We start from the raw sequence: 57,671 nt of genomic DNA, 5'->3' as shown, positions 1-57,671 counted from the left end.
ACCCCGCTCGACTATCCGGCTGTGATGGGTTCGCGCGAGCGGCTGTGGACCATTTTCGGCCCGGCCTGGGGCTGGCCCGCGGCCACCATGACCTACGAGGCCGACCAGGCCGACCTTCTACGGCACGAGAAGGAGATCGCCGCGCACCAGTCCTTCAACTACGCGCTGTTCGATTCGGCAGAAACGGTTCTGCTCGGCTGTGTCTACATCGACCCGCCGGAGAGGGCCGGCGCGGACGGCGAGATCGCCTGGTGGGTGGTGGACGAGCTGGTGGGCAGCGAGGTCGAGCAGGCCTTCGACGCGCTGGTGCCGCAGTGGATCGCCGCCGACTGGCCGTTCGAGCGGCCGCGCTTCCTCGGCCGCGAGATCTCCTGGTCGGACTGGCTCGCCCTGCCGAAGCATCCCGACTCGTAAGTGGTTGTCACCCGTACCGATCTCGAAGGCTGTCGGTCGAACGGGAGTCTCGATCGGGTGATTGCGGCGGTTTCCGCGCGTGGAAGCAGGGCCTCCTGGTGGCTCGGGGTTGCGATCCCATTCCGAGTGGTTCCCGGTGGCCCTGTTGTCCTTGTTGTGCGTGCCCGGGCGCGTTGACTTCAACTCGCCCGCGGTGGCGAGCGATTGTCTTGCCCATGTGTACGGCAACGCGGCCGACCATCCGGACCGGGTGCGCCGGTATCCGTCGGACATGACGGATACCGGCGTGGGCTGCCGCGCGAGGCAACGGCATCCGACGACGAGCATCCCCTGGAACAGCACCTCATCCAGCTCTGGCCCGTTCCCGTCGCCGGGCGCTCATCTCCCACAAGCTGAGCGACGCCACCGGAAGGTCCCATCGCTGACAAGCCGACGCTGCCGAGGCTTTGGCGGTCGACGACCGGACCCGAGAGCGGTGAGCGGTACACACCGGACGATGTCCCGACGACGTCGAGTTGATCATCGAGGTCACGCCCGGTCCCAGGCCAAAGCAGGGGCAGAGCGTGCACGACGTTCTGGAATCGCTTCGGGCCTGCGGATTTCGCATGTACCGCATCCCCAACGAGTACGACCCCACCAGCTATCCCAGGGGTGTCCGCCGGCCTGCCGCCCCGGTGCGTCGGGAGGGCCCGGTCAACGACATGAACGACCTGATCTTCTCCCGTATCGACGCCGATCAACTGCTCTGGATGATCAATTCCGCGGATGCCTGCGGAGGGTGTGGGGTGGGCGGCGGCCAAAGCCACCCAGAGGCGTCAGGCGGCGGGCGGTCAGGCGTCAGGGTCGACTTCGGGGTGCGTGAACCGCACGGGCCTGCCCAGCGACCGGGCATAGGCGATTTCGGCTCGGGTGCTGTCTCCGATGTAGTCGCCGACCACGAGCACCTCATCAGCGAGCCGGATCTTCGCTTGGTGCAGATCGTCGAGTCGAGCCTTCAGCGCCTCGGCCTCGACGGGATCAGACCAAAATTCGTGCGGCGACTTCATGTCACACCCCGGTTTGACGACGATCCTTCCGGCTTTGGTCTCCCGCAGATCGGCCTCGTTCATCTCCGCCATGAAGCGGGTGGAGCCGCAGATCGCAACGATACGCGGGAGGCCTAGCAGCTTCTTCGCGTCAGCGAGCTTCTCTTCGGGGGTGAGCAGTTGCGGATATGACACCGGTTCCTCCTGGTGGTGTAGTCCAACGGCGTCCTGCGGAGACGAGAACGAGGTTGCGTCGTGGCGAGGGTGACCAGTTCGGCATCGCTCAGGTGGGGGGTAATGCCGACCGACGGGTGGCACGGTGCCAGGTCGGGATGTTCCTTCACCGCGATCCGGCACAACGACGCCACCGGACGGACCGTCCGACGCTCACTGGTCGCCTACGATCACTGTCCCCTTGGAATAGATCATCTAGGCCCGGCACCGGCCGGCAGGTCACCGCGCGCGGACGAATGCTGCGATCTCGGCCGTGTCGGGCCGGTAGCCCTCGGAGGTATCGACGAGCAGGGTGGGGGCGTCGAGGGAGATTTCCGCGAACCGGTCCGGGCTGTAGATGCCGGTGGAGATGTCTGAGAGGAGTCTCCCGTCCGCATGGGCGGCCCGGTGTCGGTCGGATTCGGCCCGGTCCTTGACGCGCTCGACGATGGCTGATGTGGGGGTCGTGCAGCGGATGATCCGGAGGTCCGCGACCCGCAAGAGGGGTTCGAGGCCCGGGCGCCATAGGCGGTCCTGGTAGGCGGCCTCGGCAACGAGTGTGACGTTGGCCTGGAGGAGGACGCCGAGCGTGTCGAAGAAGGCGTGCATGGCCGGGATGTTGAGTAGGTCGTCGCCGTCGGGCTGGTGGTCAGGGGTGTTCATGACCATCCCCTGCTTGATCTCGTCGCGGACGATCGCGGGGCAGCCGAGTTCGCGGGCGAGGCGATGTGCGAGGGTGGTCTTTCCGGTGGCGGGGGGACCGCTGACCGCGACGAGTACGGGCCGTCGTGGCATTTCGTAGACCTCCTGATTGCTGTGGACCGGAAGGCGAAGCACCCCGGCCATCGGCTCGGGTTCGCCTTTCCGGCCGGATGGGATGGGGCCACGAGCCGGCGCCCCCGCTCTGGCCTGGAGTGCCCTAGGCATTCAGCTGTGTGAACCCGCGGACCGCTGCTGAGGTGTAGAGGCGGGTGAAGTGCTCCGTGCCGATGATCCTGTTCCGGGTCTCCTCTGGGAGGCGGGACAGCAGCGCTGGGAGGGAGCGTTCCTTGGCGACCTCGCTGCGGTGGGCGAGGATCGCGGCCCATTTCGCGGAGAGCCACGGCTGTACGTCAACGGTCGCGGTGATCATGTCGTCAGGGACGCTCAGGAGCGACTTGCCCACGCTCGTGAGGGCGGGGCCCAGGTCGCCGAGGGCGGAGTGAGGGTGGGTGGCCGCGTACAGGGCCGCAGGCTGCCAGGGCTGCCCGGCGTCGGGGTAGAGGTGTTCCAGCCCGGCGGCGGTGAAAGCCAGGGTGGTGGTGCGGTGGGTGTGGCGGTGGTCGGGGTGGCCGGTGAGCTGGCCGTAGGCATCGTGGGTGACCACGATGTCGGGCCGGAACTGCCTGATGTGCCCCACAAGCGCCTCGATCACCTCGTCGAGCGGTGCGTCGCAGAAGCGGCGGCGCCCTGGGGCGGAGTGAGGGATGCGATGGTCGGCGTACCCCAGCATGCGGGGTACACCGGCGCCCAGCGCGGCGGTGGCGTCGGCGAGTTCGGCGGCACGGTGGCTTCCAGGGGCCCAGGTGGCCGTGACGACGGACGTTCGGGCTCCGGAGTCGGCGTGCTGGGCGAGGACTCCGCCGGCGACGAGCGCTTCGTCGTCGGGGTGGGCGAAGACGCCGAGCAGGCTGGGCAGCGGCACGGTGGCCTCCAGGGTCGGGGATCAGGCGATGGGTGTGGGTGCGGGTACGGGCGTGCCGGTGGGGTATTGGGCGAGGCGGGCGAGGTGCGGGGCGAGTTCGGGTTGGCTTCCGCGGCCTGTGACCCGGAGGATCCAGTCCTCCCAGTCGAGGATCACCTGGGGAGCGGGGGTGAGGTTGCCCCAGTGGAGGTCGCCGTGGCCGGTGATCGAGGGCGGCTTGCAGGAACTCGTCCGCGGTTTGCGTGCTGGTCTCGATGACCTGGCCGGCGCGTACATGCAGGTCTCGCCCGCCGTCGTGTAGTCCGGGGCACGGCGCCGCCGGTCGGCGCGCACGGACTCGCTGCGGGTCTCGTCGCCCGGGCGTTCTTCGCTTGCCGCGATGCGGGTCCCGAGCGTGTCCGGATCGACGTGGAGCACGAGCTGGTCGAGACCGGACCCTGTGTCCAGAGCATCGAAGATTTCGGCTGCGTAGGTGGCGTTCAGGACGGTCATGGGCACGAGGACGTGGCCGCGCAGGGTACGGCGCAGCAGGTCACCGATCTCCTCCGGGTCTGCCACCACCGAGCCGGGCAGAGCGCGGGCCCGTAGAGGGCGGTTGGCCGGCCGGTCATCAGGGCCCAGTAGCGGTCGCCGAAGGACCAGTGCCACCACTCCGTGCCGTAGTTGACGAGCCCTGCGGCCGTGAGGGCGCGGCTCAGGGCCGCGCGGTACAGCCGGGCCCGATGGGAGAGGCCGTCGGCGAGCGTGTAGCAAGCACCCGCGCTCTCCTCCGGGCCGGCGTTGACCCGGGTGCCCATGTCCAGCTCGGTGCCGTCCGCATCGACAAGGGTCAGGTCGACGGCGGCGCCGGCGCTGTGCGGGGCGATCTCCGGTGGAGACACGTACCGGCTCGATCGCACCCGCAGCTCCTCCACTGGCCGGCTGGGGTTGGCGGTGCGCAGCTCGGTCGCGTACTCCTCGAAGTACCGCTGTTGCAGCGCGGGTGGCCGGAACCCCTCGACGATGAGGAGGCGTAGGCCATCGGGCAGCCGCGACCGGGCGTGCAGCAGCCGGTCCAGGCCTCCGGAGCGCAGGTGGGCGAAGGCGTACGCGGGATCGGACCGGCGGCCGTCGAGGAGGAGTCGGCCGCCGGCGCGGACGTCGGCGAGGGGCTCGCCGTTGTCCGCGACCGGGATCGCGGCGACACGAGGGTCGGACATCAAGACGATGTTCATCAGGACTCCCAGTCCAAGATGTCGAAGTACGCCGGGATCCCCCCGCGGCGGCCATCACGGCCTCGAGCCGCGTGTGGTCGCCTCCCGGCATCAGCTTCTGCCACTCGGGCACGGTCAGGGCGCGGACTTGGTCGTGCCCGTCCGGGTCCGGCACGATCCCGGCCAGCTGACCGGGGGTGAGCCGGCCATCGTCGAAGACGAACCCGACCGTGGCCAGAGGCCAGTCCTTGCCCGGCAGCCCGAACACCGTGGCCGGCAGCTTCGGGGGTCCCGGCACGTGGAGTCCGGTCTCTTCCCGGCATTCGCGCACGGCGGTCTCCCAGGGCCGCTCGCCGGTCTCGGCGACGTCGCCGGGCCACTGCCAGGGGTGGGCGCCGGCGTAGGTGGCGCGCAGCTGGACAGGCCGGTCGTCCTCGTCGGTGAAGAACACCGCTGCGAAGACCGTGGCCTTGGGCGGGGTTGCGGCGAACTCCTCCGGCGGGAGCCACTTCCCGCTCACGACGCGCTCCCCTCGGCAGCGCCGGGGAAGCGGGTCATGCGCATGAGTGCGGGGTCGGCCGCGAAGCCGAGTCCCTGATACAGCGGGGCGGATCCGGCGCTGGCGTAGAGCTCGTAGAGGGTGACTCCGTCGCGCTCCAGGTGGCCCAGGAGGTCGGCGAGTGCGGCCCGGGCGTGGCAGCGGCGCCGGTGGGCGGGGTCGGTGGCCACCGCGTGGATCCGCACGGCCGGCCCCTTGGGGTATTTGGGGCCGGCAGGACCGCGTGGACCAAGCCGAGGGCGCAGGTGGCCAGGCCACCGTCGGGCGCGTCGATGACGTACGCGCGGGCGTCGCCGCCGTCCTGGAGGCGTAACGCGAGCTGGTCGGCGCACGTGGACGGCCAGGTTGCGTCGAGGGGTTCACCGAGGATGTTCTCCGACCGCGGGCGGGCGATCACCAAGGCATCCTCGGGAGTGGCGAGGCAGGGTCCGGACACGGAACTTCCTTTCTCGAAAGGGCGGGCAGGCCCTCGGGCTACGGGCGGTGAGCGGCGTGGAGGCGGCGCAGGGTGCGGTGGCCGCGCTCGGTCACCTCCGGGTCGTCGTGGCTGGTGCCGTAGGCGATACCGGAGACGGCGTCGAACGCCGCCTCGCAGTCCAGCCTCAGCTCCTCGACGGGCGTGAGGAGGCGGCCGTAGCCGTCGAGGAACGCGGCGCGCAGGTCCGGCCGGCCGGTCCATGTGTCGCTGAGGCGCACCAGGTCCCGCGTCACCGTTGCGTACTCGGACCGCTCGAAGTCGAAGAGCAGTACCTGGCCGTCGTCGCCGAGGAGGACGTTGCGGTACTGGAGGTCCCCGTGGGTGGGCACGAGCACCGGCTTCGGAAGGCCTGCGTAGGCCGCGGCAAGGGAGAGGACCAGGTCCTCGTCGCCTTCGGCCAGGTACGGGCGGGCGCCTTCCAGATGGCGCTTGATCATGTCGGCGGCCGTCGCGGACTCGGCGGGCTGCTCGGGAGCGCTGCCGTGGAGGACGCGGAGGAGACGGCCCAGATCACGCTGGACCCGTGCTTCGTCGGCCATGGCGAGGGCCATGCCGTGCAGGAGATGGCCGCCAAGTGTGGTGACGACAATTGCCTGCGTCGTGGGGTCGGCCGCGACGAGGCGGGGGGCCCTGTGTCCCAGTGCCGGCACCCACGACTGGTAGGCGGCGACTTCCCGGTCGTGGAACTTCCGCCCGCGGTGCCGCTTGAGGTACCAGGTGCCGCCGCCGGCCCCGGTGAGCCGCCACACCCGGCTGCCGGAGCGCACCCAGGACACATCCGTCGCCTCCGTGATCCGGCCGACCGCCATTTCGGCGAACACGCGCAGCCGGTGCGGCAGGTCGACGGCACCGGTTGCCGGGCCGGGCAGGAGGAGGGTGCGGTCGGGCCCGTCCGGGTTGTGTTCGACGGTGTCGCCCGGCTGCTGGAAGTGCACGGCGCCGGGCAGGCCCGCGCGGTAGGTGTCGAGCCCGGTCCGGCAGTACGCCACCATCGGCGCGGGCAGGACATCCAGCGGGTACCAGTCCATGCCGTCGCAGCGGTCCGGCTCCATGACCTGGGGCTCACCGCTCCACTGCCGGACTTCGAAGAACACCCCGAGCCGCGACCGGGTTCCCGTCGGCGGGTGGTGGTGGACGGTGACCGCCACGGTCACGTCCCGCGTCGCGATGAGCACGCCCGTCTCCTCACGCGCCTCCCGGATCACAGCCGCGACCATGTCCTCGCCGGGCTCCAGGTGCCCGGAAGGGAGATGCCACAGGCCCGTCGCGTACACGGGCCCCGCCCGCCGGGACAGGAGCACCTCCGGGCCGCCTTCGCCTTTGCGGCGCAGGATGAGGTGGACGTCAACCGGCACGGTGTGCCGGGCCCCGCCGCTCATCGCGACACCTCGGGGCGGCGGGCGAGGAGCACCGTGAAGACGCCGTCTTCGCGCAGGACTTCGTCCTGGGCGTGGTGGAGGAGGAGAGCATGGGCCTGTTCCTCGAATGCGGTGTGGTCGGTGAAGAGGTCGGGCCCGGCGAAGCTGGTGGACCGGAGGTAGCCCAGGACGGTGCGGGCCGTCCAGGCGCGGGTGAAGGGCACGCGGTGCTCGGTGATGTCGCTGAACGCGGAGTCGATCAGGTCGTCTTCGTAGCGGCGGTCGGGCTCGCGGTAGGTGCTGGTGGTGCCGGCGCGCCGGTCTTCGCCGAGGTGGAGTTGGAGTTCGTCGAGCGCGGTGCGGAGCATGCCCGGGTCCTGGTCCACGAGGTCCAGGTGAGCCGTGGGAGGCAGTGCGGGGAGCATGGACAGGGCGACCTGTCCGGTACCGGCGCCGAGGTCCAGCAGCGTGGGCGCCTCATCTCCCTCCAGTTCGTGGGCCAGGAGCTGGACTGCCTGGTCGGGCAGCCGGGGGCGGTGGCGTGCGTAGTGGTATTCCACCGAGTCGAACAGGGACACTGCTCTCCGATCTCGCGGTACGGGCGTGGCGTTCAGCTGCGGGCGCGGGCGCGGGCGCGGGCGCGGGCGCGGGTGTCGGGGACCTGGGGCAGCCAGGGCACGGCGTTCTCGCGAAAGCTCTGGTTGACCGGGACCAGGTCGGGCGGGTTCCCCAGCGCGGGCAGGGTGACCGCGATGCTCGTGGCTCCGTCATCGAGGGCGCAGACCTGGCTGCCGCAGTTCGGGCAGAAGCCGCGCTTGGAGTCCGGCCACGTGTAGTGCCACGACGGTTCTCCGCTGCTCCACGCCAGACCGTCGAGAGGGAAGGAGACCCACGACATCATCGGTGCCCCAGACAGCCTCTGGCAGTCCGGGCAACTGCAGGTGTGGGGGTAGTCGGGCTGCCCGGCGACGGTGAACTGGATCTGGCCGCACCGGCAGGCCCCGGATCGGGGCGTGGTGACAGCGGGGGCGGGCGGGGTCACGGGGTGGTCTCCTTCGGGGATGGGGCGGGGGCGTGAGCTTGCGACGGGACGGTTGTCGCCGGCTCCGGGGCGGCAGGCAGCGGCCAGGACAATGCGGTCGGCCCGGTGCCGGCGCCGGCCCACTGGGTTCCGTCCGATTCGAGGTGCAGCCGGTAGGAGGACGGGGATCCCGCCGCCTGCCAGCGGGTGGCGGTGTCCTGGACCTCCGCCCAGATGTCGCGGGGCCCGCAGACCGTCACCGACCAGGTCCCCGTGTCGTCCGGGCGGGCGGCGACCCAGGAGCCGCAGTCGGGCGCACCGATGACCAGGTGGTCGGCGGCCCAGTTCCGCACGAGGCCGGGGTACAGGTGGTCCAAGGCCAGCCACATCCCCCGTGACTCATCCGACGGCGGACCGGTGCGGGTGGCACGGGTGCTGCCGCCGTCCGCGGCGTCGATCCTTTCCCGGAAGCGGGCGTTGAGGAAGATCTGCTTCCAGCCGTGGCCGGCACGGGTCCCCAGCTTCACCGCCTCCAGGCGGGCCCGCGTCCGTCCGGTGGCGTCCTTGGTGATGACGGCCAGACCCGGCCAGGACGGCGAGGACGTCGACAGGCTCGCCAGAGCCAGCCCGCCGGCAGCCGGCTGCTGCGGCCAGGCCTCCGGCACCCGGGTCACGGCGTACGACACGAAGATCCGGTCGTAGTCGGCCCCCGGGAGCCAGCCGTCCTGGCCGTCCCCCGTCACGACCGTCGGCCGGTGATCGAGCAGAGCGAGCCGCTCGCGGGCGGCGGCGGTGACGTGCTCGTCCCGGTCCACGGTGACCACCCCGGCATCCCCGGCGATCAGGCACGCCACGGCCGCGGTCACCCCAGCGCCGGTCCCGACGTCCAGGACCCGCTGGCCCGAACGCAGGTCGAGGTGCTGGAGGCGGGCGACGGTCATGCCGACGGTGCTGGACATCGCCGTCATCGCCCCGCCCGACCGCGGGCCCGCCACCCGGCCCAGAATCGGCTCGCCATCGTGCTGGATCAGCACGCTCTCCCCGCCGTACAGCAGGGCCCGCTTCCCGTGCCGGTCGACAATGGCTCCGGCCGGCAGGGCGAGGAGGAAGGTGGGCAGGTGGGCCAGGGAGGCCAGGGAGGCCAGGAGCGCGGCCTGTCCGGCCGTCGCGTCCAGTTCCAGCACGGCGAGGGCGGGCAGGGCAACCAGGTGCACCGATGTCCCCAGCAGCCCGGACGCCTCGCCGCTCAGGTACAGCCCGAACCCCGGCCCGAGTACGGGTCGGGCCACCACCGCGGCGGTCACGCGCGGTCCCGCGCCTGGGCGCCGTCGTGGGTGCCGTCGTGGTCGCCGGCGGGCTGGGTGGGGATCGTGGCGTCGAAGGCCGCGGCCTGGACGAGGTACGCCTCGCGGAAGTCTCCCGTGCCCGTCGCCTCGTCCATCAACTCGGCGAAGGTGCCCGATTCCGCGACCCGGCCGTCCTTCAGGACGTGGATGAGGTCCGCGTGGCGCACCGAGTGCAGGCGGTGGGTGATGAGCACGATCGTCTGCCCGGTGGTCGCGGCCAGGGCGCGGATCTGGTCGAAGACCCGCTGCTCGGCCACGGCGTCCAGGGCGCTGGTGGGTTCGTCCACGATGAGGATCTCGGCCTGCCGGTACTTGGCGCGGGCGATGCCGATCCGTTGCCACTGGCCGCCGGAGATCTGGTGGCCGCCGCGGTAGCCGCGGGCCAGGAGGGTGCCGAGGCCGCGCGGCAGGTCGTCGAGGACCCGGTCGGCGCCCGAGAACGCGGCGGCCTCCTCGACGGCGTGGTCGTCGATGGACGTGCCGGGCTGTCCGATGCCGACGTTCACGCGGAAGGTGAAGGGCCACTGGTAGAAGTCCTGGGACATCAGGGCGACGCGGCCGAAGACCTGGTCGCGGTCGGCGGTGCGGGCGTCGACCTCGTCCCACCGGATCGTGCCGCCGCCCTCGTCCGGCAGGTACAGGCCGGCCAGCAGCTTGACCAGGGTGGACTTGCCGGAGCCGTTCTCGCCCACCAGTGCGATGATCTTCCCGGTCGGGAACGTCAGACTCACCTCGTGCAGCGTGGGCTCCGGTTCGGCGATGCCGCTTCCGCTGCCGGGGTACGTGAACGTGACCTTCTCGAACCGGACCTCCCGCAGCCGCTCGGGCAGCGGCTCCCCGCCCGTGGGGATGGCCCGGGTCTCCGCCTCCCGGCACAGCCGCTCGAAGTCGGCGACGAACAGTGATTCCTGGTGCAGTTCGGTGACCTGGAGCACCAGCGTGTCCAGGCTGGCGGCCCCGGTGCGGATGGCCAGGACGGCCGTACCCGCGACCGCCAGGTCCATGGCCCCGCCCCACAGCAGGGCACCCAGAGCGCCGTAGGTGAGGAGGGTGGCGACCCCGCCGGCGCCGTCGGCGACGAGTCCGATCCGGGCGGCCCTGCGGGCCAGCCGGGTCTGTTCGCGTTCGCTGGTCTCGGCCATGGTCCGGAAGTGTCCGAGGAGGAAGGGACCGACGCCATGGACGCGTACTTCGGCCGCGGCCTCCTTCTGGGTCAGCAGCTGGCCGAGCAGGTGCCCGGCGCGGGCGTGCTGGACGAAGGCGTGGAAGGAGATGTACCGCTGGCGGGAGATCATCAGTGAGCTCCACGCACTCGGCAGGGTCATGAGCACGAGCAGCGGCAGCAGCACCGGGTGCAGGACGGTCAGCACTCCGGCGGCGGCGGTCAACGACACTGCGGCGTTGAGGGTGTTGGTGCAGTAGCGGATCATGCGCCGGGCCGAGTCCGCGCCGTACCGGGCCGCGTCCAGGAGCCGGTGGAACTCGTCGTCCTCGATCGCGGACAACTCCGTACGGTGCACCAGCCCCAGGTACTGCTCCGTCGCCACGCGCTGCACCTTCGGCTCCAGGGCCCCGGTCGCCGCCGTCGAGGCCGAGCGCAGCAGCGATCCGAGGAACGCCGTGACGGCCACGACAGCGAGCGCGGGCACCGCCTGGGAGAGACGCTGGTTGGTACTCCCGGCCGCGAGGACGTGCCCGAGAACGCTGTTGACGGCGACCAGGCCGACCGCCTGGGCGACGCCACGGCCGGCCTCGGAGGCCAGGACCACGCGCAGGGCGCGCGGGTCTGCGAGGTGGGCGAGCCGCAGGCCAGTGCCCACCAGGCGGGGGAGCCGCCGTGCCATGGTCAGCAGCCCGAGCCGCAGCCAGGCGCCCTCGTGCTGGTCCCAGCCGAGGTCGTACGCCAGCTCACCGCCGAAGAGGAGCCGCTCCGAATCCGACACCCCCGCGGCGCCGGGTCCGGTCGTCGAGTCCTTGGTCACGCGGCCCTCCCGGTATCCGGTCGTGAGGCGCAGGAACAGGCGGAGGGGGCGTCAACTCGGGAGTGGTGCGTCGGTCGCGAGCAGAGGGCGGAACCAGGATGTTCGATTGCGGTGGGCGCGTCTGGGTGCTTCGGCAGAGAATTCACGGAGTCCTCCGGATGGGTGCACGGCTGGTACTGGTGCTCTAAGAACGGCTCCCGATCGGGTCAGTCACGCCCGGATTGGGGGCGGATCGTGAACGCATGTTCTGGTCGGCTCTGGTGGGCCTGGTGGGCCTGACGCGATGGCGTTGAAACTCGCTCGAACAGGTTCCTGTAGCCCCTATGGGGGATTGCCCGCTCCAGCTCGGTCACCGGGGACGGGGGTCTAGGGACCCTTGGCAAGAGCGGCCTCGGGTATGCGTGGTTCATCGACCGGACCGCCGGGGCGTTGTTTCCAGGTGGACGATCGCGATGCTTCGACCCGAAGTTGGGTCAAGAGGACGAAAGGCTGTCACGGATTACGAGGCCACTCGGCTGAAGCGCTCTCTCCAGGGTGCGAAGCAGGGTATCCGGCGTCGCACCAGCTTCCAGAGCGGCGGCCTCGCCGAATTCGCGGCAGGCCGCACACGTCGGTACGGCACCGGATCCCTCTGGGGTTCACGACCAGGGCCTCATCGCACGGAGGCGCCTCGTGTGTCGGAACTGCGGGATGGCAAAGGACTGGCGCCCCGGCGGTGTGACCTTGCATCGGGACCGGCATGCGCCGGCCACAGACCCGTACTTCGGTGTGCGTCTCTGGCTGCAGACCGAGACCCGGCACGGGTGGGTATGGGCCTACAACCTGGAACACCTGGACTTGATCAGGCGATTCGTGCAGGCACCGCTGCGGGAAGGGATTCCCTGGCACGACCACGGCCGGAAGATGACCGTGGTGGCCCGCCTGCCCGCATGGATGCAGCAGGCCAAGAACCGCGACGACGTGCTACGGGCCATCGCCCGCATCCACGCCTCACTGCTGCGCACCTGACCCTGTCCTCAGCCAGTTCGGCGCGGCTTCATGCCGACCCTGTGGTGAACAGGACGGCTGAACGCCTCGCCGGTGGCGAGGACCCGCCCGACATCGTGGCGGGTGCCCGGTCGCTGGTTCTTCGAGCCTGGCGGCCTGCCTGGGCCGGGGCGCGATGGTTTCGGTGCACCGGCCGGGGTGCCGGTCTTCGCGTGCAGGTTTCTGAACGCTCTGCGGACGCGGGCGGATGAGTCGGAGCTGGGCGTAGGCAGCGATGACGAGCCAGGTTCATCGATCGGCTGCTTCCGAGCTGCGGAGTAGGGGCTTGGTCCCGCCGAGGGTCTGCTTGAACAGGCGGAATGTGTGCTCGATGTCGAAGCGGCGGAGGAAGGACTGCGAGCAGCGGACGATGTCCGTTTCCGTGGCGCCGTTGCCCGACCACCACCACAGCCATGCCGGCTTGTTCCAGTACGTTGATCAGAAGCAAGGGTCTGGCACTCGGTAGGGCGGAGATCAACCTCTCGGGACGGTGACGAAATACTGATCCCGGCGTATCGGGGTGATGGTGTGCGACGTGGGGATTGGTCCCGATTCGCGTCCGACGGCTACTCCCATCTGCCTGGTGGACGGGCCTTGCTGCTCCCACGCCGGAGAGCTGATCATGACGCCGTTGACGGAGCAGACCGACAGCAGAAGAGGGGGGATCTGTGGACGGCTTCTATGATGTGGCCCCCTCACGGGCCGGCTCGTAGTGCTGGAACCCTTGAGCATGGAGCATGTTCCTGGCCTGGTAGCAGCCGCTCAAGAAGGTCGGGATCGCTATGCTCTGACCGGGGTGCCTGCGGACGAGGCGGAGGCACGTGAGTACGTCGCGCGGACGATCGCCGGGCGCGAGACGAATTCCGTCGTGGCATTCGCGACCTTCGACCGTCGCACGGAACGAGTCGTGGGATTGACAAGATTCTGCAACTTTGAGCACTGGCGGTGGCAGGAGAAGCACCGACGGCGGGCGGCAGCGATCCCGGACGCGGTTGAGATCGGCGGTACGTGGCTCGCCCAGGACGCCCAGCGCACTGGTGTCAACAGGGAAGCGAAACTGCTGATGCTGTGGGTCGCATTCGAACGATGGGCAGTTCACCGGGTGCGCCTGCGCACCGATGCGCGCAACGAACGTTCACGTGCCGCCATCTCGGCCCTTGGCGCTCACTTCGATGGGGTGCTTCGCGCGGAGACTGCCGGATACGACGGTGCAATCCGCGACACCGCGACGTACTCGATCCTCGATTCGGAGTGGCCGAACATCAGCAAGACGATCGAAGCTGCCCTTGGCCGTCGGCGTGGCTCCATCGAGCCACTCGCCGCCGGAAAGTGATGAGTTCGGCCGTCAGCGGGGGAGAGGGTGAGGGTGAGGCCCGTTCCGGAGCTGAAGCCGTCAAGGATCTCGGACTGGTACTGGAGGCGTTTGAGCCGGTTACGGACGAGTGCCTCCAAACGGTAGAGGGCGATGACTGTGAGGTTGGCCAGGCTGCGTTTAACGTGCGCCCAAGCGTCTTCGACCGGGTTCGGATCCGGCGAGTAGGCAGGCAGCAGGAACACCGCCGGCCCGTCACGGTCGGCTGCCAACTCCCGCATCCTGCGCGAGACGTGGGTGTTGAGCCGGTTCCACACCAACACGAGCCGCTCCTTGATGAGTTGGTGGATACCGTCGATCAGTGCGATGAAGTCGCTTTCGCCCCTTCTGCGGCGCTTGCCCTTGCCCGCAGGGTGAGAGATCAGCCGGTGGCACAGTGGCGGAGAATGCTCCAGCAGCACGGCGCGAAGGGAGCGAGACATGGACTGGTACGGGGTCCGGTGCGTGTTCGAGTGGAAGACCCGGGACGGTAGGAGCTACGAGGAGCGAATCACGCTCTGGCAGGCCGCGTCGGCTGACGAAGCGATCGCCCTCGCCGAGGCGGAGGCCGAGACTTACGCGGCCGACAACGGCTTCGGCTTCCTGGGTTTCGCCCAGTCCTACCACCTGGGCGGCACACCGGGTTCGGGCACCGAGGTCTTCTCGCTGCTCCGGGACAGCCCGCTGGAGCCGAACGCGTACCTCGACGCCTTCTTCGACACCGGGACCGAACGTCAGCAGCAACACTGAGCGTTCCTACCTCGTTGGCAGGAGATTGTCTGCCGTGTCGCTGCTCCGCCGAATCCCAGTGGTGGTCTGCGGCGGCTTCCTACTGGCAAGTGGCAGGCCGTCGATTCTTCGAACCGGGCGGGAGCGCCCGGGCCCGGTCGAGCGGGATTCGGTGCACGGGCCGGGGTGCCGGTCTTCGCGTGCAGGTTCCTGAACCCCCGGCGGACTCGGGCGGGGTGAGTCCGTGTGGTTCCGATGGGGGTTCCCAGGGCCTGCGGAGGTTCCGCGCGAGGGCGCGGGCGAGGCGCGGAGCTGGGCGTGTGCGGCCAGGACGAGCCAGGTCCAGCGGTCTGCCGCTCCGGAATCCCGCAGCCGCGGTCGGGTCCAGCCGAGGGTCTGCCTGAGCAGGCGCAAGGTGTGTTGCAGGTCGAAGCGCCGCAGGAAGGACTGCCAACACCGGTCGATGTCCTGCTTGGTGGCGCCGGGGCCGGACCACCACAGCCAGACGGGCTTGTTCACCCCGCCGCTGGGCGCCTTCTCGACCGTCAACCGGATCACGGCGCCCTCGATGATCGGCAATGGACCCTCGTGGTCACCCCACGCGGCTTGCCGCGTCAGCCGGGGGTGCAGCCGGTCCCACGCCGGCGCGGTCGCCGCCCCGTATCGGTCGGTGTTGGTCACGGTGACCGCGGAGGCCTCGCCCCACGTGGCCGGGTCGCCGAAGACGAACTCACCGCCGTGCTGTAGGCAACGCGGGGCGCGTCGTAGCCCGCGTCCAGCACGACCAGGATGTTCGGGTCGACCGTCCGCCACTGGCTGATGTCCACCAGGCGTCCGACGACGTCACGGACCTGTCCGGCAGTGACCGCAGCGACATCTGCGCCAGGCTCCAACCGGATCGCGTCCAGCAGCGCGGTCCACGACGTCCGCCCGGTTTCCAGCGCAGCGACGATCGAGTAGGGGCAGCCGGGGACCATCCGGTGCTTGCCCAGACCCCGGCCAAAGGTGTGGCGGAAGGAGCGTTCCGAGGAGGTTTCGGCGTCGGGCGCAGGCACGGGAATCGTCCACCGCCAGCACCAGCCGACCGTCGGCGGTCCGGGGCAGCGGCACACCAGCTAACGCCCGCCGCAGCCTGGCAACGTCGATCCGGCCCCGGTCGATCCCGGTGTACAGGGCCCCGTGGCCGCGCCGGTGTTCCGGGGCAAGCGCCAGGTCTACGAGGATGCGAACTGGACCCTCGGTGCACAACAGCGCGCCGCACAGCGCGAACAACGCGTCGCTACGAGAATCCAGGCACGCGTACAGTTCCGACCGAAGCTCCGCCACCACCGCCAGAGCGTCTCGTTGAGCACCCTGCTCGACCAGTCCCACGAGCCAGGCCTCCGTGCTGCGTTGTCGCTGAGCACAGGATCGAGCCGCATCCCCTCACACGTCCGATGAACTGGAAAAAGCCGACCAAGTTCGACTCTCGTTCGACGCCTGGTGTTGCAACGTCAAGCTTCGCACCTGTTTCTGAGCTGCTCATGGCAGCCGGCCAGGTCTGATGCGGGTTGCGGCGATTAGCCAAGGGCGGCCCAAGGACCTAGGTACAGTCGGGTCCTTCGGCGTACAGGCCGTCCACTGGGAGTTGTTCGGTGGTTGTTTCGGTGCCGCGCTGGATGGTGACTGTGATGGAGCCCTTACGGCGTTCGGTGAAGGCCACGCTGTAGAGGGTGCGTTTGCCGCCTCCGGTGGTCTGGAGCTCTCGCAGGGCGAGCGGTGCGCCGTTGCAAGTGGCGGAGAGGGCCTTCTCGTGGTCGGCCGCGAAGTACTCGATCCAGCCTAGCCAGGGGTCGCCCTCGTAGCGGACGAGCTTTGGCGTCTCACTCACCGGCGGCCGCTCGGGACGGGAGTCGCACGCTATCTCCGAGAAGCCGCCGATCGTGGCGTGGCAGAAGCGTCCGTCTTTCGTCAGCCAGGTCAGGGCAACTGCTTTGCCCTGCACCGCGGCCACGGCGAGGCGCTGTTCGTCAGGCGCGTCCTTGCCCTGCACATTTGCCTGCGAGAGCACGACGGAGCGCGCTTCCTCGATGGCCGCAGCCTCTTCCTGCGCGCGGGACTTGGAAGCCACTGGTGACGGCGTCGGCGAGGAAGCAGCGGTCGTCGACGGCGTCGGCTTGGTTTTCACATCTGCGCTGGCACTACAGGCGGCCAGTACAGCCAATCCGAACCCTGCAATCGCGGCTCCACGAACGCTTCTTTCAGATCTCTTCTGCATGTCCGCTCCCCCCGTTTCCCCATCGTGTCGAAACGATCCTTCCAGTGTCGCGACCCGGCCAACAGCGGTTTGCATCATCCGTTGCGGTGGTGTGCGGGTGAGATGCCGACAGGCTGTGCAGCTCCGTGTGAAGTGTGTGAGTCGAAGAGTGTGGTTGGCGGTCACGGTGGTGACCGCAGTCAGTCTCGTGTGTGTTCGCGGGAGGCGGGCCGGCACGTCCGGCGGGAGGTGCGGCGGGTGATTCGCCGGGTCATCAGCGTGATCGCGGCCCAGGTGATGAGTGACTCGGAGTGCTGGACCAGCCGTTCGTAGTCACGGGCGTGCCTGCGGGCGGGCATGACCCAGGCGATCGACCTCTCGACCACCCAGCGGCGGGGCAGGACGACGAACCCTTCGCGTCCTTGGGCCGGCTCACCGTTTTGACCGTGAGGTTCAGGTACTTCCTTGCCCAGGTCACAAGCCGTCCAGCGTAGGCAGAATCGGCCCCGACGATCGTGATCTCCGGGTGCATCAGACGGAGCCGGAACGGGACTTCCTTCGCCGCGTCGCGGTCGGTGATGTCGGCCGGGGTGACCATCACGAACAGCGGCAGACCTTTGGTATCCACGACCAGGTGGCGCGTGCGGCAGTTGATCCTCTTCGCCGCGTCGTAGCCGCGTGAGCCTTGCCGACGGTCTCGGCGGTCTTCACAAACTGTGAGTCGATGATGGTGGCGACCGCTCCGGGTGATCGGCTCATGTCCCGGCGGACGCGTTTGCGGAGCTGGTCACGGATCTGTGCACGCCCGCCGCCACGCCCGCGACTCCGAGCGGCTCGTCCAGCACTCCGAAGCCCTGATCACACGGGTCGCCATCACCCTCATGACCCGCAGGATCGTCCAGAAGAAAATGTCCAAGGCCCGACGCGAGGACAAGCGAGGATAGGGCCTCGTGAACGACGCCTCGAAGTGGCCCACAGACAAGCTGACCGCACTCCGTCTCGGGAGGAGACTGGTGGCGGAGGTCCCGGCAACACGGACGGACCGCCGGGCATTCGTGGACATCACTCCCAGACAGACCCCGCGTGATTCCGAGGCACGCGAGCAAGGTTGGGTCCACAACGACACGGACCGCGCCTTCCGGTTTGAGCACTGGGAGTACGACGGCGAGCGCATCGACGGCTTCGACTACGACATCGGGGCAGTGCTCGTCGCCTCCGCGGAGGCAACCGATGAGTCTGAACTGGTGGACGCACTAACCGAGTGGCAACTCACTCCGCACCAGTTCGTCTACCCCTGGGACAGCGAAGACCCCAAGTAGCCGCGGGGGGCTTCCGCTCAGCGAACCATGTCCTCACTGATCAGTTGCCATGAGCGGCTCAGACGCAGGTGCTGAGCTTGTTCTTTACGGTCTGATCCGGTCCCGTTCGATGCTGCTCTCGGGGCGCCGGACGGTTCTACCGACGTCGTAGCGGGTGGCCGACCACTGGTTCTTCGAGCCGAGCGGCCTGCCAGGGCCCGGGCGTGGTGGTTTCGGCGCACGGGCCGGGCAGGGCAAGGCCGGGCGGAGGTTTCTGAACCCTCGGCGGACCCGCGCCGGGGCACCGGCCCGCCGCCCCGCAGGCCGCGCTGTGGCTCCTCGCCCGCTGGGACGGCCGTCACCCCGGACTGCCTGAAGGGCCGCCCCCGCCATTCCGTCGCCGTTCACGCCCCTCACCGACCAGCACCGGACCCGTCGGCTGCGGCACCCGGGGCCCGGCTTCCCTTGGTCACGTGCAAGGTGTTCCGGGCAACCCCGAAGGACTCGGCGGCGCGGGTGCCGATGTCGGCCACCGCGCTCGGTGTGCTGTCCGTGCGCGTTGCGGAGCGGGGCGCGCTCTGGAGCGCGGCGGCATTGCAGACCTTGGCCGTCCGTACGCATGGGGACAGACCGGGGACCGAGTCCAGACAGGCGTCCGGATCGGCGGCCAGGCACTGTGGCAACGCCTTTTGGCCGACGCCGTTTCACGGCCGAAGCCACCGCCGAGACGGCGGCGAGCAGTCTTCCCCGTAAGTTCAAGGTTCCCCCTGCAACAGCAAGATCATTTAGGTGGTCGGGGTGAACCTATCGAATCGATGCACGCAGCAACCGTTTGCCGTCGACTTGACCGGAACCGGAGGAAGGCCGGCTCAACCACCGCCCAGGGCCCCGGGAGACCCGGGCAGACGATGGCTGTCGGGCGCGAACTCGGCCGGCTCGCAGATCGCGGTACCACTCGGGGCGCCTGGGCGAGGCGGGCGCGGGCGACCCCGCGAGTCCTTTGTACGTCTGAGCCCTGCCGCTCCGTGTCCCTGACAAGCGCGGGTTTGGACGGGCTCTCTCTTTTGCCTCTTGGCGCCGGCCCGGCTCGGCTACCGGTTCATGGGTCGTCAGCTGTGGGTGCGATGATCCCGGGGGCGTGCGTGAGCCGCCGATGTCTCGACTCCGGGGTGGCTTGATGGACACGTGGCAAGACTTGGCGGCGGCGGTGGAGGAGCGCCTGGCGGCCATGTCGTCAAGCGAGCGTGGAGTATTCGCTGCCGGCGCCGCCGAACGGCTCATGCGCCGGCATGAAGCCCTGCCCGAAGAGGAACGGGCGTCGTTCACGATGAGCCTGCGGCCCCTGCTGAACTCCGTGTGGGAGGCCGTCCTCGGGGACTCGACCGCTTTCACGGCCGTGAAGCGGGGTGTGGCCGAGTACATGCTCAGCGACTACTGCCACAACGACGGCCAGGATGGCCCCGACGATGCGGACGAGCACGCGGCAGCCGCGACGCTCTATGCCGCGCACGCCTACCTGTTCGAGTGCAAGGACTTCGCAGTGTGGGCCGGCCGCCGGGCCGTGGACGCTGTGGATGAGCACCTTGAGTACCTGGCCGAGCTGGAAGAGGACATACCCGACCTCGACGAGGCAACCGTTGCCGAGCTCCAGCGGCAGCTGCGGGATCTCGACCTCGTCGCGAAGTACTCGAAGGACCTGCGGTTCGCCTCCCTGGGACTGCCCATCGACACGTCCATCCGGCTTCGCGTGGAACTGCGTACTCCCCTCTCCAACCGGGATTGACTGACCCGGGCGGCTGTCAGGTAGCACGCCGTTCCGCCTCGGTGATGCGGAAGCGGTAGGACTCGGTGCCGGTCTGGATGAACGTGCAGCGGAAGGTGATCCGGTCGGCGATGGCCGCGCAGAGGCACGGGGCGTCGAACGTCTTGTCCCACTCGGCGAACGGGGAGTTCGTGGCGGCCGCGGTCGCCTTGCATTCCTCACGCTCAGTGAAAATCTGGGACGGGAGCTTGGCGCCCTTCTTGTCGAGTACGGCATCAACGCCCAGCACCGGCCCGAGCTCGTGCACACTGGCGACTGCGCATGGCCTCCGGGCGCTCGCGGCCCGCCACCCGCGCCCAGGCCGTCGAAACCCTGCAGAACACCCCGGCGCGCGCCTGCGGAATCTGCCGCGCTGACTCCGCCCTCGGCCTCCTGGATGCCTGAGCATCGGGCGCCTCGGGTGCGATCACGGACCGGTGGGTCTGAGCTGGAAGGGGACGGCGGGGAAACTTCATGGCCATCAGTGGGGCGATGAATGGCTGCCTATGGGGAGCTTGGCACGGCCACCGTCACGGGCGGCAGGCTTGCAGGTGCGGCTTCACGGACTGAGTCTTGACGGGCTCCCGATCGGTCGGATTCGGCCACCCGTCGGATGACCGAGGCTGACGTCGACTGACCCCCGGCTGCACGAGTGCCCTGCCAGGACAGCTGTCCGGGCAGGGCACTCGCACATGGCCGACTCCCCGGGTGGAGGGGAGACAGCCATGCAGCAGGGCTCCGTGCTAGGTGATGGGTACGGGCAAGGGCGCGGTGCCGAGAGTGGGGATCGTCCAGCGCTGGGCGGGCAACGCGTTGCAGTCGTAGAGCCAGAGCTGGGTTTCGGGTGTGGTGTTGAACGCATTGAGATCCAGGCAGCGGCCTGAGACCGGGTTGTAGACGGCGCCGTTGGCTCGGGGAAGGAAGCGTTGGCTTGGTGCGCTGCTGTCGCAGGTGCGGAGTTCGATGAGGGTTCTGTTGTCGACTCCGGCGCCTGCCGCGTTGATGCACTTGCCCTGGACGCGGATGGTTCCGTCGTTACGGACCTCGAACTGCTGGGCGGGAGTGCCGTTGCAGCCCCAGATCTGGATCTTGTTGCCGTCCTGGGTGCTTCCGCCGGCGTTGTCGACACAGTTGCCGGGGGCTTCGGTCAGGTTGATGGGGCCGTTGGCACCGGGGGCGGTGATGGAGGCGGCGTACGGGTAGACGGCGAAGTTGCTGACGTTGCCGGTGAGGCCCGGGCCGAAGGGGTCGGGCTGTCCGTTGGACTTGTAGCGGCCCATGACGAGCGGTCCGGTGGGGGCGGGGCTGGTGGAGGCCTGGTGGTGGCCGGTGCCGGCGAGGATGCCGTTGACGTAGAGCCGCATCAGGCCGGTTTCGGCGCTGTAGGCGACGGACAGCCGTGTCCAGGCACCGCGGACGAAGCGGGCGGCGTCATTGACCCCCTGGTCGGTCCAGTCGTAGTCCCAGCCGTCGGTGTCACCCCTGGCGAGGGCGAACCGCCATGCCTGGCCGGTGGGGTCGGCGTAGAGGGTGAAGGCGCTGCTCCTGTTGCCGTCCTGGCTGGCGACCAGGCCGCTGGGGCCGTCGACCTTGGCCCAGGTGGTGAGGGTGAAGCTCTTGCGGGTGTCGACGGCGGGCTTGCCGGTGGTGATGGTCGACGAGGTCCCGCTGAAGGCCGGGTAGGTCGTGCTGACCCCGCCCACCGATCCGGTGGTCCAGGTGATGCCGGCCGGTGTGCCGGGGTTCTTGTTGGCCACGGCGTCCTCGGTCAGGCCGCTCGCGTTCTTGCCCGTGAGCTTCCACTGGGCGGTGGGGCTGTTGAGGTTCCCCAGCGAGACCGCGGCCGGGTTGATGCCGGTGACGGTGGGGTGCGGGACGGTGGTGCCGTTCGGCGCGGTGCCGACGCCGTCGAAGGAGACCAGTTGCTGGGCGGTGTCGACTGCCCACAGGTCGGGGATGGCGTCGCCGTTGAGGTCGCCGTCCGATCCGACCCGGGGGTAGGTCTTGGGGTCGATCTTGCCGGAGATCAGGCCCGCGGCCGGGTTGGTGAAGCCGGTGAGATCGGGGGCGTCGGCGGTTCCCTTGACGGTGAAGGCGTGCAGGGTGCCGTCCGACTTGGACCGGGCCCAGAGGGTGGGGAAGTTGGTTCCCTGGGCGCGGCCGGGGGTGATCAGGTCGTAGCCGCTCCATTTGGTGTCGTTCCCGGAGAGCAGGATGGCCTGGAAGTCGAGCTGGTCCGGTTCTCCCGCGATCCCGAGCCACAGCCGCCCGTTCTCGATGAACAGCAGGGTGGTGCGGGGCAGGGAGTTCGGCTTGGTGACGGTGTCGCCCGTGTGCGAGCCGAAGGCCGCGATCTGGGTGACCTTGGACCAGTCGGAGCCGCTGTAGCCGTGGTCGGCGCAAACCAGAGGGGTGTAGGCGGGTGTGACGCACTCGGACGGTTTGGTCACGGGGATCGGGTCCCGGCTGTCGAAGCGGCCGGTGGTGCCGTTGTTGAGGTACAGCCGGAGGTCCGGGGCCCCGGGGGCATGGGCATAGAGGTCGTCGACGGTCTTGTACCCGAGGCTGCCGTGGTGAGTGGTTTGGATGCCGTTCCAGCCGTTGGTGCCGGGCGCCGAGGTGTTGCCGGCGTTGGGCGCTGCGGCCGGGTCGGAGCCACCACCGATCACGCGCAGGGCGCCGGACGTGTCGGGGAGGAGGACGTCTGCCTTCCTGTCCCCGGTGAGGTCACCGAAGACCGGTGCGGTGCTGTTCGGATCCGAGGGCGCGTAGTAGCTGTAGACGGCGGGCTGGGACATGTTGCCCGCGTTGTCCTGCGTCTGGAGATACACGAAGTTGGTGCCCCAGCGAGGCGGTGTGATCTTGACGGTGGCCTTGCCGTCGGTCAGCTTGGTGATGGCGCTGTCGGTGTCGGTGCACTTCCATCCGGTGGCGGCCGCCTTGACCGGGTCGGTGGTCCAGCGGGCGCAGGCCAGGCCGGAGGTACGGCGGCCGGTCATGGCGTTGGGGTCGGTGCCGGCGGGGACCGGGTCGGTGCCGGTGAGGGTGAAGGTGCCCTCCTGACCGGCGAGCTTGGGGTGGGCCCCGATCGTGCCGGAGGCGGGGAAGTCGGTGGAGGTTACGGCCGAGGTGGGCGGGGTGCGGTCGACGCGGAAGTAGCACATCTCGGTGGTGCCGCTGGTGAGCGTGTCATCGGTCGTGCTGGCCTGCCAGTGGTACTGGTGACCGTCGGTCAACGCCCCGATGTCGACGAAGGCGTCACCGTAGCTGCCGTTCCACGGGGTCGGCACCTGCGCGTTCTGGCCGTTGTCGTCGTCCCAGTACTCGAACGTGGTCATCAGTTGCCGGCCGGTCGGTGACCAGGTGGACGTTGTCAGGGTGACGTCGTTGTTGGCTCCGACCCAGCCAGGGTTGTCCCAGGGGTTCGCGGTTCCGGGGGTGCGGCAGTCGGAGTAGGAGGCGGTGTCGGCGAATCCGGGGGTGGGGCGGGTGCGGGGCCACCAGATGGTGGGGGTGATGTCGTACGTGACGGCGATGTGGGGGCTGTTGCCGAACCGCTGCCGGTAGGTCTTTTCGTACTCGTTGTCCGGAGCGAGTCCGAAGGTGAAGTTGGACCACCGGTCCCTGGCGGCGTACTTCATCTGTGTGGTGACGTCGTACTGGACCTCACCTGTGCCCGAGATGTTGATGCCGCCGATCTTCGCGCAGCCGCCCATGACGGAACCGGATCCGCAGGGCTGGTTCCTCCACGTGGTCGGGTTGCCGATCGGGCCCGTCCAGTACAGCCCCATGGGTGAGGGCGTGCTCGGGCTGGAGGAGGAGACGACGGTCGCGTACAGCCGGGCGTCGAGGACTTCCGCGCCGTGGATGACCGAGTTGATTCCGACCTGGAAGTAGGCGCGCTCCCGCCCCTGCCTGGTGCAGGTCGAGGCGTAGCCGCAGTAGCCGGCCGCAGGCGTGTTCTGACCGTCCGTGGTGCCGTTGTACTCGTTGGTGTCGAGGTAGGCCTCCTGGACCTGCGACCAGGCCTGGGTGCCGTTGTCGGCCGATGGGTTGATGCCCGGGTCGATGTACCAGGGGCCCGTTCCCTGGCCGAGGAGGGTCGGGTCCGGGACGATCTCGATGCTCTGCCCGTTCGCGGTGACAGTCACAGGTGCGACGCCCGCGCCCGCGCCCGGTCCGGCGGGGGAGGACGTGGCGGAGCCGGACGTCTCAGGCTGCCCTTCCAAGGGGTCAGCCTGAGCACTGTTCGTTCCGGCGGATTTGGCCGGGGCCGCAGGTGATGTGGTGGCTGAATCCCACATGGTCGACGGGGGACCGGAGAAGCGCTGTTTGCCCGTACCGTCGGTGATCTTGATGTTCCCCGTAGTGTCGCTGGTGACGTTCAGCCCTTCGGCTTCGACGCCGAGGCGCAGCTTTCGCAGGGCCGGGTTCGCGGCTGCCCGGGACGTACGCACGATCAGCACCTGGCGCCAGCCGCCGAGGGTGTTGGTGCTCAGCTCGAGGTCCACGTCCGGCAGGACGGACTTGTACAGGGCGGCGGCTCCGTCGAGCGTGGGTTTGGGGAGCGGGAAGGGAGCCGTGATGGCCAGTTTCTTCCCGTCGGTGGTGGTCATCGTGACCATCGGTCCGGTACCGCCGCCGGAAAGGGTCAGCTTGGACGGGACGGCGTTGGGCGTCACGGTGCCGTCGGAATTTGCGCGCAGTGTGGTGTCCACCGGCTGCCAGCGCCCGTCCGTGCCCTTGACCCGCTCGATGGCCGGAGCCGTCTCCGTGGTGAGCGTGCCACTGGGGTTGGCGAAGGTGCGGGAACTCTCGGTCGTCAGGTGGTCGACCAACACGGGCTTCTCGCCGGCCTTCGCCTGCTGCTGAGCGTTGCGGATGGCCTGTTCCTGCTCGCTGAGAGGCGGTCTGGCCGGTCTTGGCCACGCCGAATCCGCAGGACCGTGGCCACGGTCGCCGGCAGCGGCGGCGGGCGGGGCTGCGAGCAGGCCCGTTCCCAGGGCCAGCGCCGCGATACCGGTCACGGGGAGCATCAACATGCCGGAGCCGCGCCGCCGTCCGACGGTCCGCGGTCTCGGGGTCCGTGAAGGAAAGAGTGACTGCCTCAAGGTGGAGGTCCTCGCTGTGAACTGTGCGCGGACAGAAGTCAGGCGCACGGTTCCCTTCACGCATGCAATTTGTCAACAGTTTGTAAGATCGAACTGTCCGGTTTGAGTGTCAACCATCCGACGCGTCCCCTGAGTGATCTGAGTCACGTGAGAGGAATCTGAGAATCCTCTGACTTTTTGTAGAGGGGCTCCGTAGGGTGCGTTCGACTTGGGGCCTGCCGGTTCGGCGAGGTCGCCTTTCTGTGTCCTGTGGGGGGGATCCGGATGTCTCGTCGAAGTGGCTTCTTCGTGCGCTCACGCAGGGCGCGGATGCGGGTTGCGGCTGTCTCCGTGTTCGCAGTTCTCTTCTCGGGACTGGGCTTACCGGTGGTCGAGGCCGTCCAGAAGCCGCCGAAGGTGTGGGTTCCGCCCAACACCCCGCTGCCCGACTCCAAGCCTGTGAAGGGCTCGGACGCGAAGCCCTCGACCAAGCCGACACCGACCGGTCAGAAGTGGAAACCGGATTCGAGTGCCGCAGCCCCATCCGGTGTGGCCACGGTGACACTCGGAGGCGGAGCGACCGCGCAGGCCGCCGACAGCACCGGCTCGGTCAAGGCCGGATCGCTTCCCGTCTGGATTGCGCCAGGGAAGGGCGCAAACCGGCCGTCTGGCGGCCCGGGTACAGGTCCGGCCTCCACGGGCGAAAGCACGCTGCGCGTCGAGGTGAAGGACGAGGTAGGAACCCGTGCGGCCGGTGTGAACGGCGCGCTGATCTCCCTGAGCGATACAGGCCAAGCGGCCTCCACCGGCAAGGTCACGCTGAACTTCGACGTCTCCGCATGGGGCAAGTCCGCAGGGGCCAACTGGGCCGATCGCGCCCGTCTGGTCCGACTCCCGTCCTGCGCCCTGACCACTCCCTCGGCTGACGGCTGTACGACACGCACTCCCGTGGCCGCCCAGCGCGACGCCGCCGGACATCTGGTCGCCGAGGTCGACGTGCCGAAGGCCCCCGCTGCGTCCGTGCTCAAGCTCCCTCCCACGGGGAAGTCCGCCAGTGACGCCTCCGGCTCCGCCCCGCTGGCCGCACCCCAGAGCGTGGTCCTGGCAGCCGAAGCGGGCCCATCCGGCGCCGCCGGCGACTACTCCGCGACCCCGTTGCTGCCGTCGGCCTCCTGGCAGGCCGGGGCGAACGCGGCGAACTTCACCTACGGCTACACCGCCGAGGTTCCGTCGTCCATCGCGGGAGCCGGCCCGAGCATCGTTCTCGGCTACGACTCCGCGTCGATCGACGGCCGTACCGCGTCCACGAACGCGCAGGCCGGCCCGATCGGTGACGGCTGGGAGTGGAGCCCCGGCTCCATCTCCCGCTCGTACAAGGGCTGCAAGGACGCGGGCATCAAGGACTCGGGTGACGAGTGCTGGGCCGGCGACATCCTCTCCCTCTCGCTGGCCGGCCACGCGGGCCAGATCGTCCGCGACGACACCACCTGCGTGTACCGCCTGCAGGGTGACGACGGCACGAAGATCGAGCGGCTGACCGACCAGCGCAACGCGGCCTGGAAGGGCGAGGCCTTCAAGGTCACCACGACCGACGGCACGCAGTACTACTTCGGATCCAACCGCCTGCCCGGCGGCGACGGCACCGACCCCGAGGCCAAGTCCGTCTCCACCGTGCCCGTGTACTTCAACAGCGGCCAGGACAAGTGCCTGGGAGCCCAGACCCCGGCGAACGGCACATGGCAGCAGCTGGGCTGGCAGTGGAACCTCGACTACGTCGTGGACCCGCACCAGAACCTGATCTCCTACCGCTACGAGCAGGAGGACAACCACTACGGGCGCGGCGGCGGCCAGAACAACGGCACCGGCACGTCGACGAAGTACCAGCGCGGCTCCTACCCGACCTGGATCGGCTACGGCCAGCGCCTGCCCGAGCAGATCGCTGCGAAGGGCGCGGCCAAGCCCGCCGCCCAGGTGATCATCAAGAACGCCGAACGCTGCGTCCCCGAAGGCGCGATCACCTGCGACCCGGCACAGCGCACCAAGGCCAACGCCAAGTCGTGGCCGGACACCCCCGTCGACCAGGAATGCGCCTCCACCGGCCAGTGCCTGAACCTCTCGCCGACCTACTTCACCACGAAGAAGTTCACCGAGATCAGTACGGAGGTCCTCGACGGCACCGCCTACCGCCAGGTCGACTCGTACGTCCTGAACCAGTCCTTCCAGACACCGGGCGACGGCACGTCCCCGAGCCTGTGGCTCGACTCCATCCAGCGCACCGGCTCGAACGGCAAGACGAAGATCACCGTCCCGGCCGTCTCCTTCCAGCCGCTGCAGATCCCCAACCGCGTGGACGGCGTCGTCAAGCGCCCGGACGGCACACAGGCCTCGGCTCCTCCCTACCGGCGACCGCGTATCCAGGCGATCACCACCGAGACCGGCGGCCGGATCAACGTCGTCTACAAGGCTCCCGAGTGCTCCCGGGTCAACGGCACGATGCCGTCGTCCGAGGACGGCAACACGATGGCCTGCATGCCGGTCAAGTGGTACCTGCCCGGTCAGTCCTACCCCGACCCGGTCAACGACTGGTTCAACAAGATCATCGTTCAGTCCGTCACCCAGCAGGACATGGTCGCGGGCCAGGTCTCCACGGTCACCGAGTACGAGTACGGCGGCGGCATCGCCTGGCACCGCAACGACTCGGAGTTCACCGACCCCAAGACCCGCACCTGGGACCAGTTCCGCGGCTTCGCCACGGTCACCACCCGGACGGGTAGCGGCAACGCGGTCGAGGCCCCGCGCACCAAGTCCGTCGCCACCTTCCTGCGCGGCATGGACGGCGACGTCCTCGCCAACGGCACCAAGCGCAGCGTGAACGTGCCCGACGCACAGGGCGGCACCATCAAGGACGAAGAGGTCCTCTCCGGCTTCGTCCGCCAGACCGAGACCTACGACCGTGACGGCGGTACCGTCATCGCCGACGAGGTCTCCACCCCCTGGCTCGGCGCGATCACGGCCACCCGCGCCCAGTCCGGTGGCATGCCGGCGATCACCGCCCGCGCGACGAACACGGGCAAGGTCACCAGCCGCGCCAAACTCGCGAACGGCACCTGGCGCACCGGCGAGCGCACCTCCACCTACGACTCCACGCTCTTCTCACGGCCGCTCCAGGTCGACGACAACAGCGACATCGCGCGCTCCGACCAGCGGCTGTGCACCTCCTTCGAGTACGCCGGCGGCCCGGGAGGCGCACTCACCCAGCTCGCCTCCCGCACCCTGATCCTCAAGGGGGCCTGCGGCCAGACCCCGACCGCCGCCAACACGGTCGGCGACACCCGCGCCTACTTCGACGGCCTGGTGCTCGGCCAGAGCGGCGCGACCGCCGACCAGACCGGCACCGAGGTCCTGGAGAAGTACGACGCCGCGGGCAAGCCCGTCTACCGCCTCAACATCACCTCCGCCTACGACGCCTACGGCCGCGTCACCACCTCGACCAACAAGGTCCGCAAGGACGCCGCCCACCCGGACGGCGCCGTGACCAGGACGGAGTACAAGCCGGCCACGGGCGCCCTGCCCACCGAGGTCGTCCACACCAACCCGCTGGGCTGGAAGACGACCACCACCCTCGATGCCGGCCGCGCCCTCCCCCTGAAGACCACCGACGAGAACAACCACGTCGCCGAGCGGGACTACGACGCGCTCGGCCGGGTCGTGGCGATCTGGCAACCCGGTCAGGAACGGGCCAACTCCTTCCTCCCGGTCCGCAAGTTCTCCTACTCCATGAACGGCACCAACGCGCCGACCACCGTCCTGAGCCAGGCGCTCATGGCCGGACTGCAGACCTACACCTCCAGCTACACGATCTACGACGGTCTCGGCCGCGTCCGCCAGACCCAGGCCAGCACACCCGCCGGCGCACCCGGCCGCATGATCACCGACGCCCTCTTCGACTCGCACGGCCGGCAGGTCAAGACCAGCTCGCCGTACTACAACGACGAGACCGCTCCCGGCGGGGCCCTGTTCCTGCCCAACGGCGGGGTCAACCCGGACAGCAAGATCCCCGCGCAGACCGTCTCGGTCTTCGACGGCCTCGGCCGTACCACGGCCTCCGTCTTCCAGTCGTACGGCATCGAGCAGTGGCGTTCGAAGACCGAGTACCCGGGCGCCGACGAGGTCCGCACGATCCCGCCGGCCGGCGGCTACGCCACGGCGACCATCACCAACGGCACCACCTCCGTCCTGCGCCAGTACAAGGGCAACACCCCCACCGGCGCCTACGACGAGACGACCTACGTCAGCAACACCCAGGGCAAGGAGGTGTCCCGCAAGGACTCCGCCAACAACGAGTGGACCTTCACCTACGACCTGCTCGGCCGCACGGTGAGAACCACCGACCCGGACTCGGGCATCGCCACCACGGTCTACGACGACAGCAAGAACCTCGTCACGGTCACCGACGCCCGAGGCAAGAGCGCGACGACGGTCAGCGACATCCTTGGCCGCACGATCGCGACGTACGAGGGCACGGCGGTGGACCCGGCCAAGCAGGTCGGCGCGTTCACGTACGACACCAAGGCACTGGGCAAGCCTTCGACGAGCACCCGCTACACCGGTGGCGCCTCCGGCAGCGCCTACGTCACCGAGGTCACGGGCTACGACGGCGGCTACCGGCCCCTCGGCACGAAGGTCACCATCCCCGCGGCCGAGAAGGAGCTCCAGGGCACGTACCAGACCACCAACACCTACGACGCGTACGGGCAGCTGAAGCGGACGGCCCTGCCCGCGATCCCCAAGGCCGGCCTCGGCGCCGAGACGCTCTCCTTCGGCATCAGCAACTTGGGCAACCTCTCCTCGCTGGGCGGCAACATCGCCGGCATCAGGACGCCCTACGTCGTCGACATCCAGCGCGACCCGTACGGCCGGATCATCCGCACCACGGTCGGTGACACCGGTAGTCAGGTCGTCTCCACCGCCGACTACGACGAGGCGACCGGCCGGCCCATCCGGACGCTCCTGGACAAGCAGACCGCGCCCACGGCCCATGTCGACGTCAACGACTACACCTACAACAAGGTCGGTCAGCTGACCTCGATCAGCAACACGCAGGACGGCGCGGCCCGCGACCTGCAGTGCTTCACCACCGACTACCTCGGCCGCATGACCCAGGCCTGGACCGACACGGGCACCACCACGACGGCCGCGCAGCCCAGCGTCCGGGGCATCGGCGGCTGCAACAACGCCGGCGGCCCCGCGGTCGACGGCACCGGCAAGCCGAGCGTGGGCGGCCCGGCCCCGTACTGGCAGAAGTACGAGTACGACAAGATCGGCAACCGCACCAAGCTGGTCAGGAAGGACGTCACCGGGAACGCGGCCAAGGACACGACGGTCACCCAGACCTTCGCCACCGGCCCGAACACCCCCTCCACCGACCCGAAGACGGGCGGCGGCACGGGCGGCCCGCACGCCCTGACGACCTCCACCGAGACCAGTACGACCGGCACGAAGGTCACCTCCTACACCTACGACGCCACCGGCAACACCGCCTCGATCACCAGCACCCCGGGCACCAAAACCCTGACCTGGAACGACCAGGGCAAGCTCGACAAGATCACCGGCACCGGCGAGAGCGCGGGCACCAGCTACCTCTACGACACCGGCGGCAACCAGCTCATCCGCCGAGACCCGGGCAAGACCACCCTCAACCTCGGCACCGACCAGATCACCCTGGACACCGCCACCGGCAAGGTCTCCAACGTCCGCACCTACGCCGCCCCCGGCGGCCTGTCCATCACCCGCAGCACCTCCGCGGGCGCATCCACCCTCGCCTACCAGTCCTCGGACCACCACGGCACCAACAGCGTCCAGTTCGACGCCAACGACCTGACCCACATCCGCCGCCCCACCGACCCCTTCGGCAACGACCGCGGCACCCAGCCCGCCGCCGGCGCCTGGGCCGGAGACAAGGGCTTCGTCGGCGGCACCAAGGAGAAGGCCACCGGCTTCACCCTCCTCGGCGCCCGCGAGTACGACCCCACCACGGGCCGCTTCATCAGCCCCGACCCCATCATCGACGCGGGCGATCCGCAGCAGTGGAACGCATACGCGTACGCCAACAACAGTCCGATCAACGCGGCGGACCCGACCGGGCTGAAGCTGGACGACTGCACGAGCCAGGCTGCCTGTGCCCGTAACGCACAGTCATTGGGCGTCGATCCCGCGACGATCACCCACGAGGAGAGCGGCTCCAGTAAAGAGACGACGGAGCTGAACAACGCCAACCACGAGCTCAACCAGGCCAAGAGGAAGCGCGACGACCTGAAGCACGAGGTCGTCGACCTGATCGGCGACCTGATCGGCTACAACGACGCCCGCGACTGCTTCACCAAGGGCGACGTCATGGCCTGCATCAACACTGCCCTCAACGCCGTCCCCTGGGGCAAGCTCTTCAAGGCCATCAAGGTCGGCATCAAGGCCTTCAAGATCTACAAAGAGCTGAACAAGACCTACGACGCCATCAACGCCGGCGAACGCAGAGCCGCCAAGGCCATGGAAGCCTTCACCAAAGCCAAGAAGGCCGAGAACGAAGCAGCCGCAGCAGCCGCCAAAGCACGAAAAGCAGCAGACGAGAAAGCCGGAACGGAGAAGGCCAGCGACTCCGCGGGCACCGAGTCCAAGAGCAGCAAGGGCGATGCCGACGCCGAGAAGAGCGGCGGAGGCTCGGATTCACGGGCGGGCGACTCCGAGTCCGGCGCGTCCTGCTCCGTCCAGAGGAACAGCTTCCCCACCGGCACGCACGTCCAAATGGCCGACGGCACGACCAAAGCGATCGAGGACGTCGAGGTAGGCGACAAGGTCCTGGCGACCGACCCGCAGACCGGCGCAACGAAGCCCAAGACCGTCACGGCGACCATCACCACCCCCGACGACAAGGAATTCACCGACCTCGCCCTCACCGACGACGCCAACCCCCGCGGCCCGCCGGCCACCCTCACCTCCACGTCCCACCACCCGCACTGGAGTGAGACACGCCGTAAATGGCTCGACGCCGGCGACTTCACCCCGGGCGAGCAACTCCGCCAGCCCGACGGCACAACCCTCACCGTCCAGGCAACCCGCAACTACCCCTACGCCGTCACCACACACAACCTCACCGTCGACGACTTCCACACGTACTATGTGCTCGCAGGCGCCACCTCAGTCCTGGTGCACAATTGCGGCGGCGCGGCAGTCACCAATGGTAAGACCCACTCGACAAAGTGCACGTGCGCGGATGGCGGTAAGCCGCGTATCCCTATGAATCCTTGGGGTCGTAAGGGTGGGCCGCGGCATCAGGCGGTAATTGACCAGGTTGAGCGGGATCTGCAAAGCCAAGGTTTCATAACGAGGCGGGAAGTGGCATTCGACACCCCCGGAGGATTCAAATCCACGCGTGCGGCTGACGTTGCCGCCTATGATGCTGACGGCAACCTCGTCTCTATCCACCAGGTGGGGTTGCAGACCAAGGGTGGGATACCGGTGATGCGGGAGACCGAGGCCATGTCGGATATATGGAGCGTAATCAACGACGGGGTTTCCATCAATTTCCATCCATACGGGACGAGGTAGGCGGTGCGAGGCAAGCAGCTCAAGGTCTACCTTCATCCAGGTGATCATTCAGCGGTCTACGCGTATGTAAGGGATGATTTGGGATCACTCGTGCTCCGGGAGCGGGCCAGTAATCCGGAAAGCTTCCAGGTCGCGGAAGCGGAAGAAGTCGGAGCAGGAAGGTTCATCTGCCCTCTCTCGCTGGCTGACGACCTACATCCGCGCCATATTGCAGCGACTGGCGAGTGGATGCTGGATATCCAGACGAACCCTGTCGTTGAATGGTGGTTCTCGAAAATCGCCGACGGCCTCCTTTATCCGGGGCGGTTCTATTCCATGCCTGCTTCGTCGTATGCTGATTTCGGCAATCGCGGGCAGTTGGACGACTTTTCCGAAATGGCGAATCGGCTATTCAAATGGGCGCGCTCCTGGGCTGTCATTGTTGAAACGGAGTGGGGAGTCGAGAGGGTCGGACCCGTGGCGGCGGAACTGTTGCGTAGCGGCGATATTGCCCTTCGGAGAAATCCGCCCGGCTCAAGATTGTGAACTCGCATCATTCGGGTGACTGGTGGAATGAAGAGAGGTTCTTCCTGTGCCCGTCTGAGGAACACCGCCGAGCTTCGATGAATCGGCGGTTCTGTGGAAGGGCGAAGCCCCGTCGCTGTACGGGGCTTCGCGAGGCCGTCGCCACCGCTGCCAGGTTGGGGCCGAACAGACGTGATGGAAACCGGCTGTTCAGACTTTCATGCCTTGATCAAGGCGGCCCGCTGACGCGGCCCGCGCTCCGGCCCCTCAGGGCCGCCGCCCGCTCCTGTGTCCGCCCCGCTTGCCGGCGCTCCCGCCGGTCCGGGCGCGCAACTGCCAGCAGCGGGGATGGTTCTGGGGCTTTGCTCCAGGCCCCGGCTACCCCGTCCCATGGCCCGTGGCGTTCACGCCGGCCGTGCCGGGCGGGCCGGTGCTGCTCCAGACCCGACGTGGCACTCGCCATCCCTCACCGTCCGCGCCTGGTCGGCAGCGGGCGACCGTCGCCGCGCGTGACCCCGAACCCGCCCTCCGGGGAAGCCTCGGGGCCGGTTCCGTCTCGGCGTTGTGGAGGGGTGCAACCGTCCTGGGGCGGTTCGCGTGTTTCCTCCCGTAGTGTTGATCAACGGTGAGGAGACGATGTGAAGCGCGTGGCAAGCCGTCCGTCTCGGCGTACGGTCCTGGCCCTCGGTACCGGGGTCCTGGCCGCCCTCGGTACCGGCGCCGCCGGTCGGGCATCCGCGGACAGCCGACCGGGCGTCGGCCCGGGCACCCTGCGCCGGCTGCGGGACATGGAAAGGGAGCACGGCGCCCGCATCGGCGTCTACGCCCGCAATCAGTTAACCGGCCGCACGGTGGTCAACCGGGCGGAGGAGCTCTTCCCGGTCTGCTCAGTGTTCAAGCCGCTGGCCGCGGCGGCGGTCCTGCGGGACCTCGACCGCGACGGGGAGTTCCTGGCCCGCCGGATCCACTACACCGCAGCCGAGGTCGAGGCGGCCGAGTGGGCCCCAGTCACCAAGGACCACGTGGCCGACGGGATGACGGTCGAGGCCCTGTGTGCGGCTGCGGTGAGCCAGAGCGACAACCTCGCGGGCAATCTGCTCCTGCGCGAGCTGGGCGGACCGACCGCGATCACCCGCTTCGCCCGGTCCCTCGGCGACCGCGTCACCCGGCTCGACCGCTGGGAACCGGCCCTGAACTCCGCCGAACCCTGGCGCACCGAGGACACCACCAGCCCGCGCGCCATCGGCGAGACCTACACCCGGCTGCTGCTCGGCGGCGCACTGCCCCGCACGGACAGGGACCGGCTCACCGACTGGCTTCTCGCCAACACCACCAACACCCAGCGGTTCAAGGAGGGCCTGCCGGGCTGGAGGCTGGCCGACAAGACCGGCGGCGGCAGCGCGTACGGAGTCGCCAACGACGTGGGCGTGGTCTGGAGCCCGGCCGGTGTGCCGGTGGTGATGGCGGTCCTGACGACCAGGCCGGAGGCACCGCAGGGGCCGAACGACAGCAAGCTCGTCGCCGACACGGCTCGACTGCTGGGCGAGGCCGTCCTGGGTTGAGCCGCTCCGGCTGCGGGACGGGCCGACAGGGCAGGCGGCGACGATGGGTTTGCCTCCGTGGTGGAAGCGGACGACGGTAGCCGGGACGAGAGTGGTGTCATCACGCTCCATGCCTGGCTGCCGGGCCGGAGGCGGCGTCTGGGCGGGTTCTTCGCCCAGTGCGGTGAGCCGCTTCTGCTGCTCGGGGAGGAGGTCGGGCCCAGGTGGTCGGCTGCCTCTGCCGGTGGAGCCACCGTCCGATGTCGTCGCCGTCCATGAGCACGCCGGGGTCGATGTCGGGCAGGTGGCCGTCGGCGTCGACCAGGTCGGCCAGGATGCGGTGGTGGCGCTGCCCGTCGATTGGCCAGGGGCAGGTCCAGTCCTTGTCGATCGCGCCGAGCGCGGGTCGTCAGACGCGGGATCAGCTGCACCATCCCCGAGAGGTCCGACCAGATCCGCAACCGCAAGAAGCGCGGCATCCGCGGCGGCGGGCCTCCCAAATTCGACGAGGTCGACCCTCCTTGGGCATCAAGGGACGTGCTGTCTGCAGGGATTCCACCCATACGATCGCCCGGCTGGTCGTGGCGGACATCAAGAAGTTCCAGACCGCTGCTGAGACGAGCGAAGACATCTTCGGCATCGGCGGGAACTTCGCGGTTGTCCCGGTCGGCGACGCACAGACTCGAGCCCTGTACTGGTCCGAGACGACCTGCCTGACCTGCGAACCGGACTTCGCGGCGCCGAGCGGATCCCGCAATGGCAAGGCACTCGCCTCAACTGCGTGTTGTGTACAGATAGCGAAGACAGTTGCGTCGGAAGGTGTCCAGATCCGGCTCGGTGCTGTCCAAAACGCCCGAGGCGTCCAAGTGCGGAATCAGTTCTGCGTACATCGGCCACTGCTCCGGGTCTGAAGGATTGCCCGGGTCTGCCATCGCCAGCGCCTGCCGGGCCAGTCCGGACAGCGTGCGCCGTTCGTCGTCGGAGAGCCGGTTGCGGACGACCGCCTGCACCAGTCGATGCATCTGCAGGATGGCCGCGTCGGCAGTGCGCTCGGCTGCATCATCCTGCTTGTAATCGAGGCGGACCAGGGCGTAACGCGCCAGCTCAAGCAGTGAGGCGTGAAGGGCTTCGGGGTCAGCGTTCCAGGCCGAGTATGCGATCCGATGAAGCAGACTGATGCGAATCCCGGAATGGGCGAAGAAGGTGCCAAGTTTGAGTAGCGTGAGAGCTTCTGGCATACGTTCCTCGAGATGGTTTATCGAGATATTCCATGCCTCGCCGACAGGCTTCTCAGGGTCGGCTGGATCCTTCGCATCTCTCAGTTCCGTGAGTTCCTTGATTTTTCGCTCGATGAGCGTTATGTATTCCCGGACCGGCATGTCGGTATTGTTAATCCAAGCGGCCGCCTGTTCGATGGCCAGCGGGATGTCTCCCAGGGTCTCGGACAGGTTGTGGGCGTCCGTGATGCCGATTCCTGGAATTCGGCTTCGGAGGTGGTCGATGCTCTCCTTCCGTGCGTACACCGGGACGGGGAGGTGGGTGACGGGTTCACTCTTCCAGCCCTGCCGATGTGACGTGACAAGCACGTGTCCAGGGCCGGAGGGAACGAGGTCGCGGACACCTTCTGGATCATCGGCGTTGTCGAGGACGATCAGCCAGCGGAGTCCATCGTGTCTGCTCAATTCCGCCAAAACGCCGCGAATGCGGGACTCGTGGCTCGGCCCGATCATCAGCCCAAGGGCAGGCGCGAGAGCGGCGAGGTGCTCCCTTACCATGTCGCGATTCTGAGCCGGAATCCACCACACGAGGTCGTAGTCGGACAAGTTCTGATAGACGTACTCAATGGCAAGCTGGGTCTTGCCGCAGCCGCCCATGCCGGTCAAGACGCACGCAGCGGACTGCCCGGCGGTGCCGAAAACGTCTCGCAGAGCGCCAAGGAAATGCTCTCGCCCCGTGAAATGGCGGTTGCGTGGAGGAATACCGTTGCGAACGGGGAGCCTGACGCCCCGTGGCTCGGTGCGGGCTCTCTCCGGCAAGGCCGCCACTGGATGGACATCGGAAAGATCGCCCGGCGAACGCACGACTTGCCCACGGACCACCGTCATAAGCGGCTCGGTGAACTGTGGGGCAGGTCGGGTTGTCCAGCCAACATGCTCGGCCGCCTCCCGCACTGCCTCCTGCTCTCGGTCAAGAACGTCGCGCGCCTTGCGCAGAGTTGCCTCGACAGCATCAAGGGCGGCATCGCTCACGTGCGTCTCCAGTCCGAGGGGCTGGACATCCACCGCGGGAGCGTTGACAGACTCCACCTGTCCGTCGAACCGGCGGAGGGCGCTCTCGAGTGTCGCGATGTGCCGGGCGGCGCGATCCGCTACTTCCTGGTATCGATCGCGGTCCCTGATCGCGCGTTCCAGTTGCTCTCGAAGGTCGAATTCCTGCCCCTGGGCCCGCTCCAACTGCTTTCGCATCATGTCCAGTTCACCCGTTGCAGACAGCGCTCCCACCGCCCGCTCCACCTGCCGGGACAGAGCGGCGACCTGCGCATGGGCCTGTCCCAGCTGCGCAAACATCACGGTGGCGACCTGCAGGGCATGTTGGCGTCCCTGCTCACTGACGTGGTAGGCGTTCTGTACTCGGATCAGCTCTTCGTAGACACGGATCGTGCGTTCCTTCTCAGCCAGCAGTTCCTTCGAGGACCCGTTCGGCTCACCCAGCGGTGTGGGCTCGGCTTGCGCCTTGTCCCATATCGCCCGAGCGTCGCGCCGCCGCTGATCGGCCAGGTTGCCGATCTCCTCGGGGAAACACACATCGGCAACAGCTTCAACCAGATCCCAGGTCAGCTTCTCGCCCTGCAACATGGTCCGGAACACACGCAGATGGGGCACACGCCGGTCTTGAAAGTGTTCTGGCAGGAGCCTGTCATGTGCCTCCTGTACCGACAGTCCCGTCTCGCCCAACCACCGGCGAATCTCCTGTACCAAGTCGTTGATCTCCACGCAGTCCCCACGTGGAGGGGACCACGGCCTACCCGGTCTCCGCGTGCTGCGCCCCATCCAGTCCCCCAGTTGTTCCCGGACAACCCCGGGTTGTTCTCGGACAACGCCGGCTTGTTGTCGGTAGAACCCTCGCCGCCTGGATTGCTGCATTGCGCGGCGACACAGTCGTACCGTCCTCGGTCCGAATCCCTCCCGGACCATCACGCACCCAGTTCCCCCAGATGGGAGAGTGCCCAGTCATGAACCCGACGCACACCGTACTGCTCGTCACAGTTCTTGCCGTTTGCGTCGCCCTGTCCGCACTGGTCGCTGCAGCTGCGGCAGTCCTTGCCCGCTGGGACGGGTGCAGCGTGCCGGCATCCATCAGCCGGGGCGCCGTCGCCTTTGGTGGCGCGATGACTCTGAGCTGCGCTGTCATCGTGCTCCTACTCGGCTCGGTGCGGTAGGCCGGAACGCTGCTCGGGCCGACCGGCTTTGTCGGTGAGTTTCCAACAGCGTCTGATGCCCAGCGGCAGGAACGCCCCGTTCACGGGAGAGTGATGTCGCTGAGTTTCGGGTTCTGGCACAGATCTTGGAGATCGGAACGCGGAGCGATACCTCGAAGTTCGAGGAGGTGCTGCCCGGACATCAGGTGAGCGGGTCAGCCGTCCAAGGGGCGAAGTGCTGAGCTGGACGCTGCCGCCGCTCATCGAGCAGTCAAACACGTCGGCCGAGGCCAGTTCGGCCACGCCACCCCAACCGTGCTCCAAACCGGTCGCTCGCTCCGTCAGCGTTTCTGTGCTCGGTACCGCTTGAGGAGAGCGGTGAGCTTCGCGGGTTCGGCGGCGCCGTTCAACTCCGTCAGGAGGGCGTCAGGGCAGAGCTCGTAGTGGTCGCCCCACCACCGCTGCCCTTTGTTGTCCCAAATGCGATACCCGCCGGGTACGCCCCTGGCCACGTACCGTCGCTTGCTTATGACGATCACCCCCTCATGACAGTCTCCCCACACTACAAGCTCCTTCTGGAGCAGGATCATCTTCCGGAGCAGGTGGCAGCCGGCTCGTCCGTATGGCTGCCTCTTGATCTTTCCGAGCGATTGACCGCGCTTGCGATGCTGCCGGAGCTCCAGCGAGGGGTGAGTCCGGCGATCTCGGCGTCGAGGTCGCGGAGCATGTGGAGTGCGAAGTCGGTGGGGCCGGGCAGTTGGCCGGCGTTCCTTCGCGGCTTCCACGGCGGCTACACGATCCTGGCGGGCTGGATCCGTTATGCCCTGCCCGCTGCCCATACCGTCCCGCCGACCCCCGCGCCTCCGTCCATCCGGCAGGTCACCGGCCGGCTCACTCGGCACCCCGCCAACCTCGATCCGGAGGGGCGGCAAGCCCGCAACACCGCCGCCGGGACGGCACGGCTGCCCGGCATCACCACCTTCGCGGCCAGACTCGCAACGGGTCTCACCGCGGGTCACCGCAGGGCTGACCACCCACTGGAACTCCGGACCCGTAGAAGGAGTAACGAACCGGATCAAGATGTTGAAACGGTAGGTGTTCGGCCGTGCAGGCTTCCCCCTCCTCTGTGAACGCGTCCTCCTCGGGTGACGCTCAGCGGCAGCGATCGCGGAACTCGTGCCAGACCCCGGAACAAGCTCGACACGTGCAGAGGATGAGGGATGACCTCGGCGACGCCTCCTGTGCCTCCACGGATGGCGAGGGAGGCAGTGCCTCGTCCCGCGATTTCATGTGGGGCACGCGCGGGGTAGGTGGGCGGGGCGCTCAGACATGTGAGGCGTTGTCGACCGCAACCGTTTCGGAGCCCTCACGGCGGATGCGCTCGACTCCCCAGGCGCCGAGCGGCCCAAGCGCTTGGTTGAGCGTGCGTCCGTGTTCGGTAAGGGAGTACTCGACCCGCGGCGGCACCTCGGCATAGACCTCCCGGTGTACGAGGCCGTCCGCCTCCATCTCACGCAGGTGCTGCGTCAGCATCTTCTCGCTCACGCCGGGCAGACCACGACGGAGCTCGGCGAAGCGGAGTACACGGCGTGCGTCCAGCTCCCAGAGGATCAGCCCCTTCCACTTGCCGCTCACCACGTCCAGCGCGGCGTCGATGCCGCAGATGTAAGGCCCGCTCCTCGGTGCCCTGGCCATCACGGTTCCCCTTACTAAAAGGTAAGTACCGCAGAAAATAGTGGGTACTTCCGAGAATGGTCGCACTTTCCGAGCATGGAGGGGTGAACGAACGACAGAAGCGCACCACCAGCCAGAACAGCCCTGTGACCGTGATCGGACTCGGCCCGATGGGCCAGGCGATGACACGCACCCTCCTCACCGCCGGCCACCCGGTCACCGTATGGAACCGCACCGCGAGTCGGGCCGACGTCGTCGTCACCAGCGGAGCCGTGCTCGCGGCGACACCCGGTGAGGCGGTCGAGGCGAGTGGCCTCGTGATCCTCAGCCTCACCGACTACCAGGCGATGTACGACGTCCTCGACAGCGCCGGCGAAATGCTCGCCGGCAGGACGCTGGTCAACCTGAGCTCCGACACTCCCGACCGCACACGCGAGGCGGCAGCCTGGGCAGCCGGCCGCGGCGCCGCTTTCCTCACCGGAGGTGTCATGGTCCCCGCGCCGATGGTCGGAACGGAGGACTCCTATGTCTACTACAGCGGGCGCGCGGAGGTGTTGAAGAGCCACCTGGCGACCTTGACGTTGCTCGGAACACCGAGGTACCTGGGCGAGGACCCCGGCCTCGCCCAGATGATGTATCAGGCGCAACTCACGCTGTTTCTCTCCAGCTTGTCCGCCCTGATGCACGCCACCGCGATGCTGGGGACCGCAGGGATGAAGGCCAGGGAAGCGCTGCCCGAACTGCTCTGGGCAGCAGACTCGATCGGCGCCATCCTGAGGGCGGGTGAAGTGAACCCGGGCACCGCGCTCGATGCAGGAGAGCATCCCGGTGAGCTCAGCACGGTCACCATGATGGGTGCGACGTCGGACCACATCGTCGAGACCAGCGCGTCGATCGGCCTTGACCTCGCGCTCCCACTGGCAGTGCAGGCCCACTACCGGCGCGCGATCGAGGACGGATACGGCGGCGACAACTGGACTCGCATCATCGACAGCATCCGAGGACCACGCTGAGGGTCGCGGCGCCGTCGACCAGGCATGGGGCGGCCACGGCCGGTCTCGCAGCACTACTGCGGCGACGGCGTCCGGCCTGGCCCTGCGCTTCGGTTCGTTCCGACCGGCCTGCTGGCGCGTGGGCGAAGACCGCGCCGCTGAGGCCCTGTGTATGGGGTGGTATTGAGCAACTCCCTCTGCGGACCGCCTTGATGGCGGCGCCCGCACTGTCGTCTGGACGGGGTGCGGCAGGGCCCTGTAAGGCCCGTAGAGGCCTTCTCTGCGGTCAGAACGCGCCGAAGAGGTAGGCGGGACTTCCTCCGCTCGTCGCCGGCGCAGTACCTCTGCGCCTTCGCGATCACCTCGTCGGAGTGGCGAGGCGTCGGCCCGTAGGGTGTGCCGGGACACGTCAGATGTCACAGGAGAGGGGTGACGGTCTGCCTCTCTGATGCTGACGGGACGCGGTTGTTGTCCCCGGTTGGGCAATTCCGTCGTCACGTTGTGGTCTGGCCCTCGACACGGAAAGCCCCCGGGGAGACGAGTTGATCACGAAGTACCAGCAGATGCTGCGCGAGCGCTACATCGCAGCGGCCGTCATGCCGGCGCCGGAGCCGTGGGAGCCGGTGCTGGACCGCAGGACCCCCATCGGGGGTCTGCTCGGCATCGGCTTCGCCGTGCATCCCGACACCGGGCACGAACTTGTCATGGTCGTATCCAGCGACGGCCATGGACTCTTCGACACGGTCACCGGCGAGAAGGTCGCCCGCGATCGGGACCCGGACCCCGACACCAGCACTCCCGATGCGTCGCCGGATCTCACCTGTCCCGGGATCGGCCCGATCGAGGGCACGCCGGTGCGTATCGCCGGGCTGTTCGGTGGTGGCCTGCACAGCACCACCCCAGATGGCTGGACCCTGGACGTCGTCAGCCCCGAGTGGCCCCACGACCGCGTCATCCTCTCCACCGATGGCCGGCCTCACAAAGGTCAGGCGGGAGGGACGTGGTGGCACATCTTCCACTCCGAATACTCAGAACTCCGCGCAGCCGGGTTCTCTCCCTCCGGACTCACCCTGGCGGTCGCCACCAGCAGCGACCTCACCCTGTGGACGCGACCTGAACTCCACTTTGACGACTGAGCGGACATCGGTTCAGCAGGCGAACGCACCATTCCCAAGGCCCTGTTCGAGGCGGCCGTTCCCGTGCGTCGTCAGGCTCTCCGTATGGCCGATACCCAGCTGAAACGCAACTGCGTGGCCCCCGAAGGGCTCTCCTGACGCCCTGGAAGCGCGTGTCTCCGAGGCTGTGCCGGTACCGGATCACCGGCGCACGCGACATCGGAAGGCAATTGCCGTGCTGAGCACCCCGTACCGTTCTGAGGCCACTGGGGAAGAGGAGCCGCCAGGCCCGCTTCCGCCTCGTCCCGCCGGCCGCTTCCGCGCACCCGTGGCTACCCGCCGTGGCCTGCTGATCGCCGCCGGCGCGGTGTGCGCGGCTCTGACGATGGCCCTGCACACCTGGATCCCGAACGGGGCCGTCAACCTCGGCAGCCTGTTCCAGACCTTCCTTCCCTGGGCCGGGCTGAGCGTCCCCGTCCTCCTCCTGACGGCGGCGGTACGCCGCTCCCGGCTCGCGGCCGTCGCCGTCCTGGCCCCCGCGATCGTCTGGGGCTGCCTCTTCGGCGGCACCCTCACCGACAAGCGATCCGAGCGTTCCGAGCGATCAGGCGGCGGGAACTTCACCGTGGTCAGTCACAACGTGGACGAGGAGAATCCCGACCCGGCCCGGACCGCGCGAGCGCTCGCCGCATCGGGCGCGGACGTCCTGGCCCTGGAGGAGATGTCCTCGAAGGCCACGCCCGTTTACGAGCGCGAGCTCGCCGCCGGCTATCCGTACCGCTCCGACACCCTCGGCGTCAGACTGTGGAGCAAGCACCCGCTGAACGGTGTGGAAGCGGTGCCGATCATGCCGTGGACGCGTGCCGTACGGGCCACCGTCGAGACCCCGGGCGGCCCCGTCGCGGTCTACGCCGCCCATCTCGCTTCGGTACGCGTGACCCCGGATGCCGGATTCACCACCGACCGCCGCAATGATGCGGCCCGGAAGCTGGCCGCGGCCGTGCGGGCCGAGACGCTGGCCCGGGTCGTCGTGATGGGTGACTTCAACGGGACGGCGGAGGACTCGGCCCTGCGACCGGTGACCTCCCAGCTGACCTCCGCGCAGCGCGAGGCGGGCGCCGGCTTCGGCTTCACCTGGCCGGCTCGGTTCCCCGTGGTCCGCATCGACCAGATCCTGGTGAAGGGGATGAGCACGACCTCCGCGTGGACCCTTCCCGCTACCGGCAGCGACCACCTCCCCGTCGCGGCCTCCCTCCGGCTGTGACCGCACCACAGACCCCACTGAATAGGATGGACTCCATAAATGTCCGTTTCCGAGCAGGTAGGTGGCGTGTCGGCACCCCGGGTCCCAGACCCCGTCAGCGTCCTCGTCGTCGAGGACGACGCCACCATCCGCCGCGCCGTACAGCTGTCCCTGGAGCGGTACGGCTATCAGGTCGCGGTGGCCGTCAACGGACTCGACGGCCTGGAGGCGTTCCGAGCCGGCAGGTACGACCTGCTGATCCTGGACGTGATGCTGCCCGAGCTCGACGGCATCGGGCTCTGCCGCCGGATCCGCGAGGAGAGCCTGGTCCCGATCCTGATGATGTCCGCGCGCGGGGACGCCCTCGACGTGGTGTCCGGACTGGAGGCGGGCGCCGACGACTATGTCGTCAAACCCGTCGACACCCCCGTCCTCGTCGCCCGCATCCGGACGCTGCTGCGCCGCGCCACCTTCCGGCCCGCCGAACCGGAGACGACTCCGGCGCGGGGAGCCGGACCGGCGCATCCCGCAGTCGTCTCCGCGGATGCCGCGACGACCCCCGGGGAGCTGGTCTTCGGGGACCTGTCCGTGAACACCCTCGGTCTGGAGGTATACCGGGGCGGGCGGCCCGTTCCGCTGACCCCCACCGAGCTGCGGCTGCTGCTGGAGTTCGCGGCGGCTCCCGGCACCGTGCTCGACCGCCGGCGTCTCCTGAGGGACGTGTGGGACTACGGCTGGGAGGGCGACACCCGGGTCGTGGACCTGTGCGTGTTGCGCCTGCGCAAGAAGATCGGAGCCGAGCGGATCGAGACCGTCCGGGGCTTCGGCTACAAACTCGTCCGCGGCTGAGGGGTCGACCGTACCCATGGCACTCTTCAACCCCCGCGCCCTACGCTGGAAAATCGCCGCCCTGACCGCGGCCGCCTGCTGCGCGGTGGCCGCCGTGATCGGCGTCCTCGTCCACCAGGCGATGGCCGAACGAAGCGACCGCACCTGGAACGAACGCCTCTCCGCTCGCCTGGCGGCCGCGGAGCGCGAGTACACCCGCACCGGCAGCGCGCCGCTCGACGTCGAAGTCCTCACTCCGGAGCGGCTCGACGCACCGCTCGCGCGGGCGCTGGCCGCCAAGGACCCGGCCGCTCTGTACGCGACCTGGAACGACCGCAAACCCCCCAACTGGTACTGGATGTGGGCAGCCATGCCCGTCGAGGGCGGCCGGGTACTCGTCGCCCGGACGGACATGAGCTCCGAGGTACGCGGCCTCCAGCTCCTGGACCGCAGCATCGTCAAGGCTGTGCTCGCCGCCCTCCTGGTCGTCGTACCGCTCGCCGCCCTGGCCACCGAACCGATGAACCGCAGGCTGCGCCGGGGATCCCGCACGGCCCGGGCCATCGCCGACGGAGACCTCGACGCCCGGATCGGACCGGGCGGCCGGGCCCGTGACGAGATCACCGAGATGTCGGCGGCAGTGGACGAGATGGCTGCGGCCCTTCAGCGAAAACTGGAGGGCGAGCGCCGCTTCACCGCGGACGTCGCGCACGAACTGCGCACCCCGCTGATGGGGTTGTCCACCGCCGCCGGGCTTCTCCCGGAGGGCGACGAGGTGGCCGAGCTCGTCCGGGACCGTGCCCGGGCCCTGAACGGGCTGGTCGAGGACCTCCTGGAGATCTCCCGGCTCGACGCCGGGGCCGAGCGGGCGCGGACCGACGCGGTGCCGCTGGGCGAACTGGTCACCGACATCGTCAGCCGTACGGGGACGCCGACCGCCGTGGCGGTCCGTACCACGAGGATCCTGGAGACCGACCCGCGCCGGGTGGAACGGATCGTGGTCAACCTCGTCACCAACGCCCACCGGCACGGGGCCGACCCCGTCGAAGTCGCCGTGGAGGCCACCGCCACGGGCGCGCGGATCCTCGTACGGGACCAGGGGCCCGGCTATCCCGCTGCCCTGCTCACGGAAGGCCCGCAGCGCTTTCGTACGGGAAGCCCCGAGCGGGGGCGCGGGCACGGACTCGGGCTGACCATCGCGCTCGGGCAGGCGGGCGTCCTCGGTGCCAGGCTGGCCTTCGCGAACGCTCCGGAGGGGGGCGCGGTCGCCACCCTCGACCTGGACGGCGGACGCAGTCGGTCCGGCGACTGAGTTGATGACTCGAGATCGCGTACGCCGACTGCTGCGGGTCGGAGTTCCGCGTGCCTCTGGCGGACGCCCGGGCGGTGCGGTTCGACAAGCCGTTCCCGCGAGCCGGTAGCCGCCCGGTCGCCGGTCATGTCCGAAAGCAGATGACCAAGGCAGCAGCGGTGACGGTGCCGAGAGCCACGTGGCCGCGCTTTGCGTATCCGGCGTCGACGGCTCCGCGGCTCCTGAGCTTGTTGTCGGCCCGCTCGACGGTGTTGCGTCGCCGGGGGACGCCGAGCAGAGGGTGGAACTGCCGTCTGACGCGGTGTCGCAGTGGGCAGGCACGCGCCGTTGGCAGGCCGTAGCGTATTTCCGTCCGGGGCGCCACTTCGCGACCGGGCTGTGGGGCCGATGCCGGCGGGGTCAAGGGGGCGGAGGCCAGTGCCTCCGATGCGCCGACGGGCCGTCGACCTCCCCTTACTCCGCCCGCCGCCGAGAACCTCCCGGCGCGGCGGCCGAAAACCGTCGCCGGAGATGGCTCGTAGCGGTTCCTTCGGTCCGATGAACTCCAACAAAAGCGCCCGTGCGAGCAGTTGGGCGTAGTTATGCTCCCGCCCACCGGTCAGAAGGTAACCCTTTTCCGATAATTCGAGGACGCCGATGGAGCATAGAGACATTCCACCCGGAACGGTCCACCCGGAGGTGGGAGCGAGCCGGGCGCTGCCCGCGATCGCGTCCCTGGCCGCCGTCTGCCTGGTCGGGGCGCTTGTTTCCTCCTCCGAGCCGGTCGGCACCATCCTGATCGCCGCCGGCGCGCTGTGCGCCGCCGCGGTGTTCGTCGAAGCCTTGCGGCGCGGCCGCGCGCTCGCCGCCCGCGGCGCCCGGATCGCCGCACTCCAGCACACCTTGGCCCGCCAGGAGACCGAGGCGACCCGCCTGTCCGCCGACGTACTCCCCGAGGCCATCGAGCGACTGCGCCGGGGCGAGGTGGCCGAGGAGGTGCTCATCTCCCTGGGCGGCCGCGCCGGCCACGGCAACCGCTGGGGCGACGACGCCGCCCTCACCCCCCGCTTCAGGGCCGCCCTCCAGGCCGTACTGGCCCACGTCGTCGATGCCGTCGACAACGAAGAGAGCCTGCGCGACTCGGCGCAGCGGGCGTTCGTGAACGTTGCCCGCCGCGTGCAGGCGATCGTCCATCAGCAGGCCCACGAGATGCGCGAGATGGAGGACCGGCACGGCCGCAACCCGGACGTGTTCGGCGACCTTCTGCGGCTCGACCACGGCACTGCCCTCATCGGCAGGCTCGCCGACTCCATCTCGGTCCTCGGCGGAGCGCGCCCCGGCCGGCAGTGGAGCAGGGCCGTCACCCTCTACAGCGTGATGCGCGGCGCGATGTCGCGGATCATCGACTACCAACGCGTGGAACTCCACTCGGTCACCGAGGTCGCCGTCGTCGGCCCGGTCGTCGAACCGCTGATCCACACCCTCGCGGAGCTGCTGGACAACGCCACCCGCTACTCCCCGCCGCACACCCGGGTCCACCTCACCGCCGTCGAGGTGCAGTCGGGCATCGCCGTGGAGATCGAGGACGGCGGCCTCAGCATGAGCGAGGAGGCCCGGGCTCGCGCTGAGAAGATGCTCGCGCAGGCGCAGTCCGGCATCGACCTCAACGACCTGGGCGAGACGCCGCGGCTGGGTCTGGCCGTGGTCGGCCGCCTGGCACAGGCGTACGGGTTCCAGGTGTCACTGCGTTCCTCCGCGTACGGCGGCGTCCGCGCCGTGGTCATCGTGCCGCAGCACCTGATCACCACAGCGTCCGCGGCGACGGGTCTCGCCCACGGCATCGGCTCCTCCTCGGGGCCCAGGGCGGTGGCCGCCACACCGCGCGAGCACCCCGTCGACGCGGGGTCCGCCGGCGTGTCCGTGCCCCGGCCGGCTCCGGCGCCGGGTCCGATGCCCGGGCCGATGCCCGTCGGCGGCGGGCCGACTTCCGAACGCACCTCGAGCGGTCTGCCGCAGCGGCGCCGGAAGGACCGCGTCACCACCTCCGACGTCCGGCCGGCCCCGAGGCCGCAGCCGGCGGACGACAACGGCCCCGGGATGTGGCTGGAGGCGTTCCACAGCGGACTGGCCGGTGAGCCCGGCCAGGACGCACCGGGCGCCGAGGAATCGTCGGGTTCAGCGACCAAAGGGGCGTAAACAGTGATGACTCAGCGAAGCAGCATGGACTGGATGCTCAAGGACCTGGCCGCCGGCGTGCCGCAGACGCGGCACGTGATCGTACTGTCCGCGGACGGGCTCTGTGTGGCGCAGTACGGGGCCGAGACGGACACGGCCGACCGCCTTGCGGCCGCCTGCGCGGGCCTGCAGAGCCTCGCGGGAGCGGTCGCCGCCGAACTGCCCGACTCCGGGGGCAGAATGCGGCTGGTCGTGATCGAGATGGACGGCGGGTTCTTCTACCTGATGGCCGCCGGAGACGGCTCCTACCTCGCGGTCCTCGCCGACGAGGGTGTTGACGCGGGCTTGATGGGCGCGCAGATGCGCAACCTGGTGTCCCGAATGGGGGACCACCTCAGCAGCCCGCCTCGGCATGACGGGCAGCCCGCGTGAATGAGCCGCCCGCAAGCTGGGAGGAGAGCAGTCCCGAACGGCTGTACGTCATCACCGGCGGACGCAGTGGGCCTTCCACCTCCGTCCGGCTGGACCTGGTGACCTTAGTGGTGGCCAAGGGGCCTCCCCGGCCCGAGATGCAACCCGAGCAGGCCTCCATCCTGCGGATGTGCCAGTCACCGCTGTCGGTGGCCGAGATCGCCGCGTACGTGGGCCTGCCCGTCAGTGTCGTCACCGTGCTGGTGGGAGACCTGGTGGCCGCCCAACGCGTGCACGTCCGCCCGCCCGTTCCCGCCGCGCAGCTACCCGACCTTGCTCTGATCGAGGCAGTGATCGATGGACTTCAGAAGCTCTGACCCGCCCGCCGGGCCGCGCGAGGCGGACATACTGCCGCAGACGGCCGCCGCGGCCGTGAAGGTCGTCATCGTGGGCGGTTTCGGCGTGGGCAAGACCACGATGGTCGGTGCGGTCAGCGAGATCAAGCCGCTGACCACCGAGGAGACGATGACCAGGGCCGGCGTCGGCGTCGACGACACCTGGGGCGTCGCCCGCAAGATCACCACCACCGTGGCCATGGACTTCGGCCGCATCAGCATCAACGACGAACTCGTGCTGTACCTGTTCGGGACACCCGGCCAGGAGCGCTTCTGGTTCCTGTGGCGCGGGCTGTTCGAAGGCGCGCTCGGCGCCGTCGTACTCCTCGACACCCGCCGGCTGGAGATCAGCTTCGACGTCATCGGACGGCTGGAGGAGCGTGGCGTCCCCTTCGTCGTGGCCGTCAACTCCTTCCCCGGGGCGCCCGAGCATCCGCTGGAGGAGCTGCGCGAGGCCCTCGACCTGCCGCCCGCCGTCCCGATCCTCGTCTGCGACGCCAGAAGGCGGGACTCGTCCCGCGACGTACTGCTGACCCTCATGCGCTACCTCCACTCCCAGGCAGCCACCCAGGAGGCAATGTGAGCACCACCCCCACCCCACCGCCCGAGTGCCCCGCCCACGCCGCGGCGAGCGCCGCCGGCCTGCACCGCCTGCACGGAGCGGAAGCCCAGGCGGACCCCCTCGCCCTGTACGAGAAGCTGAGGACCGAACACGGCCCGGTGGCCCCGGTCCTGGTGAGCGGCGACCTCCCGGCCTGGCTGGTCCTCGGCCACCGGGAGAACCTGGACGTCGCCCGCACGTCGTCACGCTTCGCGCGCGACCCCCGCGGCTGGCGCGACCTGAGAGAGGGCCGGGTGCCGGCCGACACCCCGCTCGGCCCCATGGTCTCCTGGGTGCCGGTGTGCAACTTCACCGACGGTCCCGTCCACGAACGGCTCCGCGGGGCCGTGGTGGAGTCCCTGGAACGCTTCGACAAGCGCGGCATCCGCCGCTACGTGACGCGCTTCGCCAACCAGCTCGTGGACCAGATCGCGGCCGAGGGGTACGCCGACCTGGTGTCCGCCTTCTCCGACCAGCTCCCCATGCTGGTCATGACGCAGCTCATCGGGGCACCCGACGAACACGGGCCGCTCCTGGTCAACGCGGCGCGCGACATGCTCCAGGGGACGGAGACGGCCCTCCAGAGCGATCGCTACGTCACCACCACGCTGCAGAACCTCGTCGTGGAGCGCAAAGCCAAGCCGGCCCGCGACCTCGCCTCCTGGCTGATCGAGCACCCGGCGGACCTCAACGACACCGAAGTGCTCATGCACCTGCGCGTCGTGCTGATCGCGGCCTACGAGACGACCGCCAACCTGATCGCCAACACGCTGCGCACCGTACTGACCGACCCGCGGTTCCGGGCGAGCCTCTCCGGCGGCCACATGACCCTGCCGGACGCCCTGGAGCAGGTCCTCTGGGACGACCCGCCGATCAACACGATCATCGGTCGCTGGGCCACCGGCGACACCGTGCTCGGCGGTCAGCAGGTGAAGGCCGGGGACATGATCCTGCTCGGCCTGGCCGCGGGCAACGCCGATCCGCAGATCCGTCCCGATCCGGCCGCGTCCGTCCACGGCAACCGCTCCCACCTGGCCTTCAGCAGCGGCCCGCACGAGTGCCCGGGTCAGGACATCGGGCGCGCCATCGCGGACACCGGTATCGAGGTCCTGCTGGACCGACTGCCCGACCTTCAGCTTGCGGTCGACGCGAGCGAACTCCAGTGGCGGGGCACCCTGATGTCACGTCACCTTCTGTCCCTGCCGGTCCGGTTCGCCCCGCGCACGCCGGCCACCCCGGCCCCGCAGTTCCCGGTGGAGCGGCCGGCCGGGCACCCCGTCCACCCGGTGATCCCGCCGCAGCCGACGGCGCCGCCCGCGGTCGCAGTCGCCCGCGCCCGCGGTCGCGGTCGCGGGCGCCGTGGTGTCAGCTGGTGGCGCCGGCTGTTCGGCCGCCGCTGAGCCCGACCCGCGTACCGAGGGCCCCGTCCGCACCGGCCGGGGCCCTCTCTGTTCCACCGCTCAGTCGCGGAGGTGCCGCCACCAGCCCGCCAGGGCCGGCAGGTCCGGCGGCTCGGTCCCGGTGGAGCTCGGGCCGTCGGCGAACCTGACCGTGAACGCGGCTTCCACGAGCGGCAGTTCGTAGCGGTTGCGCGGGCTGGCATACCGGGGTGCGCGGGTCTGCCACGCGATGGAGCCGGCAATGTAGTGGCCCAACGCCGCGAGATGACGGCGCAGTTCGTGGTCCGCGTCGTGCTCCAGGCGCGCCCGTAGCAGGAGGAAGAGGGCCATCACCCGATCACGCAGCGCCACGGCGAGCGGTACCGCCTCGGCCGGTGAGCAGCCCTCCTGGTGGGCGTAGACGTTGACGAGGTTCACCTCGCGCGGTTCCAGGTGGTCGTCCTTGTCGTAGGAGAAGAGGTCGTTGTCCGCGCTGACGACGAAGCCGGCCGCGTCCGTCAGTGCCGTCAGGGCGGGGGAGCAGAGGACATCCGCCGGCAGCCGGTCCCGGCGGGCGACGTCCGACCAGGTCAATGAGAACCGTGTGCCGTTCGCGAGCGGCCCCATCGCGACGAAGTCGTTCAGCCCCGGCATCGACCCCTCCTCCGCCCGGGCGGCGCGCCAGGCCGCCCCGAGCAGCCAGTCCCGTGTCCCCTCGACGAATCTGCGCAGCTCGTAAGGGGCGAGCAGGGCGTGGGTACGGCCGACCAGGTCCAGCAGCGCCCGGGTCATGGGCCCCTCGGGCAGCAGAGACGCACCGGGGTCCTCGATGGTGCGCAGCAGTCGCGCCCCGTGCTCGACGACGGCCGCCGTCCCCACCTCGTCGGAACCGGAATCCTGCCAGTCGTCGACGGCGTTGGCCCAGTAGTTCCACTCGGTGAACAGCAGGACCGCTTCCGTGTCCCCGTCGGGGATGACGCGGCAGGAGAAGTCGGCGCTGTGGGTGGCGAGCCCCCATGAGCGCTCGACCGGATCCGGGTACAGGCCGAAGGCGTCGAGCCACTCGACCGCCCGGGCCTCCACTTCCTTCGCGTCGGGATGGACGAGGTCGCGCGCCAGGGGGCAGTAGAAGGGCGGCAGGCCCGCGCCGAGGCGCGAGGGCCGGGGCGGCGCGGTCATCGGCCACCGCCGATCCGGAAGCGCAGCAGCCGCGTCTCCACCGCGTGGTCGCGCCACAGCCGGAAGAACTTGCTGTGCGCGATCGTCGATTGTTCGAGCCGGTCGGCGGTCCAGGCTCCGGGCTCGGCGCCCGGGTCCGCCCTGAGCCGGTCGAGTTCGGCGGTGTTCCAGGCCATGGACTGCACCCAGAACTCCGCCACCGAGTCCGTCACGTCCTCGTCCTGTACCAGTTCGAAGCCGGCCGCCTCGGCCGCGGCCAGGTACTCGGCGCGCCGGCCGAGCCGCGTCCTGTAGTAGCCGTCCATGAAATCCCGCCACTCGGACGCGCCCACGAAGTGCTCCTGGATCCCGAACCAGCCACCGGGTACGAGGGCCTTGGCGACGACCTCGAACAGCCGTGCCCGGTCGGTGTATCCGCTGCTCTCGTTGGCGTAGACGGCGTCGTACGCGCGGGTCTCGTCCAGGTCGTGGACGTCCGCCAGTACCGGCTCCACGCGCTCCGCGACCCCGGTGCGACGGGCGAAGCGCCGCACGATCGGGAGGTGTTCCGGTGCGACGGTGAGGCTGGTGACCGACGCCCCGTGCTCCTGCGCCCAGTAGAGCGAGGTGCCGCCCAGGCCGCAGCCGATGTCGAGCAGCCGCCGGGGAGGCGCCTCGTACGCGCCCCAGGACCGTGCCGCGTGGTCGACTATCCGCTCCTGCGCGTCGAACAGGCCCCGCTTCAGAGTGCTCTGGGCGACGGTGGTGTCCGGTGGGCCGTCCGGATACAGCCCCACGTGGAAATGGACACGTGGGCCCGGACCGTACTTGTGCAGGATCTCCTGTGTCTTGCGGCTGTAGTAGAGCCGCACCGCGTCGTCCGCAGCCGAGCCGCGACCGCCGCCTAAGGGCCATACGAGGGGTATGACGCGCATGGGGTGTCCGCCCTTTCGTGGGGTAGGGCCGCCCCCCGGAGACACGCCGGTGCCGCTCTCGTTGCGTCCCGAAGGGCACACTGTTGAAGTACGGACCATCGTGGCACTTCGGACGCACCACGTCAGCCCGCTGGAGCAGCACGGTACCGTCAAGATCAGTGGGTTGTGGGCTGGTTGACGGCTTGCCGGCATGAGGGCACGGCCTGGCGGTATGCGGGGAAGAGGCAGGGGAGAGGACGGCCGCGCGCTGCTGGGGTCGGGCGCCATGAGCCGGCTTCCCGATGACTTCGTCCACCCCGTCCTGCTACCGCTGCCGGGCGGTGGACGAGTTGGTGGGCAGGATGGATTCCCAGGCGTCAGCAGGGGTGGTTCGACGGGGCTGGGGTGACGGAAGCGGGGGCCGTCAGCGCCGCGAGTTCGAGGGATCTCAGCATCGCTTTCCGGTCAGCCGGTACGTACCCTTCTGCGGTGGCTGCCGCGTCCAGTACTTCCTGGATCTCGGCGGGCGTGAGGCTGCGCGCCTCGGCCGCGGCCAGCAGGTGGTCCGCCCGTTCCCGGGGCAGGCCGTGTTCCGAGGCGATCAGGTCGTGGAGCGCTTCCTCGCGCACTGCGAAACGGCTCATTCCGCAGTCCAGGCCGTCGTCGTCCAGCTCGTCGGGGTACGGCGCGCGGGCCCAGGCGCCGTGCTCGTACCAGTACACGCAGCCCAGCTCCCAGCCCTCCAACAGTTCCCGCAGACGCTCGTACGGCAGCCAGTCCGGCGCCTGCGCCAGCATGTCGATCGCGGGTTCGTGCCATTTCACGGCACTGGACTCGTCCTCGCCGTACAACAGGTAGCGGCCCTGTCCCAGCTGCTGGAACGTCCACCACGTGCAGCCGCGGTCGTCGAGGTGCAGACCCTGGCCGTCGATCCACGTGCCACCACGACGGACGCCCCGGGCTTCCGCCTCCGCCGTGGCCTCCAGTACGGCGGCCAGGGCCCAGCGCGCCCACAACACATCGGCCGCCGGCAGGTCTTCCGGCCTGCCGGGCCTGTCGATCGCCATTTCGTCCCCCGGTCCGGACAGTCCTCGTACGGCGTCCCGCGTGATCGCCGAACCAGGATCGTAGAACAGCACCGGACCTGCCCGCCCCGGGGCGAGGATCGTCCACGGTTGAGAATGTGACGCGGGCCACTCCAAAAGGGTGACACGGGGCTGTCACCCGACGTTGCGAATCTCTACGCATGACGACGACAACGACGCCCACGGCCACGACCACCGCCACGCCCCTGCCGCTCACCGACCAGGACTGCCTCGCGGAGACCCTCGCCTTCAACGCCCGCTTCGAGGCCGCCGCCGCGAGCCGCCCCGCCCGCGGGAGGGTCCTGGACGCCGGCCTCCTCGCACGGATCCGACGCAACCGGCTCGCCGGGGACACGCCGCCCGTGCGGCTGCCGCAGGGACGCGACCGGGTCGTCGCCGGCGGCGTGCCGGTGCGGGTCTTCGTACCGGACGGCGGGCCCGTCGCGGGGGTGTACCTGCACATCCACGGCGGCGGCTGGTCGTTCGGCTCTGCCGACGGACAGGACGAGCGGCTGTGGGGGATCGCCGAAGGGCCCCGGCTGGCCGTCGTGAGCGTGGACTACCGGCTCGCGCCCGAGCACCCCTTCCCCGCCGGACCCGACGACTGCGAGGCCGTCGCCCGCTGGCTCATCGAGAACGCCGCCGCCGAGTTCGGGACCGGCCGACTGCTGATCGGCGGTGAGTCCGCCGGAGCACACCTCGGCGTCCTGACCCTGCTGCGCCTGCGCGACCGCCACGGCCTCGGCGGGGCCTTCCAGGGGGCCCATCTCCTCTTCGGCCCGTACGACCTGTCCATGACCCCGAGCCAACGCTCGTTCGGCATGCGCCCGCTGCTCAGCAACACCGAGTCGTTGCTCGGCAGTTACGAATCCTTCGCGCCCGGGACCGGCCCGGAGGAGCGCCGTGATCCGCAGCTCTCGCCGCTGTACGCAGACCTGACCGGGATGCCGCCCGCGAGGATCGTCGTCGGCACCGAGGACCCCCTGCTGGACGACTCCCTCTTCCTCGCCCAGCGCTGGCAGGCGGCGGGCGCGCCCGTCCAGCTCGGGGTCGTCGCGGGCGCGATGCACGGGTTCACCCTCTTCCCCCTCACCGTCACCGAGCGGACGCACGCGCGCGAGCGGGAGTTCCTCGCCGCCTCGAGCCGGTAGCGTCGGGCCCATGGACCGGACGACCAGGCTCTACGCCCTCGTGGAGGAACTGCGCGCGTCGGCGCCGCGGCCGCGCACGGTCGCGGCGCTCGCCGCACGGTTCGAAGTCAGTACGCGGACGGTGCAGCGCGACCTCCAGGCGCTGATGGAATCCGGCGTCCCCGTACGCACCACCCTCGGGCGGGGCGGCGGGTGGACGGTCGACCCGGCCATGACCCTGCCCCCGGTCCACTTCACCACCGAGGAGGCCGCCGCCCTGGCCGCTGCCCTCGCCGCCGCCGGAACCCCCTACGCGGGCGCGGCCCGTACGGCGTACCAGAAGCTGATCGTTTCGATGACCGGCCCCGCCGCGGCGGCGGCCGAGGGGCTGGCCGCCCGTATCGTCACCCTGCCGTCCCGGACGGAGTCGGCGGTCCGTACGGCGGTGGAGGAAGCCCTGAGCAACGGAACCGTGCTCCGGCTCTCGTACGTGGACTCGGCCGGCCGCGCGAGCGACCGGTCCGTGGAACCGGCCGGCCTGCTCACCGCCGAGGGCCGTTGGTACCTCATCGGTTGGTGCCGGACGCGGCGGGCCGGCCGGGGTTTCCGCCTGGACCGGATCACGGAAGCGACCTCGACGGGCGAGGCGGCCCAGCCACACGACCTGGCCGGACTGCTGCGCGGTTCGGCGGCCGCCGACGCGGTCCGGTCGGCGGCGCCGGCCTGGTGACCTGAGTCAGAGATTCACGGCTGGGTGAACCAGTCTCCGGACCCGTCCGTGAGTCCTCGGGCTGGGAGGTTCGCCCGAAGTCGTGCCGGTCGTAGGTGATGACGCGGTGGCCGACGTCGAGCAGGGCGGGGAGCTGCTTCTCCCGGGAACGTCCCTCCAGCAGTGTCCCGTCCCGAGGTCCCCGAACGGCGTCGGAACACGGCCCTCAGCCCGTACCCACGCAGGTCGTCCACGGCTCATGTCACGTGAACAGGGGACCGGAAACAGGCGACTTCACCCGAATCGATGCTGTTCCTAGGCTGGACGGGCAAGCAAGCGGAGCATGCGTCGCGGGCCGGTCACCGGTGCGGCGCCGAGGGAGTTGTCTTGGCCAGTCACGATCCGATCGAACGCCCTGCGGAGCCGTCGTTCAGCGCGTTCCGCGCGTCCGGAGCGCAGCAGCGGATGTACTTCCTCCAGCAGCTGGAGGAGGGCAGGCCGACCTACCACATGCCCGTCTTCTACGGCCTCGACGGCCCGGTGGACGAAGCCGCGCTCCGCGCCTGCGCCCAGGGTCTGGTCGAGCGGCACGAGGCGCTGCGCACCCGCTTCGTCCTGCGGGACGGCGAGCTGTGGCAGCACATCGACACCGAGGCCGCGCTCGTCTGGTCCTCCACCGCGGCGCGCGGAGCCGGGGACGTCGAGGAGTGGATGGCCGCCGAACACCACCGGCCCTTCGACCTGGAGTCCGGACCGCTCTTCCGGGCGGCCCTGCTGCACACCCCCGAGGGCGCGGTCCTCGCGCTCGCCATGCACCACATCGTCGCCGACGGCTGGTCCGTCGGGATCCTCGCCCGCGAGCTCCTCGCCGCGTACGCCCAGTACGGCGACGGGCCCGGCGGCCCCGGGGGCACCGACCGGCGGCGCTCGGCCGGGATCGTGGCCCAGGAGGCCCCCGAGTACCAGTACGCCGACTTCTCCGACTGGCAGGAGCAATGGCTCCGCGGCGCCGCCGCCCAGCGCCAACTCGCCTACTGGGAGAAGCAGCTGGACGGCGAACTGCCCGACGCGCCCCTGCCCCGCGACGGCCGGCCCGCCGCGGGAGCGGCCCGCGGCGCGGCGGCGCTGCACTCCTTCGACGTGCCGGCCCCGGTGCTCGCCCGGATGGAGCGTCTGTGCCGTGACACCCGCAGCACCCCGTACACGCTGATGCTGGCGGCCTTCCAGATCGTGCTGGGCCGCTACACGGGCACCGACGACGTACTCGTCGGAACGCCGGTGGCGGGTCGGGGCCGCAAGGAGTTCCAGGACACCGTCGGCCTGTTCGTCAACACGCTGGTGATCCGCGCCGACCTGTCCGACGATCCCGCCTTCCGGGTCCACCTGGAGCGCGTACGGGACACCGTGCTCGACGCCCAGGACCACCAGGACCTGCCCTTCGAACGCGTCGTCGACCGGATCGCCGCCGGACGCACCGGCGAGGAGGCCGCCTCCTTCCAGGTCATGTTCGGCCTGCACGACGAGGACGGCATGACCGACGGCCTGCCAGGCCCGAAGGCCACGCTGCTCGAAGGACCGGCCGGAACCGCCAAGTTCGACCTGACCTTCGACGTCGTACGGACCGGTGGCGCGCTGAGCTGCCGGCTGGAGTACCGGGCGGACCTGTTCGAAGCCGCCACCGTCCGACAGTTCGGCCGGCACTTCGCCCGCCTCCTGGACGCCGCCACCGAGAACCCCGAACTGCCGGTCGGCGCATTGCCGATGCTGTCCGCCGACGAGCGGACCGGCATCGGCTCGCCGGTCCCGGACCGCGCCGCCCTCCCGCACGCCCCGGGCGAGCGGACTTGCGTCCACGAGATCTTCGCCGGACACGCCGCCCGCACTCCCGACGCGGTCGCCCTCGTCCACGAGGGCACCTCCCTCACCTACCGCGAGCTCGACACCCGCGCCAACCGGCTCGCGCACCGGCTGCGCGCCCTCGGAGTGGGCCCCGACACCCTCGTCGGACTGTGCCTGCCCCGCTCCGCCGACCTCGTCGTCGCTCTGCTCGGCATCCTCAAGGCCGGCGGCGCCTACCTGCCCCTCGACCCCGACAACCCGCCCGAGCGGCTGCGCCACATCGTCCAGGACGCCCGCCTGGAGCACGTCGTCGGCACCACCGACACCCGCGCCCTGTGGGACGCCCCCGGCCTGCACACCGTCGACCTGCTCGCCGACGCCCCCCTCCTGGCCGCCGAACCGGACACCGCCCCCGACACCGGCGTGACCCCGGACCACCTGGCCTACGTCATCTACACCTCCGGGTCCACCGGCCTCCCCAAGGGCACCCTGGTGCCCCACGCCAACGTCACCCGGCTGTTCTCCGCCACCGACCACTGGTTCGGCTTCGGCCCCGACGACGTGTGGACCCTCTTCCACTCCATCGCCTTCGACTTCTCCGTCTGGGAGCTGTGGGGAGCCCTCGCCCACGGCGGCCGCCTCGTCGTGGTCCCGTACGGGACCAGCCGCTCGCCCGAGGAGTTCCACCGGCTGCTGCGCGCCGAGCGGGTCACCGTCCTCAACCAGACCCCCTCCGCCTTCTACCAGTTGGCCCGGGCCGACGAGGAACACCACCGCACGGCCGGACCGGCCGACCCCGGGCTCGGCCTGCGCCACGTCGTCTTCGGCGGGGAAGCACTCGACGTCGGCGCCCTCGCCGGGTG

The 57,671-nt window shown here is 69.5% G+C and carries 43 protein-coding genes and 8 pseudogenes (2 of these 51 only partly in view); 24 read left to right on the top strand and 27 right to left on the bottom strand.

Annotation, left to right across the window (positions count from 1 at the left end):
• On the top strand, positions 1-414 hold the 3' portion of the coding sequence (locus tag ACIQ5Y_RS01020) for an N-acetyltransferase (RefSeq protein ID WP_403873534.1). Its footprint begins 90 nt before the window's first position; the window shows 414 of its 504 coding nt (coding positions 91-504); the start codon falls outside the window, past its left edge; it ends in the stop codon at positions 412-414.
• An 830-nt stretch (positions 415-1,244) separates the two neighbouring features.
• Here the strand turns inward: ACIQ5Y_RS01020 and ACIQ5Y_RS01015 are convergent.
• From ACIQ5Y_RS01015 to ACIQ5Y_RS00960, 12 genes and pseudogenes are all read right to left on the bottom strand, one after another.
• Positions 1,245-1,634: a hypothetical protein gene (locus ACIQ5Y_RS01015; RefSeq protein ID WP_403873531.1), complete on the bottom strand. Its 390-nt coding sequence runs from the start codon at positions 1,632-1,634 to the stop codon at positions 1,245-1,247.
• Positions 1,635-1,892: 258 nt separating this feature from the next.
• Positions 1,893-2,447: an AAA family ATPase gene (locus tag ACIQ5Y_RS01010; protein ID WP_403873528.1), complete on the bottom strand. Its 555-nt coding sequence runs from the start codon at positions 2,445-2,447 to the stop codon at positions 1,893-1,895.
• A 124-nt stretch (positions 2,448-2,571) separates the two neighbouring features.
• Complete coding sequence (locus ACIQ5Y_RS01005; RefSeq protein WP_403873525.1) at positions 2,572-3,336, bottom strand: PIG-L deacetylase family protein; 765 nt, start codon at positions 3,334-3,336, stop codon at positions 2,572-2,574.
• A gap of 21 nt (positions 3,337-3,357) precedes the next feature.
• Positions 3,358-3,897 (bottom strand): hypothetical protein, encoded by a 540-nt coding sequence (locus ACIQ5Y_RS01000; RefSeq protein ID WP_403874492.1) that lies wholly within the window; start codon positions 3,895-3,897, stop codon positions 3,358-3,360.
• Positions 3,825-4,550 carry a M15 family metallopeptidase gene (locus ACIQ5Y_RS00995; protein WP_403873522.1) on the bottom strand — a complete coding sequence of 242 codons (726 nt, stop codon included), beginning with the start codon at positions 4,548-4,550 and terminating at the stop codon, positions 3,825-3,827. Before ACIQ5Y_RS00995 ends, ACIQ5Y_RS01000 begins: the two co-directional genes overlap by 73 nt.
• 166 nt (positions 4,551-4,716) lie before the next feature.
• Positions 4,717-4,980: pseudogene (locus ACIQ5Y_RS00990) on the bottom strand (NUDIX domain-containing protein); the annotation flags it as partial.
• A gap of 65 nt (positions 4,981-5,045) precedes the next feature.
• The gene (locus ACIQ5Y_RS00985) at positions 5,046-5,273 is read right to left on the bottom strand and encodes a GNAT family N-acetyltransferase (RefSeq protein WP_403873520.1); all 228 of its coding nucleotides are present in this window, start codon (positions 5,271-5,273) and stop codon (positions 5,046-5,048) included.
• Positions 5,274-5,562: 289 nt separating this feature from the next.
• A complete protein-coding gene (locus ACIQ5Y_RS00980) occupies positions 5,563-6,945 on the bottom strand; it encodes an NUDIX domain-containing protein (RefSeq protein ID WP_403873517.1) in 1,383 nt (460 codons plus the stop codon).
• Complete coding sequence (locus ACIQ5Y_RS00975) at positions 6,942-7,502, bottom strand: methyltransferase (protein WP_403873514.1); 561 nt, start codon at positions 7,500-7,502, stop codon at positions 6,942-6,944. The genes ACIQ5Y_RS00980 and ACIQ5Y_RS00975 overlap by 4 nt, the downstream gene beginning before the upstream one ends.
• A gap of 32 nt (positions 7,503-7,534) precedes the next feature.
• Positions 7,535-7,966, bottom strand: a complete 432-nt coding sequence (locus tag ACIQ5Y_RS00970; RefSeq protein WP_403873511.1) for a GFA family protein — start codon at positions 7,964-7,966, stop codon at positions 7,535-7,537.
• The gene (locus tag ACIQ5Y_RS00965) at positions 7,963-9,249 is read right to left on the bottom strand and encodes a methyltransferase domain-containing protein (RefSeq protein WP_403873508.1); all 1,287 of its coding nucleotides are present in this window, start codon (positions 9,247-9,249) and stop codon (positions 7,963-7,965) included. The genes ACIQ5Y_RS00970 and ACIQ5Y_RS00965 overlap by 4 nt, the downstream gene beginning before the upstream one ends.
• Positions 9,246-11,273, bottom strand: a complete 2,028-nt coding sequence (locus ACIQ5Y_RS00960) for an ABC transporter ATP-binding protein (protein ID WP_403873506.1) — start codon at positions 11,271-11,273, stop codon at positions 9,246-9,248. The genes ACIQ5Y_RS00965 and ACIQ5Y_RS00960 overlap by 4 nt, the downstream gene beginning before the upstream one ends.
• Positions 11,274-11,963: 690 nt before the next feature.
• Here ACIQ5Y_RS00960 and ACIQ5Y_RS00955 point away from each other — a divergent pair.
• Entirely contained in the window at positions 11,964-12,281 is a 318-nt protein-coding gene (locus tag ACIQ5Y_RS00955) for a hypothetical protein (RefSeq protein WP_403873503.1), read from the top strand.
• Positions 12,282-12,289: 8 nt separating this feature from the next.
• On the opposite strand, the pseudogene ACIQ5Y_RS00950 reads toward ACIQ5Y_RS00955, so the two are convergent.
• Positions 12,290-12,722 (bottom strand): annotated as a pseudogene (locus ACIQ5Y_RS00950) (transposase); the annotation flags it as partial.
• Positions 12,723-13,011: 289 nt separating this feature from the next.
• On the opposite strand from ACIQ5Y_RS00950, the pseudogene ACIQ5Y_RS00945 reads away from it, so the two are divergent.
• Positions 13,012-13,452, top strand: a pseudogene (locus tag ACIQ5Y_RS00945) (GNAT family N-acetyltransferase); the annotation flags it as partial.
• A gap of 11 nt (positions 13,453-13,463) precedes the next feature.
• Here the strand turns inward: ACIQ5Y_RS00945 and ACIQ5Y_RS00940 are convergent.
• Positions 13,464-14,072, bottom strand: coding sequence for a transposase (locus ACIQ5Y_RS00940; protein WP_403873500.1), 609 nt, complete (start codon positions 14,070-14,072; stop codon positions 13,464-13,466).
• A 19-nt stretch (positions 14,073-14,091) separates the two neighbouring features.
• Between ACIQ5Y_RS00940 and ACIQ5Y_RS00935 the strand changes: the two genes are divergently transcribed.
• Positions 14,092-14,400 (top strand): hypothetical protein, encoded by a 309-nt coding sequence (locus ACIQ5Y_RS00935; protein ID WP_403873497.1) that lies wholly within the window; start codon positions 14,092-14,094, stop codon positions 14,398-14,400.
• A 94-nt stretch (positions 14,401-14,494) separates the two neighbouring features.
• On the opposite strand, the pseudogene ACIQ5Y_RS00930 reads toward ACIQ5Y_RS00935, so the two are convergent.
• The 3 genes and pseudogenes from ACIQ5Y_RS00930 to ACIQ5Y_RS00920 form a co-directional block, all read right to left on the bottom strand.
• Positions 14,495-15,750 (bottom strand): annotated as a pseudogene (locus ACIQ5Y_RS00930) (transposase); the annotation flags it as partial.
• Between the two features lie 211 nt (positions 15,751-15,961).
• Complete coding sequence (locus ACIQ5Y_RS00925) at positions 15,962-16,636, bottom strand: hypothetical protein (protein ID WP_403873495.1); 675 nt, start codon at positions 16,634-16,636, stop codon at positions 15,962-15,964.
• Between the two features lie 233 nt (positions 16,637-16,869).
• Positions 16,870-17,413: pseudogene (locus tag ACIQ5Y_RS00920) on the bottom strand (transposase); the annotation flags it as partial.
• Here ACIQ5Y_RS00920 and ACIQ5Y_RS00915 point away from each other — a divergent pair.
• Positions 17,413-17,517, top strand: a pseudogene (locus tag ACIQ5Y_RS00915) (IS5/IS1182 family transposase); the annotation flags it as partial. The pseudogenes ACIQ5Y_RS00920 and ACIQ5Y_RS00915 overlap by 1 nt on opposite strands.
• 48 nt (positions 17,518-17,565) lie before the next feature.
• On the top strand, positions 17,566-17,934 hold the full coding sequence (locus ACIQ5Y_RS00910; protein ID WP_403873492.1) for a hypothetical protein: 369 nt from the start codon (positions 17,566-17,568) through the stop codon (positions 17,932-17,934).
• Positions 17,935-18,018: 84 nt separating this feature from the next.
• Here the strand turns inward: ACIQ5Y_RS00910 and ACIQ5Y_RS00905 are convergent.
• A pseudogene (locus tag ACIQ5Y_RS00905) lies at positions 18,019-18,216 on the bottom strand (transposase); the annotation flags it as partial.
• Between the two features lie 874 nt (positions 18,217-19,090).
• Here ACIQ5Y_RS00905 and ACIQ5Y_RS00900 point away from each other — a divergent pair.
• Complete coding sequence (locus ACIQ5Y_RS00900; protein WP_403873489.1) at positions 19,091-19,696, top strand: hypothetical protein; 606 nt, start codon at positions 19,091-19,093, stop codon at positions 19,694-19,696.
• A gap of 16 nt (positions 19,697-19,712) precedes the next feature.
• On the opposite strand, the gene ACIQ5Y_RS00895 is transcribed toward ACIQ5Y_RS00900, so the two are convergent.
• Positions 19,713-19,982: an ATP-binding protein gene (locus ACIQ5Y_RS00895; RefSeq protein ID WP_403873486.1), complete on the bottom strand. Its 270-nt coding sequence runs from the start codon at positions 19,980-19,982 to the stop codon at positions 19,713-19,715.
• A 14-nt stretch (positions 19,983-19,996) separates the two neighbouring features.
• Here ACIQ5Y_RS00895 and ACIQ5Y_RS00890 point away from each other — a divergent pair, with 14 nt between their 5' ends.
• Entirely contained in the window at positions 19,997-20,119 is a 123-nt protein-coding gene (locus ACIQ5Y_RS00890; RefSeq protein ID WP_403873483.1) for a DUF6233 domain-containing protein, read from the top strand.
• 338 nt (positions 20,120-20,457) lie between these two features.
• On the opposite strand, the gene ACIQ5Y_RS00885 is transcribed toward ACIQ5Y_RS00890, so the two are convergent.
• On the bottom strand, positions 20,458-24,741 hold the full coding sequence (locus ACIQ5Y_RS00885; protein ID WP_403873480.1) for a ricin-type beta-trefoil lectin domain protein: 4,284 nt from the start codon (positions 24,739-24,741) through the stop codon (positions 20,458-20,460).
• A 786-nt stretch (positions 24,742-25,527) separates the two neighbouring features.
• On the opposite strand from ACIQ5Y_RS00885, the gene ACIQ5Y_RS00880 reads away from it, so the two are divergent.
• From ACIQ5Y_RS00880 to bla, 3 genes are all read left to right on the top strand, one after another.
• Positions 25,528-32,406, top strand: a complete 6,879-nt coding sequence (locus tag ACIQ5Y_RS00880) for a polymorphic toxin-type HINT domain-containing protein (protein ID WP_403873478.1) — start codon at positions 25,528-25,530, stop codon at positions 32,404-32,406.
• A 3-nt stretch (positions 32,407-32,409) separates the two neighbouring features.
• Positions 32,410-32,931, top strand: a complete 522-nt coding sequence (locus ACIQ5Y_RS00875; RefSeq protein ID WP_403873475.1) for a hypothetical protein — start codon at positions 32,410-32,412, stop codon at positions 32,929-32,931.
• A 617-nt stretch (positions 32,932-33,548) separates the two neighbouring features.
• Positions 33,549-34,472 carry a class A beta-lactamase gene (gene bla / locus ACIQ5Y_RS00870; RefSeq protein ID WP_403873472.1) on the top strand — a complete coding sequence of 308 codons (924 nt, stop codon included), beginning with the start codon at positions 33,549-33,551 and terminating at the stop codon, positions 34,470-34,472.
• Positions 34,473-35,224: 752 nt separating this feature from the next.
• Here bla and fxsT read toward each other — a convergent pair.
• The 3 genes from fxsT to ACIQ5Y_RS00855 form a co-directional block, all read right to left on the bottom strand.
• Positions 35,225-37,444, bottom strand: coding sequence for an FxSxx-COOH system tetratricopeptide repeat protein (gene fxsT, locus ACIQ5Y_RS00865; RefSeq protein WP_403873469.1), 2,220 nt, complete (start codon positions 37,442-37,444; stop codon positions 35,225-35,227).
• Positions 37,445-38,210: 766 nt separating this feature from the next.
• Positions 38,211-38,399, bottom strand: coding sequence for a hypothetical protein (locus ACIQ5Y_RS00860; RefSeq protein ID WP_403874468.1), 189 nt, complete (start codon positions 38,397-38,399; stop codon positions 38,211-38,213).
• Between the two features lie 793 nt (positions 38,400-39,192).
• Positions 39,193-39,564 carry a winged helix-turn-helix transcriptional regulator gene (locus tag ACIQ5Y_RS00855; protein ID WP_403873466.1) on the bottom strand — a complete coding sequence of 124 codons (372 nt, stop codon included), beginning with the start codon at positions 39,562-39,564 and terminating at the stop codon, positions 39,193-39,195.
• An 83-nt stretch (positions 39,565-39,647) separates the two neighbouring features.
• Between ACIQ5Y_RS00855 and ACIQ5Y_RS00850 the strand changes: the two genes are divergently transcribed.
• The 10 genes from ACIQ5Y_RS00850 (at position 39,648) to ACIQ5Y_RS00805 (ending at position 49,994) form a co-directional block, all read left to right on the top strand.
• Positions 39,648-40,556, top strand: a complete 909-nt coding sequence (locus ACIQ5Y_RS00850; protein ID WP_403873463.1) for an NAD(P)-dependent oxidoreductase — start codon at positions 39,648-39,650, stop codon at positions 40,554-40,556.
• Positions 40,557-41,077: 521 nt separating this feature from the next.
• A complete protein-coding gene (locus ACIQ5Y_RS00845; protein WP_403873460.1) occupies positions 41,078-41,671 on the top strand; it encodes a hypothetical protein in 594 nt (197 codons plus the stop codon).
• Between the two features lie 364 nt (positions 41,672-42,035).
• Entirely contained in the window at positions 42,036-42,914 is an 879-nt protein-coding gene (locus ACIQ5Y_RS00840) for an endonuclease/exonuclease/phosphatase family protein (RefSeq protein ID WP_403874466.1), read from the top strand.
• Between the two features lie 39 nt (positions 42,915-42,953).
• Positions 42,954-43,742 carry a two-component system response regulator CseB gene (cseB, locus tag ACIQ5Y_RS00835; protein ID WP_403873457.1) on the top strand — a complete coding sequence of 263 codons (789 nt, stop codon included), beginning with the start codon at positions 42,954-42,956 and terminating at the stop codon, positions 43,740-43,742.
• A 16-nt stretch (positions 43,743-43,758) separates the two neighbouring features.
• A complete protein-coding gene (locus tag ACIQ5Y_RS00830) occupies positions 43,759-45,033 on the top strand; it encodes a sensor histidine kinase (RefSeq protein ID WP_403873455.1) in 1,275 nt (424 codons plus the stop codon).
• Between the two features lie 636 nt (positions 45,034-45,669).
• A complete protein-coding gene (locus tag ACIQ5Y_RS00825) occupies positions 45,670-47,208 on the top strand; it encodes a sensor histidine kinase (RefSeq protein WP_403873452.1) in 1,539 nt (512 codons plus the stop codon).
• A 6-nt stretch (positions 47,209-47,214) separates the two neighbouring features.
• Entirely contained in the window at positions 47,215-47,619 is a 405-nt protein-coding gene (locus ACIQ5Y_RS00820; RefSeq protein WP_403873449.1) for a roadblock/LC7 domain-containing protein, read from the top strand.
• Positions 47,616-47,975 (top strand): DUF742 domain-containing protein, encoded by a 360-nt coding sequence (locus ACIQ5Y_RS00815; RefSeq protein ID WP_403873446.1) that lies wholly within the window; start codon positions 47,616-47,618, stop codon positions 47,973-47,975. Before ACIQ5Y_RS00820 ends, ACIQ5Y_RS00815 begins: the two co-directional genes overlap by 4 nt.
• Positions 47,956-48,576 (top strand): GTP-binding protein, encoded by a 621-nt coding sequence (locus ACIQ5Y_RS00810; RefSeq protein ID WP_403873443.1) that lies wholly within the window; start codon positions 47,956-47,958, stop codon positions 48,574-48,576. Before ACIQ5Y_RS00815 ends, ACIQ5Y_RS00810 begins: the two co-directional genes overlap by 20 nt.
• Positions 48,573-49,994, top strand: coding sequence for a cytochrome P450 (locus ACIQ5Y_RS00805; RefSeq protein ID WP_403873440.1), 1,422 nt, complete (start codon positions 48,573-48,575; stop codon positions 49,992-49,994). The genes ACIQ5Y_RS00810 and ACIQ5Y_RS00805 overlap by 4 nt, the downstream gene beginning before the upstream one ends.
• Before the next feature lie 60 nt (positions 49,995-50,054).
• On the opposite strand, the gene ACIQ5Y_RS00800 is transcribed toward ACIQ5Y_RS00805, so the two are convergent.
• From ACIQ5Y_RS00800 to ACIQ5Y_RS00790, 3 genes are all read right to left on the bottom strand, one after another.
• Positions 50,055-51,152, bottom strand: a complete 1,098-nt coding sequence (locus tag ACIQ5Y_RS00800; protein ID WP_403873437.1) for a hypothetical protein — start codon at positions 51,150-51,152, stop codon at positions 50,055-50,057.
• Complete coding sequence (locus ACIQ5Y_RS00795) at positions 51,149-52,066, bottom strand: SAM-dependent methyltransferase (RefSeq protein WP_403873434.1); 918 nt, start codon at positions 52,064-52,066, stop codon at positions 51,149-51,151. The genes ACIQ5Y_RS00800 and ACIQ5Y_RS00795 overlap by 4 nt, the downstream gene beginning before the upstream one ends.
• A 356-nt stretch (positions 52,067-52,422) precedes the next feature.
• The gene (locus ACIQ5Y_RS00790) at positions 52,423-53,112 is read right to left on the bottom strand and encodes a hypothetical protein (protein WP_403873431.1); all 690 of its coding nucleotides are present in this window, start codon (positions 53,110-53,112) and stop codon (positions 52,423-52,425) included.
• A 179-nt stretch (positions 53,113-53,291) separates the two neighbouring features.
• Between ACIQ5Y_RS00790 and ACIQ5Y_RS00785 the strand changes: the two genes are divergently transcribed.
• The gene (locus ACIQ5Y_RS00785) at positions 53,292-54,281 is read left to right on the top strand and encodes an alpha/beta hydrolase (RefSeq protein ID WP_403873428.1); all 990 of its coding nucleotides are present in this window, start codon (positions 53,292-53,294) and stop codon (positions 54,279-54,281) included.
• A gap of 10 nt (positions 54,282-54,291) precedes the next feature.
• Entirely contained in the window at positions 54,292-54,990 is a 699-nt protein-coding gene (locus ACIQ5Y_RS00780) for a helix-turn-helix transcriptional regulator (RefSeq protein WP_403873425.1), read from the top strand.
• 58 nt (positions 54,991-55,048) lie between these two features.
• On the opposite strand, the pseudogene ACIQ5Y_RS00775 reads toward ACIQ5Y_RS00780, so the two are convergent.
• A pseudogene (locus tag ACIQ5Y_RS00775) lies at positions 55,049-55,159 on the bottom strand (alpha/beta hydrolase); the annotation flags it as partial.
• A gap of 197 nt (positions 55,160-55,356) precedes the next feature.
• On the opposite strand from ACIQ5Y_RS00775, the gene ACIQ5Y_RS00770 reads away from it, so the two are divergent.
• On the top strand, positions 55,357-57,671 hold the beginning of the coding sequence (locus ACIQ5Y_RS00770) for an amino acid adenylation domain-containing protein (protein WP_403873422.1). 5,011 nt of this gene lie beyond the right edge of the window; only the first 2,315 of its 7,326 coding nucleotides appear in the window; the start codon lies at positions 55,357-55,359; the stop codon falls past the right edge of the window.

It is taken from the genome of Streptomyces sp. NPDC096339 (genome assembly GCF_044762985.1).
In the GTDB taxonomy this organism is placed as follows: Bacteria; Actinomycetota; Actinomycetes; order Streptomycetales; family Streptomycetaceae; genus Streptomyces.
This window is presented reverse-complemented; position numbering and strand designations above follow the sequence as displayed.

Coding starts and splice junctions, on each gene's coding strand:
- ACIQ5Y_RS00810 (WP_403873443.1), top strand. CDS start 47,956: ATGGACTTCAGAAGCTCTGACCCGCCCGCCGGGCCGCGCGAGGCGGAC.
- ACIQ5Y_RS00935 (WP_403873497.1), top strand. CDS start 14,092: ATGGACTGGTACGGGGTCCGGTGCGTGTTCGAGTGGAAGACCCGGGAC.
- ACIQ5Y_RS00995 (WP_403873522.1), bottom strand. CDS start 4,550: ATGAACATCGTCTTGATGTCCGACCCTCGTGTCGCCGCGATCCCGGTC.
- ACIQ5Y_RS00955 (WP_403873503.1), top strand. CDS start 11,964: ATGGCAAAGGACTGGCGCCCCGGCGGTGTGACCTTGCATCGGGACCGG.
- ACIQ5Y_RS00900 (WP_403873489.1), top strand. CDS start 19,091: ATGGACACGTGGCAAGACTTGGCGGCGGCGGTGGAGGAGCGCCTGGCG.
- ACIQ5Y_RS00785 (WP_403873428.1), top strand. CDS start 53,292: ATGACGACGACAACGACGCCCACGGCCACGACCACCGCCACGCCCCTG.
- ACIQ5Y_RS01010 (WP_403873528.1), bottom strand. CDS start 2,447: ATGCCACGACGGCCCGTACTCGTCGCGGTCAGCGGTCCCCCCGCCACC.
- ACIQ5Y_RS00800 (WP_403873437.1), bottom strand. CDS start 51,152: ATGACCGCGCCGCCCCGGCCCTCGCGCCTCGGCGCGGGCCTGCCGCCC.
- ACIQ5Y_RS00795 (WP_403873434.1), bottom strand. CDS start 52,066: ATGCGCGTCATACCCCTCGTATGGCCCTTAGGCGGCGGTCGCGGCTCG.
- ACIQ5Y_RS00825 (WP_403873452.1), top strand. CDS start 45,670: ATGGAGCATAGAGACATTCCACCCGGAACGGTCCACCCGGAGGTGGGA.
- ACIQ5Y_RS00980 (WP_403873517.1), bottom strand. CDS start 6,945: ATGAGCGGCGGGGCCCGGCACACCGTGCCGGTTGACGTCCACCTCATC.
- ACIQ5Y_RS00830 (WP_403873455.1), top strand. CDS start 43,759: ATGGCACTCTTCAACCCCCGCGCCCTACGCTGGAAAATCGCCGCCCTG.
- ACIQ5Y_RS00820 (WP_403873449.1), top strand. CDS start 47,215: ATGACTCAGCGAAGCAGCATGGACTGGATGCTCAAGGACCTGGCCGCC.
- ACIQ5Y_RS00855 (WP_403873466.1), bottom strand. CDS start 39,564: ATGGCCAGGGCACCGAGGAGCGGGCCTTACATCTGCGGCATCGACGCC.
- ACIQ5Y_RS00890 (WP_403873483.1), top strand. CDS start 19,997: ATGGCCTCCGGGCGCTCGCGGCCCGCCACCCGCGCCCAGGCCGTCGAA.
- ACIQ5Y_RS00925 (WP_403873495.1), bottom strand. CDS start 16,636: ATGCAGAAGAGATCTGAAAGAAGCGTTCGTGGAGCCGCGATTGCAGGG.
- ACIQ5Y_RS00840 (WP_403874466.1), top strand. CDS start 42,036: ATGGCCCTGCACACCTGGATCCCGAACGGGGCCGTCAACCTCGGCAGC.
- ACIQ5Y_RS00790 (WP_403873431.1), bottom strand. CDS start 53,112: ATGGCGATCGACAGGCCCGGCAGGCCGGAAGACCTGCCGGCGGCCGAT.
- cseB (WP_403873457.1), top strand. CDS start 42,954: ATGTCCGTTTCCGAGCAGGTAGGTGGCGTGTCGGCACCCCGGGTCCCA.
- ACIQ5Y_RS00780 (WP_403873425.1), top strand. CDS start 54,292: ATGGACCGGACGACCAGGCTCTACGCCCTCGTGGAGGAACTGCGCGCG.